At 58.9% G+C, this 57,671-nt stretch carries 29 protein-coding genes (2 of these 29 cut by a window edge); 11 read left to right on the top strand and 18 right to left on the bottom strand.

Going from position 1 to position 57,671, the window contains the following annotated elements; all coding sequences use genetic code 11:
- The 5 genes from N7V53_RS17085 to N7V53_RS17065 form a co-directional block, all read left to right on the top strand.
- Positions 1-10,652 carry the 3' portion of an amino acid adenylation domain-containing protein gene (locus tag N7V53_RS17085; RefSeq protein WP_347882231.1) on the top strand. Its footprint begins 2,749 nt before the window's first position, so the window shows 10,652 of its 13,401 coding nt (coding positions 2,750-13,401); its start codon lies off the left edge, out of view; its stop codon occupies positions 10,650-10,652.
- A 69-nt stretch (positions 10,653-10,721) separates the two neighbouring features.
- Complete coding sequence (locus tag N7V53_RS17080; protein WP_279794172.1) at positions 10,722-11,435, top strand: 4'-phosphopantetheinyl transferase superfamily protein; 714 nt, start codon at positions 10,722-10,724, stop codon at positions 11,433-11,435.
- A gap of 329 nt (positions 11,436-11,764) precedes the next feature.
- Positions 11,765-11,965: an MbtH family protein gene (locus tag N7V53_RS17075; RefSeq protein WP_023480995.1), complete on the top strand. Its 201-nt coding sequence runs from the start codon at positions 11,765-11,767 to the stop codon at positions 11,963-11,965.
- A 53-nt stretch (positions 11,966-12,018) separates the two neighbouring features.
- A complete protein-coding gene (locus tag N7V53_RS17070; RefSeq protein WP_279794171.1) occupies positions 12,019-22,866 on the top strand; it encodes a non-ribosomal peptide synthetase in 10,848 nt (3,615 codons plus the stop codon).
- Positions 22,863-29,954, top strand: a complete 7,092-nt coding sequence (locus N7V53_RS17065) for a non-ribosomal peptide synthetase (RefSeq protein WP_279794170.1) — start codon at positions 22,863-22,865, stop codon at positions 29,952-29,954. Before N7V53_RS17070 ends, N7V53_RS17065 begins: the two co-directional genes overlap by 4 nt.
- 50 nt (positions 29,955-30,004) lie before the next feature.
- On the opposite strand, the gene N7V53_RS17060 is transcribed toward N7V53_RS17065, so the two are convergent.
- The 12 genes from N7V53_RS17060 to budA form a co-directional block, all read right to left on the bottom strand.
- Entirely contained in the window at positions 30,005-30,517 is a 513-nt protein-coding gene (locus N7V53_RS17060; RefSeq protein WP_279794169.1) for a hypothetical protein, read from the bottom strand.
- Positions 30,510-31,127 carry a CDP-alcohol phosphatidyltransferase family protein gene (locus N7V53_RS17055; RefSeq protein WP_279794168.1) on the bottom strand — a complete coding sequence of 206 codons (618 nt, stop codon included), beginning with the start codon at positions 31,125-31,127 and terminating at the stop codon, positions 30,510-30,512. Before N7V53_RS17055 ends, N7V53_RS17060 begins: the two co-directional genes overlap by 8 nt.
- On the bottom strand, positions 31,124-32,653 hold the full coding sequence (locus N7V53_RS17050) for an AMP-binding protein (protein ID WP_279794167.1): 1,530 nt from the start codon (positions 32,651-32,653) through the stop codon (positions 31,124-31,126). Before N7V53_RS17050 ends, N7V53_RS17055 begins: the two co-directional genes overlap by 4 nt.
- On the bottom strand, positions 32,640-33,695 hold the full coding sequence (locus tag N7V53_RS17045) for a hypothetical protein (RefSeq protein ID WP_279794165.1): 1,056 nt from the start codon (positions 33,693-33,695) through the stop codon (positions 32,640-32,642). The genes N7V53_RS17050 and N7V53_RS17045 overlap by 14 nt, the downstream gene beginning before the upstream one ends.
- Positions 33,676-36,375 (bottom strand): phosphoenolpyruvate synthase, encoded by a 2,700-nt coding sequence (locus N7V53_RS17040; RefSeq protein WP_279794164.1) that lies wholly within the window; start codon positions 36,373-36,375, stop codon positions 33,676-33,678. The genes N7V53_RS17045 and N7V53_RS17040 overlap by 20 nt, the downstream gene beginning before the upstream one ends.
- Positions 36,376-36,386: 11 nt before the next feature.
- Entirely contained in the window at positions 36,387-39,017 is a 2,631-nt protein-coding gene (locus tag N7V53_RS17035) for a phosphotransferase (RefSeq protein ID WP_279794163.1), read from the bottom strand.
- A 16-nt stretch (positions 39,018-39,033) separates the two neighbouring features.
- On the bottom strand, positions 39,034-39,951 hold the full coding sequence (locus N7V53_RS17030; protein ID WP_279794161.1) for a UbiA family prenyltransferase: 918 nt from the start codon (positions 39,949-39,951) through the stop codon (positions 39,034-39,036).
- 319 nt (positions 39,952-40,270) lie between these two features.
- Complete coding sequence (locus tag N7V53_RS17025; RefSeq protein ID WP_279794312.1) at positions 40,271-41,815, bottom strand: MFS transporter; 1,545 nt, start codon at positions 41,813-41,815, stop codon at positions 40,271-40,273.
- 418 nt (positions 41,816-42,233) lie between these two features.
- A complete protein-coding gene (locus tag N7V53_RS17020) occupies positions 42,234-42,470 on the bottom strand; it encodes a hypothetical protein (protein WP_152526141.1) in 237 nt (78 codons plus the stop codon).
- Between the two features lie 94 nt (positions 42,471-42,564).
- Positions 42,565-43,335, bottom strand: coding sequence for a (S)-acetoin forming diacetyl reductase (locus tag N7V53_RS17015; protein ID WP_076769211.1), 771 nt, complete (start codon positions 43,333-43,335; stop codon positions 42,565-42,567).
- Between the two features lie 16 nt (positions 43,336-43,351).
- Positions 43,352-45,031, bottom strand: coding sequence for an acetolactate synthase AlsS (alsS, locus tag N7V53_RS17010; RefSeq protein WP_023480771.1), 1,680 nt, complete (start codon positions 45,029-45,031; stop codon positions 43,352-43,354).
- 20 nt (positions 45,032-45,051) lie between these two features.
- On the bottom strand, positions 45,052-45,831 hold the full coding sequence (budA, locus tag N7V53_RS17005) for an acetolactate decarboxylase (protein WP_279794311.1): 780 nt from the start codon (positions 45,829-45,831) through the stop codon (positions 45,052-45,054).
- Positions 45,832-45,938: 107 nt separating this feature from the next.
- Between budA and N7V53_RS17000 the strand changes: the two genes are divergently transcribed.
- Entirely contained in the window at positions 45,939-46,811 is an 873-nt protein-coding gene (locus N7V53_RS17000) for a LysR family transcriptional regulator (RefSeq protein WP_023480780.1), read from the top strand.
- A gap of 28 nt (positions 46,812-46,839) precedes the next feature.
- Here the strand turns inward: N7V53_RS17000 and N7V53_RS16995 are convergent, their stop codons facing one another.
- From N7V53_RS16995 to N7V53_RS16980, 4 genes are all read right to left on the bottom strand, one after another.
- A complete protein-coding gene (locus tag N7V53_RS16995; protein ID WP_279794159.1) occupies positions 46,840-47,196 on the bottom strand; it encodes a DUF1971 domain-containing protein in 357 nt (118 codons plus the stop codon).
- A 13-nt stretch (positions 47,197-47,209) separates the two neighbouring features.
- Complete coding sequence (locus N7V53_RS16990) at positions 47,210-47,548, bottom strand: DUF1869 domain-containing protein (RefSeq protein WP_279794158.1); 339 nt, start codon at positions 47,546-47,548, stop codon at positions 47,210-47,212.
- A 10-nt stretch (positions 47,549-47,558) separates the two neighbouring features.
- Complete coding sequence (locus N7V53_RS16985) at positions 47,559-47,891, bottom strand: DUF1971 domain-containing protein (protein ID WP_023480739.1); 333 nt, start codon at positions 47,889-47,891, stop codon at positions 47,559-47,561.
- Between the two features lie 279 nt (positions 47,892-48,170).
- Positions 48,171-49,247: a pectinesterase family protein gene (locus N7V53_RS16980; RefSeq protein ID WP_279794157.1), complete on the bottom strand. Its 1,077-nt coding sequence runs from the start codon at positions 49,245-49,247 to the stop codon at positions 48,171-48,173.
- Positions 49,248-49,776: 529 nt separating this feature from the next.
- Here N7V53_RS16980 and N7V53_RS16975 point away from each other — a divergent pair.
- Together N7V53_RS16975 and N7V53_RS16970 are read left to right on the top strand one after the other, a co-directional pair.
- The gene (locus N7V53_RS16975) at positions 49,777-50,004 is read left to right on the top strand and encodes a hypothetical protein (protein WP_124967266.1); all 228 of its coding nucleotides are present in this window, start codon (positions 49,777-49,779) and stop codon (positions 50,002-50,004) included.
- Positions 50,005-50,306: 302 nt separating this feature from the next.
- On the top strand, positions 50,307-52,496 hold the full coding sequence (locus N7V53_RS16970) for a TonB-dependent siderophore receptor (protein ID WP_279794155.1): 2,190 nt from the start codon (positions 50,307-50,309) through the stop codon (positions 52,494-52,496).
- A 165-nt stretch (positions 52,497-52,661) separates the two neighbouring features.
- Here N7V53_RS16970 and N7V53_RS16965 read toward each other — a convergent pair whose 3' ends face one another.
- Positions 52,662-53,132 (bottom strand): hypothetical protein, encoded by a 471-nt coding sequence (locus tag N7V53_RS16965; RefSeq protein ID WP_124967264.1) that lies wholly within the window; start codon positions 53,130-53,132, stop codon positions 52,662-52,664.
- A 397-nt stretch (positions 53,133-53,529) separates the two neighbouring features.
- Between N7V53_RS16965 and yghU the strand changes: the two genes are divergently transcribed.
- A complete protein-coding gene (gene yghU, locus N7V53_RS16960) occupies positions 53,530-54,393 on the top strand; it encodes a glutathione-dependent disulfide-bond oxidoreductase (protein WP_023481063.1) in 864 nt (287 codons plus the stop codon).
- 7 nt (positions 54,394-54,400) lie between these two features.
- Positions 54,401-55,099, top strand: a complete 699-nt coding sequence (fucR, locus tag N7V53_RS16955) for an L-fucose operon activator (protein ID WP_124971235.1) — start codon at positions 54,401-54,403, stop codon at positions 55,097-55,099.
- A 17-nt stretch (positions 55,100-55,116) separates the two neighbouring features.
- On the opposite strand, the gene N7V53_RS16950 is transcribed toward fucR, so the two are convergent.
- On the bottom strand, positions 55,117-56,766 hold the full coding sequence (locus N7V53_RS16950) for a methyl-accepting chemotaxis protein (RefSeq protein ID WP_279794154.1): 1,650 nt from the start codon (positions 56,764-56,766) through the stop codon (positions 55,117-55,119).
- An 828-nt stretch (positions 56,767-57,594) separates the two neighbouring features.
- On the opposite strand from N7V53_RS16950, the gene N7V53_RS16945 reads away from it, so the two are divergent.
- Positions 57,595-57,671, top strand: the beginning of a protein-coding gene (locus N7V53_RS16945) for an aldo/keto reductase (protein WP_023480944.1). Its footprint extends 964 nt past the window's final position; 77 of the gene's 1,041 nt are visible here — the first part of the coding sequence; its start codon is at positions 57,595-57,597; its stop codon lies beyond the right edge, outside the window.

Here is a 57,671-nt window from a genome sequence, read left to right as displayed (position 1 = left end):
AACTGCCGGATTATATGGTGCCGTCAGTAATGATGGTGCTGGAGCAGTTCCCCCTCACGGCGAATGGCAAAATTGACCGCCGCGCGCTGCCCGTACCGGCCTTCACCGCGCCCGCCCGCGTGCTCCCTTCCACGCCGCAGCAGGAAAAACTGTGTCAGCTCTTTGCCGAGTGCCTGGACAGCGCGTTACCGGGAATCGATGACAACTTCTTCAGCCTTGGCGGCCATTCACTGCTGGCGCTAAAACTACTGAGCCGCATCCGCGAAGAGTTCAACAGTGAGATCTCGCTGAAGGCGATCTTCGATGCGCCCACCGTGGCGGAGCTGAGCGTGCTGATTGAGGCCGGACGCGGCGCTACCGTGCGCCCTGCGCTGGTGGCACAACCGCGCCCCGCCATTCTGCCGATGTCGTTTGCCCAGCAGCGCCTGTGGCTACAGGAGCAGATCGCGCCGGGCAGCGCTTACAATATGCCGCTCGCCATCAGGCTTGACGGCAAACTGGATGCCGCAATGCTTACGCAGGCGCTGGCGGATGTTATCGCCCGCCATGAAAGCCTGCGTACGCGCTTAACCCAGCAGGACGATACCCCTTGCCAGCAGGTGCTGACGCCGGAAGAGGCGGCATTTACCCTGCAACAACAGACCATTGTGCCAGACGATCTGACCGCCCAACTGATGCAACATAGCGCGCACGTTTTTGCCCTCGATCGCGAACTGCCGATCAAAGGCTGGCTCTATCAGCTCGCACCCGAACAACATGTTCTGCTGCTGGTGATCCACCACACCGCAGGCGATGGCGGCTCCCTCTTCCCGCTGTTGCAGGATCTGAGCCTCTGCTGGCAGGCACGCCTGGCGGGTCACGCTCCCGATCTTGCGCCGCTTGCGGTGCAGTATGCGGATTACGCCCTCTGGCAACGCGCGCTGCTCAGTGAAGAGCAGGATGAGAATGCCCTCTTCGCCCGGCAGATGGCCTACTGGCGCAATCAACTTCAGGGGCTGGCGGAAGAGATCACGCTGGCAGGCGATCGCCCGCGTCCGGCGCGCGCCACCTCTGCGGGCGATCGCGTCGCCTTTACGCTGCCGGATGGGGTGTTTACCAGGCTTGCGGCGTTGAGCGCGCAAACGGGAGCCAGCCTGTTTATGCTGCTGCACGCAGGCCTGGTAGCATTGCTGCACCGCATGGGCGCGGGCGACGACATTGCGATCGGTACGCCGATCTATGGCCGTACCGATATCGCACAGCTGCCGATGATTGGTTACTTTGCGAATACCGCGGTGCTGCGCACCCAGGCGTCCGGCAACCCGGAATTACGCACGCTGATTGAGCTGGCGCGCAGCGCAGTGCTGGAAGCCAATGAGCACCAGGATATTCCTTTCGAACGCCTTGTCGAAGCCCTGGCACCAGACCGCTCGCTGGCAAAACATCCGCTGTTCCAGGTGATGCTGGCAGTCGATACGCCGTGGCCGCAGGCCGTCAGCTTCGAAGGGTTACAGCTTGAACAGCTGGAGCTGCCCACCAGCAGCGCGAAATTTGATCTGCTGTTTAATTTCAACATTGATGAGCAGCACGGGCGCGTAAGCGGGCATATCGAATACGCCACCGATCTCTATAACGCGCGCACCATCGAGGGCGTTGCCGAACGCGTAGTCCACGTGATTGAAACGCTGGTGAGCGCGCCAGACACCCGTGTAGGCGAGCTGGCGCTGTTAACTTCTGCCCAGCGCGAAACGCTGCTTAGCGGCTGGAATGACACCCGTGTCGCGCTGCCTGAAGTGCGTTTAGCCGCGCTGTTTGAACAGCAGGTGCTGCGCACGCCGGACGCCATTGCCGTTAAGCAAGGCAGTAAAACGGTGACCTACAGCCAGCTAAATCAGGCGGCGAACCGTCTGGCGCACCGGCTGATGGCGCTGAACGGCGGGAAAACCTTCTGCGCCGGGCTGCTGATGCAGCACTCCATTGATGAAGTGATTGCCACGCTTGCGGTGATCAAAGCGGGCGGTGCTTACCTGCCGCTGCGCCCGCGCGATCCCCTTGAGCGCCAGCAGATGATGCTGGATGACGCAGGCGCCACGCTGCTTATCGCCGACGCGGGGCTGCCACTTCCGGATGCCGCGCATATCATTCACCTGGCTGACGAGACGCAACGGGCGGGAACAGAGACCAACCCTGCACTGGCGGGTGCGGCGCAGAGCCTCGCTTACATCATGTACACCTCCGGCTCGACCGGGAAACCGAAGGGAATTGCCGTCAACCAGCAGAGCGTGGCGGCGCTTGCCCTCGACCGCCGCTGGTCGCCGGAGGATCACAAGCGCGTATTGCTGCACTCCCCGTCAGCCTTTGATGCCTCCACCTATGAACTGTGGGTGCCGCTGCTGTGCGGCGGTCAGCTGATTGTCGCCCCGGCCGGTGAGCTGGATATCGATGCGCTGGCGCAGATCGTCATGGCGGAAAAAGTGACCGCGCTGTGGCTCACCGCCGGTCTGTTCCGCCTGATGGCCGAGGAGCATGCCAGCGCTCTGAAAGCGGTGCGCCTGCTGATTGCCGGCGGCGATGTGCTGCCGGTGGCGGCGATCAGGAAGGTCATGACGCAGTGCCCTGAACTGAAGATGATGAATGGCTACGGCCCGACGGAAACCACGACTTTTACCACCACGCACCTGATGCCGTGCATCCCGACGGAGATGACGGTGCCCATCGGCGCGCCCATCGATAACATGCAGACCTACGTGCTGGATGGCTATCTCAATCCGGTGCCAGTCGGCGTTCCCGGCGAGTTGTATATCGCCGGTCTCGGCCTGGCGCGCGGGTATCAGAACCAGCCGGTGCTCACGGCAACGCACTTTGTCGCCAACCCCTTCGCGCATCCCGGCGAGCGCATGTACCGCTCCGGGGACTGGGCGCGCTGGCGTGAAGATGGCGTGCTCGAATACCTCAGCCGCGGCGATCAGCAGGTGAAAATTCGCGGCTTCCGTATTGAGCTGGCGGAAGTGGAAACCGCGTTGCAACAGCAGCCTGCCGTAGCGCAGGCGCTGGCCTGCATCGTCGAGCCAAACGCAGGCAATAAGCAGATTGTCGCTTATGTCATGCCACGCAAAGAGGTGGAGTTCGATGCGGAACAACTGCGCGCGGCGCTGAGCGCGCAGCTGCCGGACTTTATGGTGCCGGCAATGATTATCCCGCTGGAGACCTTCCCGCTAAACGCCAACGGCAAAGTGGATATGCGCGCCCTGCCCACGCCGCTCTTTACCGCCGCGCAGCGTCGCAGCGCGCGCAATGAGCGGGAGAGCATGCTCTGCGCACTCTTCGCCGGGGTGCTCGGCCTGGACGATATCGGCATTGACGACAACTTCTTTGCCCTCGGCGGCCACTCGCTGCTGGCTTCCCGTCTGGTCAGCAAGGTGCGGCGCGAAATGCGTGTCGATCCGGCGATCCGCGATCTCTTTGAAGCGCCGACGGTGGCGCAGTTTGCCGAGCGTTTACGCACCGCCGCGCCTTCGCGTTTGCTGCTACAGGCGCGTAAAAAGCCGGCCCATCTGCCGCTTTCCGCTGCGCAGCGTCGGCTATGGATGATCGATCGTATCGAAGGGCAAACCGCCACCTACAATATGCCGCTGACGCTGGAGCTTACGGGCGCGGTAAACGTCGCGGCGCTGGCGGCGGCATTGAACGATGTGAAGCTGCGCCATGAAACGCTGCGCACGCGCTTTTTGCAGCAGCCCGACGGCAGCGTTTATCAATACGTTACCGGGGACGAGGAGGCAGCCTGCACCCTGATTACCGAACACGTTGCGTCTGACGATCTGCAAAGCTGTATGCTGAGCGCCGCGCAATATACCTTCGATTTAGCCGGGGAAGATCCCTGCCGCGCGTGGCTCTTTACCGTCAATGAAGAGCGCCATCTGCTGCTGTTTTTAATGCACCATATCGCCAGCGATGGTAGTTCGCTCTCTCCGCTACTCCAGGATCTGGCTGCGGCCTATAATGCCCGCGCGCAGGGCGAGGCTCCGGCCTTTGCGCCGCTTGCGGTGAACTATGGCGATTATGCGCTCTGGCAGAACGACTGGCTGGGCGAACTCAACGCCGACGACACTCTGGCGGGCCGCCAGCTCGCCTGGTGGCGCAACACGCTCGCCGATCTTCCCGACGAGCTGAAGCTGCCCCTCGACCGTCCGCGCCCGGCGCGCGCAAGTTACAGAGGCAAGCAGTGTCGCTTTATCATCGATGAAGCGCTGCACGCACGCCTGCTGGAGGTGGCGAAAGGGCACAATGCCAGCCTGTTTATGGTGTTGCAGGCAGCGCTGGCCGTGCTGCTGCACCGCATGGGCGCAGGTGACGACATTCCCGTCGGAACCGCCATTGCCGGGCGCAGCGATGAGGCGCTCGAACCGCTGGTTGGCTTCTTTATCAACACGCTGGTAATGCGCGCCACGATTGATGACAACCTCACCTTCAGCGCCCTGCTGGAGAAGGTTCGCGACTATGCGCTGCAAGCCTACGAGCACCAGGATCTCCCCTTTGATAACCTGGTCGAGGCACTAAACCCTGAGCGTTCACTGGCGCGACATCCCCTCTTCCAGGTGATGCTGGTGCTGCAAAATATGGCCTACAGCGAAGCGCGCTTTGACAACCTGCAAACCCGGGCTGCCACACCCCTGCTGCCGGTGGCGAAGTTCGATCTGACCTTTAATATCGAAGAGACACCCACGGCGCTTAACGGCATTCTCGAATACGCCACCGATCTGTTTGACGATGCCACCGCCGAAGCGCTGGCCGCGCGTTTCGTGATGGTACTGAACGCCGTAATGGGCGAGCCGCAACGGCGCGTTGGCAGCGTTCCGCTGCTGCTGGCGGAGGAGCGCCAGGCCGCCGTGCCGGCTTGCACCGCTTTTAACCAGTGGGCTAACGCCACGCTGCATGAGGTTTTCGAACAGCGCGTGCGTGAAACACCGCAGGCGACGGCGCTGAGCCTCGGCGATGAGACGATGAGCTACGGCGAGCTGAACCAGCGCGCCAACCAGCTGGCCCGCTATCTGGTAAGCCGCGGTATCGGCACGGAAGATAGCGTCGCGCTGGCGCTGCCGCGCACCATGGAGACGCTGGTGGCGCTGCTCGCCATCGTTAAAGCGGGTGCGGCCTACCTGCCGCTGGATGTGCATAACCCGGCGGATCGTCTGGCCTACATTGTTGATGACGCCAGACCGGCGCTGATTATCACCCTCGCGGAGTATGCCGGTACGCTAAGCAGCACGCTGCCCGAACTGCTGCTCGATACGCCGCAGTGCCAGCAGCAGTTTGCAGGGCTGAGCGCCGACGATCTCAGTGACGACGAGCGCCTCCGCCCCGTCACGCCGGAGAGCCTGGCGTACATCATCTACACCTCCGGCTCCACCGGTAAACCGAAAGGGGTGATGATCCACCACAGCAATGTGCTGCGCCTCTTTGCCGCCACGGAGGGCTGGTTTAACTTTGCCCGCACCGACATCTGGACGCTGTTCCACTCCTGCTCCTTCGACTTCTCCGTCTGGGAGATCTGGGGCCCGCTGCTTTATGGCGGCGAGCTGGTGGTGGTGCCATTTATCGTCAGCCGCGATCCGCAAGCCTTTTTACAACTGCTGAGCGATAAACGGGTCACCATCCTCAACCAGACGCCATCCGCCTTCTATCAGCTGATTGAAGCGGAAAACGCGGTTGCGCCAGCAAGCTGTCCATTAACGCTGCGCAAAGTGGTGTTTGGCGGTGAAGCGCTCGATCTGAGCCAGCTTGAGCGCTGGTATCAGCGCCATGATGACGCTGCGCCGGAGCTGATCAACATGTACGGCATCACCGAAACCACCGTCCATGTGAGCTATCAGCCGCTGACGGCGGAGGGGGCGCGCAACGCCTCCGGTAGCCTGATTGGCGTGGCGATCCCCGATCTGCATATCTATCTGTTAGACGATGCGCTGCAACCTGTTCCGGTGGGCGTGGAGGGCGAGATGTATATCAGCGGCGCAGGCCTGGCACGCGGCTACCTGAACCGCGTGGCGCTGAGCAGCGAACGCTTTGTCGCCGACCCGTATGGCGAACCCGGTGCGCGCATGTACCGCTCCGGCGATGTGGCGATCCGCACTCGCAAAGGCGAGCTGAACTACTTAGGCCGCGCCGATCAGCAGGTGAAACTGCGCGGGTTCCGCATCGAGCTGGGCGAGATTGCCGCCGCGCTGGCGAGCTATCCGCATGTGACCCAGGCCGAGGTGATCCTGCAAAACGATAACCCCGGCAACCCGCAGCTGGTGGCCTATATCATTAGTGACAGCAGTAGCCCTGTCGACATGGCGGCGCTGCGCCATCATGCGGCGGATAAACTGCCGGAATATATGGTGCCTGCCGCCATTGTGCAGATGGAGAAATTCCCGCTGACCATCAATGGCAAGCTGGATAAGCGCGCATTACCGAAACCGCAAATTATGCAAAGTGCGACCCGTCGCCAGCCGCGTAACGCGCAGGAGGAGATGTTAGCGCGCCTGTTCGCGGAGGTATTGCAGCTGGAAGCGCCGGGCATTGATGACAACTTCTTTATGCTCGGCGGCCATTCGCTGTTAGCGATGCGCCTGATAAGCCGCATCAGCAGCGAGCTGGGCAAAAATGTGCCCATCCGCACGCTGTTTGACTACCCCACCGTGGCACAGCTCGCCAGCCAGCTGGCGCAGGCGGAGATCGCCCCGAAAGTGGCGCTGACCCCGCAGCAGGGCGGCGAATATTTACCGCTCTCCTTTGCCCAGCAGCGCATGTGGCTGTTGAAGAACCTCGACGATAACCACGCGGCCTATAACATGCCGCTCGCCGTGCGCTTCAGCGGGCCGCTGAATGAAGAGGCGCTGGGCCAGGCGCTGCGTGATGTGGTGGCGCGCCATGAAGTGTTGCGTACCCTCTATCCGCTCCATCAGGAGCAGCCTTACCAGCATATTCTCGCCGCTGATTCGGTCGAAATGACGCTGGCGGTGAAGTCGGTGACTGAAGAAACGCTCGCCAGCGCGCTGGATGAGGCATCAACCTATGCCTTTAATTTGGCGCGGGAAATTCCGCTGCGCTGTACGCTGTTCCGTTTGCCGCAGATGCATGAACAGGTGTTGCTGATTGTCATTCACCATATCGCCTGCGATGGCGGCTCGCTGGCACCGCTGTTCCACGATATCTCCTGCGCTTACAACGCGCGCTGCCAGCAGCAGGTGCCGACGTGGGCACCGCTTGCGGTGCAGTATGCCGACTATGCGCTGTGGCAGCGCAACCTGCTCGGCGAAATCGAGGAGAACACGCCGCTCTGCGCGCAGCAGATCGCCTTCTGGCGCAGCGCGCTGGCGGACGCGCCTGAAGAGATGCTGCTGCCCGTTGACCGTCCGCACCCGGCATCACCGAGCTATGTGGGAGAGCGGGTCCATTTCCATATCGACGAGGCGCTCTATCAGCGGATTAAAACCCTGACGCAACAGGAAGGGGTAACGCCCTTTATGCTGCTGCAAGCAACCGCCGCTATCCTCTTTAGCCGCATGGGCGCAGGCGACGATATTACGCTTGGTACCGCCGCAGCGGGACGCTCGGATGAAGCTATCGGCGATCTGGTGGGCTTCTTCGTCAATACGCTGGTACTGCGCGTCGATCTGGCAGCAAACCCCAGCTTCCGTGCAGCGCTTGCCAGCGTTCGCGACTATATGCTCTCTGCCTACGTCAACCAGGATGTACCGTTCGACTGGGTGGTCAAAGCATTGAATCCGGGGCGCTCCTCTGCCAGACATCCCCTCTTCCAGGTGATGATGGTGCTGCAAAACAACGCCAATACGCCGCCGCAGCTGATGGGTGTGCAGGCAGCCCACCAGCCGGTAGGTCTGGTGACAACCAAGTTTGATCTGCTATTTAACTTTGATGAGATTAGCGGCGAAAATGGCGAAGTTTGCGCGCTTGATGCACAAATTGACTTCCCTGTGGAGCTGTTTGATCGCTCAACCGTCACCGCGCTGGCCGGTTACTTTGTGCAGCTATTGCAGGCGGCGGTCGACGCGCCGGATCGGCCGGTGAAAAACCTGCCGTTACTGAGCAGCGAACAGCGCGACGCGCTTATTCATGTCGGCAATGACACCTTTGTGGATCTGCCGCCGACAACGTTAGCGCAGGAGTTTGCCTGTCAGGTGGCGAAAACGCCGCACCACATCGCCATCAGCTGTGGCGACGAGCAGTTGACCTACCAGGAGCTGGATGCGCGCGCCAATGCCTTAGCGCACAGCCTGCAACAGCAGGGCGTGCAAGCGGAACAGGGCGTGGCGTTACTGCTGGAGCGTTCACTCTCGCTGGTGATTGGCGTGCTCGCCGTGGTGAAAGCGGGCGGCTTCTATGTGCCGCTGCGCACCAGCGATCCGTTTGAGCGCTGGCAGCATATTACCCATACGCTGGATGTGCGCATCGCGGTTGTGGATGAGCAGCACAGCGCGACGCCGCTGCCGGAGGGCATTACGGTGCTGACGGTCAACAATGCGCATACGCAGGAAGAAGCGCCGACCATCGCGACGCCGCTTAAGCCTGACCATATCGCTTATGTGATGTTTACCTCCGGCTCCACCGGCCAACCGAAAGGGATTGCCGTTACCCAGGATAACGTCGTTGCGCTGGCGCGCGATCGCCGCTGGCAGGGGGAGCATCATCAGCGCATCCTGCTGCACTCGCCGTATGCCTTTGATGCCTCAACCTATGAGATCTGGGCGGCGCTGCTTAACGGGCACCAGGCGGTGATTGTGCCGGGAGAAGCGCTGGATCTGCCGCTGATCACCTCGACGATTACCGATCGCAACGTGACGGCGCTGTTTTTAACCTCCGGGCTGTTCCGCCTGATTGCCGAAGAGGCGTGGCAGTGCCTGGCTGGGGTCAGCAAGGTCTATACCGGCGGCGAGAAGATCTCCGCAAGCGCAGTACAGTCCGTGCGCGAGCACTTGCCGGATCTTGAGCTGATGAATATCTATGGCCCGACAGAGGCGACGACCTACACCACGGATTACCCGATTACGCAGGCGGATGCGCCCTATGTGGATGTGCCGATCGGCTATGCGTTGGATAACACCCGCTTGTATGTGCTGGATGAGTACTTACAACCGCAGCCGGAGGGCGTTGCAGGCGAGCTTTACATCGCCGGGCGCGGGCTGGCGCGCGGCTATGTGAGCCATCCGGGCCTCAGCGCGGCGCACTTTGTCGCCGATCCTTATGGGCCTGCGGGAAGCCGTATGTACCGCACCGGGGATAGGGTCAAACGCCGCCGCGATGGCGCAATCAGCTTTGTCAGCCGCGGCGATCAGCAGGTGAAAATTCGCGGCTTCAGGATCGAACCGGGTGAAATCGAGATCGTGCTGAAGCAGCATGACGCCGTGCAGCAGGTAGCGGTTATTCCGCTTGAAGATGCGGCGGGCCATAAACAGCTGGTCGCCTATGTGGTGGCAAGCGAGCCGCAAGAGACGCTACCTGAGGCTTTGCAACAGTTTGCCCGTGAACGTCTGCCGGACTTTATGGTGCCTGCGGCGGTCGTGCTGCTGGAGGCGCTGCCGCTCAATGCCAACGGTAAACTGGCGATTAAGTCGCTGCCGAAGCCGGATTTCAGCACCCATGCCGGGCGGCAACCGCAAAGCAAGCGGGAGATCTGGCTGGCGGAGAAATTCAGTACGCTGCTTAAGGTTGAGAACGTCAGCATCGACAGCAGCTTCTTCGCCATGGGCGGCCACTCTCTGCTGGCGGCGCGCCTGATTACGCAGATTGACCGCGAACTGCAAGTGAAGCTGACCATCCGCGATCTGTTTGAATCGCCAACGGTTGCGATGCTGGCGCAGCGGCTGGAGAGCAACCGCTACAGCAGCATGCTGGATGTGATGCTGCCGCTGCAACCGCTGGGCGATAAAGCCGCGCTGTTCTGTCTGCCTCCCGGCGGCGGCCTGAGCTGGTCCTACTCCGGGCTTATTGGCTACCTCGGCGATCGGCAGCCGATCTATGGTCTGCAAGCGAGCAGGATCAGCACCGGTGAACCCGCGGCCTCGGTAGAGGTACTGGCGAAAACCTATCTGGCGGAGATCTACAAAGTCCAGCCAGAAGGCCCTTATGCTCTCCTCGGCTGGTCTTTTGGCTGCCATCTGGCCCATGAGGTCGCCACGCTGTTACAAAAAGAGGGGCATGAGGTCAGTACGCTGGTGCTGGTGGATGGCTATCCGCTCGGGGAGCGTTATCTCGAGACGATAATGAGCGACGAAGAGGGGCTGAAAGTGCTGTTCGAAGCGCTGGTTGGTGGCGTTCCGGATGACCAGGCATTGTTCTCCGTTGAGGGGCTAAAGCGTAAGTTGCAGGCGATGGAACACCCTCTCGCGGACGTGGAACCGGTGATTTTCGAGCGCATCTTTGCCGAGCTTCGTGACGCGCCGCTGCTGCTGGCCGCCTCGACGCCAGCGTGCTATCGCGGTGATATGCTCTTCTTCAAAGCAACGCAGCGCAATGCGGATGACGAGGATTTCGATCCTCTGCTCTGGGCAAACCATGTTGATGGCAATATCATCGTCCACCCTGTGCCGAGCACCCATAATGGTATGTTCAGCCCGGAGGCGTTGAAAACCATCGGCCCGGTGATTCAGCGCTGGCTTGAGAGCCACTGAGCGGATCGATTGTTATGTTGATAAAACCGCCGTCATGGCGGTTTTTTTTACCTGTTGATAGTGAGCGACATGTTAACTCCATTGACCCATCACGCACTGCCGCCTTTTATCCCTCATCTTGAGATGGGCACGATAGCGGCCATTCCGGGGCTCGCCTACTGCCAGCTCTGTTTTGATCGCCACGCCTGGCAGGACGAGCTATTTACCCACTACGCCATCCCATTTCCCCCGCGCCTGCATGCGGCGGGCGTAAAGCGCCGGGCGGAGTATCTGGCGGCGCGCTACGGTGCAAAGCTGCTGCTTGCGCAGCACGGTTGCGACGCCAGCGTTGGCTCGGCGGCGGATCGTGCGCCCATCTGGCCTGCGGGCTGGTGCGGCAGCCTTTCCCATACCCATGACCGGGCGATAGCCGTTATCGCGCCCAGCGGCGCAGGCCTGACGCCGGGCGTGGATATTGAAATGCTGGCACCCGAAGCCATGCGCGAAACCGCCGATATGTTCACCTCGACGCAGGAGCAAGCGCTGCTCGCAGGCTGCCCGCTTCCTTATGAGAGTGCTCTCCTGATCGCTTTCTCCGCCAAAGAGAGCCTGTTTAAAGCCCTCTACCCCGAAGTGCGGCGTTTTTTTGACTTTGATGCCGCACGGGTTTGTGAGATTGATACCACGACGCAGCGCATCACCCTTGAACTGACACAAACCCTGACGGTCGAGAGAACGACGGGGAGTCGGCTGACGGGTTACTACTCCCTCGCAGAGGATCATCTCATCACGCTTATTGCCTGAGGGATCGGCAGCGATAACCATGATTTTGCCAGCATGCTGTTAAATCACGTGAAGCTGGCAATAACCTTTTTCATACCACGCCTTACCTCTTTTATTTCTTCTTTTTTAACTGCTATTAATTCACGGCAATTACATATCAACTAACAAAATAATATTCACCAGCAACTTCAACCCCCCACCATTTATAATTTCGCATAGATAAAAATATTTTTACGCCGTTATTTCGAGCGTTCAAATTCTTAAAAAAGCAAAAGCAAAACCATCTCGATTGCTTTAAAAGAGAGTTTTCTATAGAAAAAAAAGCCTCTCCCTATAAAAAGGAAAAATAGATGAGCAATCCCTTCGAAAATGAGAACCTTATATTCATCGTGTTAGTAAATCAGGAAAACCAACACTCATTATGGCCCGAGTTTATTCCGGTTCCGGATGGCTGGGAGCCAGTATTTGGGCCAGCAAGCCGGGCTGAGTGCCTGCACTATATTGAGGAGAACTGGCAGGATATTAAGCCAAAAAGCCTGCAAAACATGTAGTTGTGCCAATTACTCTTACCCCCCTGCCGCTTTCTAATATTGAGGTTCTGCTTATGTCCGCGCTAATTGACAAGGAGTACGTCGCTTTAACATCCGCACAAATGGGAATGTGGTTAGCGAATGAAGTCGCCCTGAATCCGGGAAACAATACCATTAGTGAATATTTAATTATTGATGGCGAAGTAAGCCCAATATTATTTAAAGCGGCGGTCAGAAAAATGATCGCTGAAGCCGAAACCATGCACGGCCGGTTTTATCAAACAGACAACATGGTAAAGCAGCAACTGCCCGCCATCGATAATTATGATGCTGCCTTTTACGATTTCAGCGCGCGCCCGAATGCCTGGGAAGCCGCACTGGCCTTTATGAGCGAGCAGACAAATCAACACTTCTCCCTGACAGAAGGAAACGCGTTTATCTTTTTTCTCATCAAGCTCAGCCCGGAAAAATATCTCTATTACCACTGCTGCCACCACATCCTGCTGGACGGTTTTGGCGCTTCTCTGATCCTTCGTCGCACGGTCGATATCTACAACGCGCTGGTGCTGGATAAACCCGTCGCGCCCGCGTCGTTCGGCAACTTTCGTGACTTGATTGCCGAAGATACCGCCTACAGAAACTCAAATCGCTTCAGCCGCGATCGCCAATACTGGATGGCGCGCTTTCAGGATACGCCAGCGCCAACAAGCCTTGCTGGCCGCAGCGCGCCGGATGCGCCAATCATCCGCCAGCGCAACAATATCGATTTAGCGCTGCATCAGGCCCTGAATCGCCATGCCGAAGCCGCAGGCTGCACGCTCCCGCAGCTGCTTACGGCGTTAGCCGCTGTTTACCTCTACCGCATGACGGGCCAGAAGGAGGTGGTGATTGGGCTACCGATGGCGGCGCGCGTCGGCCGTGTGCAGCGCACCACGCCCGCGATGATGTCCAACATCATGCCGATACGCCTGCCGCTTTCACCTGCGCTGACCCTTGATGATGTGCTGGGCCTGGTCGCAAAAGAGATGATGTCCGCGTTACGCCATCAGCAGTATCCCCATGAAGCGTTGACCCGCGATCTTAAACTCGACCGCCCGCTCTACCACACCACCATCAACGTCGAGTTATTTGGCGACGATCTGGCTTTCAACGGCGCGAAAACCTTCCCGGTAAATACCAGCAACGGGCCGGTTGACGATCTGGCGATCTTCTTCTTTGGTTACGGCGACGAACACACGCTGGTCGTCGGCTTTGATGCCAATAGCGCCCTCTACAGCCCGGAGAGCTTATCCGTTCATCACCAGCGCATGCTGGCGCTGTTTAGCGCGTTAATCGGCCACCCGCACGCCGCGATTGGCGCACCCTCGCTGCTAAGTGCAGAAGAGGAGCAGCTTTTTGCCCGGGCGAATGATACCTGCGCGCCCGTGCCGCCCCTCGCCTTTGCGGCGCTGTTTGAACGCCAGGCCAGAAGCACGCCGCACGCGCCTGCGCTTGATGATCGCCACACTCAACTGAGCTACAGCCAGCTTAATCGCCAGGCGAACCGGCTTAGCCACTATTTACAGGATCAGGGCGTGCGCCCTGGCGACAGCGTCGCGCTGCTCCTGCCGCGCACGGTGGATATGGTCATTGCCATGCTGGCGGTCGCCAAGACGCAGGCCGTTTATCTGCCGCTTGATGCCGATCATCCTGCGGCGCGCCTGCAACATATTCTCGCCACCGCTCAACCAAAACTGATCCTCTCCTCAACGCAAACCGCGGGGGTAATTTCGGGTTACCGCCAGCAGCAGATCGACAGTGACGCGGCGCTCGCGGCCATTGCGGCACAGAACGACGATAACCCAACCACGTTGCCGCAGCCGCAGCAACCGGCGTATGTGCTCTTTACCTCCGGCTCCACCGGCGCGCCGAAAGGGGTACTGGTCTCCCACGGCGCGTTAACCAACTTCCTCACCGCCATGCAGCACACGGTGCAGCTGACGGCGCAGCATCGGCTGTTAGCCGTGACCACCCTCAGTTTTGATATCGCCGCGCTGGAGCTTTTATTGCCGCTAATAACCGGCGCGTCGGTCATCATCGCCTCGCGGGAGTGCGCGCGCGACCCGCGTCTGCTGGCGCAGGCGATCGCTGAAAATCAGATCACCCATATGCAGGGCACCCCCGCGCTGTGGCATGGGTTAGTGGCCTATCAACCCGATTCGCTCGCTGGCCTGACGGCGCTGGTCGGCGGCGATGCGCTACCCACAACGCTCGCAGAGCATATGATCGCCCTCTCTGAGCGCGTCATTCAGCTCTATGGCCCCACCGAAACCACCATCTGGTCGACCCTGAGCGAGCTGTCCGCCGCGCAACCTTCACCATCGGTTATCGGTAAACCGCTCTTTAATACCCGCATCCATATCCTTGATGCCGCCCTGAAACCGGTGCCGGTTGGGCAGCCTGGCGAACTCTATATCGCCGGTGACGGGCTGGCGCTCGGCTACCTCAACCGCGCAGATTTAACCAGCGAGCGCTTTGTTGCCAGCCCCTTTGATGAGGAGGGTAAACGGATGTATCGTACCGGCGATATGGCCTGCTGGAGCGAAGAGCAGACCATCGTTTTTCTCGGCCGGGTGGACAATCAGGTCAAGATCCGCGGCTATCGCATTGAACTCGGGGAGATTGAAAACGCGCTTAATGCCTTCCCCGAGGTTAAACAGGCGCTGGTCGTCGCCCATGAGGAGAAAGAGAGCGGGCAGAAACGGCTGGTGGCGTACGTCGTGGCGCACGATGATGCAGCCTGTACGCCGGAAGCGCTGCGTGCGGCATCCGCGCAAAAACTGCCTGACTATATGGTGCCCGCGTTGGTAGTGGTGCTGGCGCATTTTCCCCTGACAGCGAATGGCAAAATCGACCGCCGGGCGCTGCCGCAACCAACCTTTACCTCTCTCGCCCCGGTGCCGCCAGCCACGGCGCAGCAGCGGGAGCTATGCCAGCTATTTGCCGAGTGCCTGGCTATCGATCCGCCCGGTATTGATGACAACTTTTTTAGCCTCGGCGGGCACTCGCTGTTAGCGCTGCAATTACTGAGCCGCCTGCGCCAGCGCTTCGGCGTGGAGCTGTCGCTGAAAACCCTGTTTGATGCCCCGACCGTTGCCGGACTGAGCGAGCAGATAGCCATGACGCACAGCCAGGCAGTACGCCCTGCGCTGGTCGCGCAACCACGCCCGGCGCAGCTACCGATGTCGTTTGCCCAGCAGCGCTTGTGGTTGCAGCAGCAAATCGCCCCCAGCAGCGCCTACAATATGCCGCTGGCGCTGACCCTGAGCGGCCCGCTGGATGCGGCGGTGCTGGAGCAGGCGCTCTCTGACGTTATCGCCCGCCATGAGAGCCTGCGCACTCTGTTAACACAGCAGGAAGAGATGCCCCGCCAGCAGATCATCCCTGCCCACGACGTCGATTTTGCACTGCCGATTCTCGCCATCTCGCCCGAGCGTCTTGAAGAGCAGCTGGTAATGGAGTGCCAGCATCTCTTTGCGCTGGATAGCGAACTGCCGGTCAAAGCCTGGCTCTATCAACTGTCGGCGGAGCAACATGTTCTGCTGCTGCTTATTCACCATACCGCAGGGGACGGCGGCTCCCTGCTGCCGCTGCTGGAGGATTTGCGTCTTTGCTGGCAGGCGCGTGCCGCAGGCCAAATCCCGCAGCTGTCGCCGCTGACCGTCCAGTACGCCGATTATGCACTCTGGCAGCGCGCGTTGCTGAGCGAGGCCCCCGGCGCGAACGCGCGCCATAGCCAGCAGCTGGAGTACTGGTGTCAACAGCTGGCGGACGTGCCGGAAGAGGTGACGCTGCCTGCCGACCGGCCTCGCCCCGCACAAGCGGATTACCGCGGCGATCGCGTCGACTTCGCGCTGTCCAGTGAGCTGTTATCGCGCCTGAAAAAACGGGGCGATGAGATGGGCGTAAGCCTGTTTATGCTGCTTCATGCGGCGCTGGCGACACTGCTGCACCGTCTCGGCGCGGGCGATGATATCGTGATCGGCACACCGCTCTTCGCCCGCAGCGACGCCGCCCTGCTCCCGCTGATCGGTTATTTCGCCAACACGGCGGTGCTGCGAACAGATATGAGAAGCAACCCGACGCTAAACACTATTGTTGCCCAGGCGAAATCGGCGGTGCTGGAAGCCAACCAGCATCAGGATCTCCCCTTTGAGCAGATCGTCGAGGCGCTGGCACCCGATCGCACCTTAGCCCGTCACCCGCTCTTTCAGGTGATGATGGTGGTCGATACACCGTGGCCGCGGGCGATCGCCTTCCCGCAGGTCGCCGTGGCGCAACGTCAGCTTCCGACCACCACTGCCAAATTCGATCTGCTGTTTCATTTTGATGTGGATGACGCACAGCAGCGTCTGAGCGGGCATATTGAATATGCCACCGCCCTCTATGATGGCTCCACGGTTGCGGGCTTTGCTGAGCAGTTAATCCGGGTTATTGAGGCTATTGCGCAGCGTCCCGAAGCCCACCTTGCGCAGATCTCGCTGTTAAGCGCCGCGCAGCGTGAAACCGTGCTAAAGCGCTGGAACGCAACGGAGGTTACCTTGCCGCCGCTGTCGCTGGCCGGGCTGTTTGAAACGCAGGTGCAGCGCTCGCCCGACGCCATCGCGGTGAAAGAGGGTGAGAAAACGCTGAGCTATCGCCATCTTAATGAGGCAGCAAACCAGCTTGCGCACCGCCTGATGGCGCAAACCGGGGGCGCGCCGTTCTGCGCGGGCCTACTGATGCAGCACTCGATTAACGAAGTTATCGCCGTGCTCGCCGTTATCAAGGCTGGCGGCGCTTACCTGCCGCTGCGCATCACCGATCCGCTGGAGCGTCAGCAGTTGATGGTAGATGAGGCTGGCGCAACGCTACTGCTGGCCGATGCCACCCTGCCGCTGCCCACGGTCGACAACGTCGTGTTTATGAGTGAGGAGCCTGAGGGCGACTGGCCGCTAAGCAACCCGCCGCTTCTCTCCGCGCCCGGCAGCCTGGCCTATATCATGTTCACCTCCGGCTCAACCGGGAAGCCAAAAGGGATTGCGGTCGAACAGCTGAGCGTGGCGGCGCTGGCGCTGGATCGCCGCTGGCGGGCAGAGGATCACCAGCGGGTGCTGCTGCACTCTCCGTCAGCCTTTGATGCCTCAACGTATGAGCTGTGGGTGCCGTTGCTGGGCGGCGGTACCGTTATCGTCGCGCCGCCGGGCGAGCTGGATATCGATACGCTGGCGCAGAGTATCGTCGATGAAAAGATCACCGCGCTGTGGCTCACCGCCGGGCTGTTTCACCTGATGGCGGAGGTGCATCCTGAGGCGATGAAGGGCGTACGTTTACTGATTGCGGGCGGCGATGTGCTCTCCACACACGCCATTCGCGAGGTGATGACGCGCAACCCCACGCTTGTGATGATGAACGGCTACGGGCCGACGGAAACCACCACCTTCGCCACCACATGGCCCATGGCACAGATCCCGGAGGGGGTGTCGGTGCCTGTCGGCACACCGCTCGACAATATGCAGCTTTATGTCCTTGATGCTTACCTCAACCCGGTGCCGGTCGGCATGCCCGGTGAGCTCTATATTGCCGGGATTGGGCTGGCGCGCGGATATCACCGCAACCCCTGCCTGACCGCGGCGCATTTTGTTGCTAACCCCTTCTCCGCCCACGGCGCGCGTATGTATCGCTCCGGCGACCAGGTGCGCTGGCGCGAGGATGGCGTGCTGGAGTACCTGAACCGTGGCGATCAGCAGGTCAAAATTCGCGGCTTCCGCATTGAGCTGGCTGAAGTGGAAGCGGCTTTGCAGAAGCAGTCAACGGTGGCCCAGGCGCTGGTGAGCACCCGGGAGAGCAGCCCGGGAAGCAGGCAGCTTATTGCGTGGGTAACGGCAAAACCTGGCGAAAGCTGCGATGCCGATGCGCTGCGCCAGGCGCTGGGCGCGCAACTGCCGGACTTTATGGTGCCGGCGATGATCATCCCGCTTGAGCACTTCCCTCTGACGGCGAATGGCAAAGTCGATCAGCGCGCCCTGCCGACGCCGCACTTTGCCAGCGCCGCACACCGTGCGCCGCGCAATGATCTTGAGCGCACTCTCTGTACGCTCTTCGCCGTGGTATTAGGTGTACCGGAGGTGGGCATTGACGATGACTTCTTTGCCCTCGGCGGCCACTCGCTGATGGCCTCCCGCCTGGTGAGCAAAATTCGCCGGGCGCTCAATCTCAACCCGGCGATCCGCGACCTGTTTGAAGCACCGACGGTAGCGCTGTTTGCCGGGCGGTTGCAGAGCAGCCAGCCGACGCGACCGCGCCTGTGCCAGGGCGAGCGGCCACCGCTTCTGCCGCTCTCTTCACCGCAGCGCCGCCTGTGGATGATCGACCGCATTGAACAGGGTAAATTCACCTATAACATGCCCGTCACGCTCACCTTACGGGGAGATATCGTCGTTTCCGCGCTGATGACGGCGCTCGACGATATCGTGCTGCGCCATGAAAGCCTGCGCACGCGCTTTCATCAGCTTGACGATGGGACGGTTTGCCAGAAGATCACCCCGGCGTCGATGGCGTGTTGCCCGCTGACTCTGCTCACGGTTTCCGCCGACGATCTCTCCCACGCCGTGCAGACCGCCGCACAATACACCTTCGATCTGGCGCAGGAAGATCCCTGTCGCGCCTGGCTGTTTAAGGTGGATGACGACCACCATCTGTTGCTTATCCTGATGCACCATATCGCCAGCGATGGCGGCTCGATTGCCCCGCTGCTGCGCGATCTGGCAGAGGCCTATAACGCCCGCACGCAGGATCGGGTGCCCGCCTGGACACCGCTTGCGGTGCAATATGCCGACTACACGCTGTGGCACCAGGCGCTGCTCGGCGCGCCGGAGGAGAGCGACAGCCTCTTTAACCGTCAGCTGGCCTGGTGGCGCGATACGCTGCATGACCTGCCTGACGAGCTTCAGTTGCCCACTGACCGGCCGCGTCCGCTGCGCGCCAGCTATGTGGGTAAACAGTGCCACTTCGCCATTGATGCCACGACAACCGCAGCATTAGGGGCGCTGGCACGCCAGCATAACGCCAGCCTGTTTATGGTGTTACAGGCCGCGCTGGCGGTGCTGCTTTGCCGCTGCGGCGCGGGCGAGGATATCCCGCTCGGCACGGCGATCGAGGGGCGTAGCGATGAGGCGCTCGAACCGCTGGTCGGCTTTTTTATCAATACCCTGGTGATGCGGACCGATCTCAGCGGCGATCCGACCTTCATAACGCTGCTTGAGCGCGTTCGCGAGCGCGCGCTGGCGGCCTGGGAGCACCAGGATATCCCGTTCGAGAGCCTGGTCGAGGCGTTAAATCCTGCCCGTTCGCTGGCGCGGCATCCGCTCTTCCAGGTGATGCTGGTGCTGCAAAACGTCGCGCGCAGCGACGCGCTGTTCGACAAGCTGGAAACCGTTGTCGGCACGCCGTCGTTACCGGTGGCGAAATTCGATCTCACCTTTAACCTCGAAGAGACGCCGGAGGGGCTGCGCGGCATGGTGGAGTACGCCGTGGATCTGTTTGACGAGGCGACCGTCGGGCGCATGGCGGGGTACTTCACCCACCTGCTGGCGGGCATCGCGGCCGATGCCTCGCGTCGCGTGAGCAAACTGCCGATCTTCAGCGACGCTGAGCGGCATGAAATCATGCAGGCGTGGAACAACACCGAGCGCGACGTGCCCGCCGCAACCTTTGCTGAACAGTTTGAAGCTATCGTGCGCGCCACGCCGCAGGCAACGGCGCTGATTGCCGACGAGGAGACGTTGACCTACGCGCAGCTGGATCGGCGGGCAAACCGCCTGGCGAATCTGATGCTGGCGCGGGGCATTGGCGCAGAGCAGATTGTCGCCATCGCGCTGCCGCGATCCGTTGCGCTGATCGTGACCATCATTGCCACGATGAAAACGGGTGCCGCCTATTTGCCTCTCGATCCTGATTACCCTCCCGAGCGGGTGGAGTATATGTTAAGCCACGCACAGCCGGGGCTGGTGATAAGCCAGGCGGCATTCGCCGACCGGCTGGCACCGGAGTATGCCGCGCTGCGCCTTGACCACCCGGCCCTGCGCGGGCTGCTTGCCAACCACAGTACCGAAGCGATTACGCTGCCGCGCAGGCTGCAGTGCGATAACGCCGCCTACCTTATCTACACCTCTGGCTCGACCGGCGCGCCAAAAGGGGTCGTCGTCACCCATCGGGGGATTGGTCATCTGGTCGCCAGCATGGTTGAGCGCCTGCACGTCACACCGCAAAGCCGTGTATTGCAGTTCGCCTCGCCGAGCTTCGACGCCTCGTTCTGGGATATCAGCATGGCACTGCTGAGCGGCGCGGCGCTGGTTGTAGCGGAAAAAGAGGCGCTGACGCCCGGCAAACCGCTCTATACCCTGATGCGCGATCGCGCGGTAACACACGCCACGCTGCCGCCAGTTGGGCTGGCGGTGATGCCGCGCGAACCGCTGCCTGAACTGGCAACCCTCATCGTCGCTGGCGAGGCCTGCCCGCCGGAACTGATTGCCTTCTGGGGCACCGGGCGGCGGATGATTAACGCCTATGGACCAAGCGAATCGACCGTCTGCGCCACCATCAGCCAGCCATTGCAGGCCGATCGCCAGCCGCCGATTGGCAGGCCGATTTTCAATATGCAGGCTTATGTGCTGGATGCGCATCTGCAACCCGTTCCGCCGGGGGTAAAAGGCGAGCTCTATATTGCCGGTGAAAGCCTGGCGCGGGGCTACCTGAAACGGCCCGATTTAACGGCAGAACGCTTCGTCGCCAACCCCTTTGGCGCGCCGGGCAGCCGGATGTACCGCACCGGCGATATGGCAAGCTGGAGCCGTGAGGGCGAGCTGATGTTCGCCGGGCGCGTCGATCACCAGGTCAAAATCCGCGGCTTTCGTATTGAGCTGGGCGAGATTGAATCCCAGTTGCGAAAACATCCGCAGATTACGCAGGCGACGGTGATTGTCCGCGAAGATAAGCCCGGTTTACGCCAGCTGGTGGCTTACGCCGTTGCCCGCGATGAGCAGGCGCAGGGCGGGGAGCTCCGCGACTTTTTACGCGACTTTCTGCCGGATTATATGGTGCCGGTGGCCGTTGTCCTGCTACCGGCGATACCGGTCACGCCAAACGGCAAAGTCGACCGCCGGGCGCTGCCTGCGCCGCAGTTTGCCCGCGCGCAGCACACCCCACCAAGTAACGCGCAGGAGCAGTTGCTCAGCACGCTGTTCACCGAGCTGCTCAACCTGGGGGAGGTCGACCGCACGACAAGCTTCTTCGAGCTGGGCGGCGACAGCATCACGGCGATACAGCTGGTGGCGCGCGCCCGTCAGGCGGGCTGGCTGTTCACCCCGCGCGATGTGTTTGAGCATAAATCGGTCGCCGGGCTGGCTGGCATTATGACCGCCGTTGCAGAGCAGGATACCGCCCCGCTGATTGCTGCCGTCGGCGATCTGCCCGCGACGCCAATTATGCACTGGCTGATGGAGAACCCCGGCGATATCAACGCCTTCTGTCAGGCGACGCTGCTGCAAACGCCCGCAGAACTGGATGCGCAGGCGCTGCGCGAGATGCTTGCCGAACTGATCAGGCACCACGATGCGCTGCGCTTAACAGTCTGCCGCGAGGCCAGCGGAGAAATCCATCTCTCTGTACCGCCTGTCGCAGACGAGAGTGAGATGCTGGAGATTATCGATCACCAGCCCCTCTCGCCTGAGCAGCGGCAGCAGCAGATTCAGGAAGCGTGTCGCCGGGCGAAACAGCGGCTCGACCCTGAACGCGGCAAGATGGTGCAGGCCGTCTGGTTCCGCGCCGCGTGTGGAGAACCGGGTCAGCTGATGCTGGTGTTACACCATCTGGTGGTGGATGGCGTCTCCTGGCGGATACTCGCTTCAGATCTGCTCGCCCTCTGGCGCGCCCGCGCTACCGGGAAAAACGCGCGGCTGACGGATGCGGGCACCTCCTTTCGCGCCTGGGCGATGCGCCTTGAGCAGGAGGCGCAACGCCGTGGCGACGAGCTGGCGCACTGGCAGAGCGTGCTCAGCCAGCCGGACACTCTGTTAACCGCACGACCTCTGGCAGGTGCGCGCGACACGCTCGCCACCAGCGCCTCTTTGCAGATGGAGCTTGGCAGCGAATTTACCCAGCCTCTGCTGGCCACCCTGCCAGCGCGCTTTCACGCCGGTATCAACGATGTGCTGCTCTGCGCCTTTGCGCTCGCCATCACGGCATGGCGCGAGGATGGGCAAACGGATGTGCTGCTGGATGTCGAAGGGCACGGGCGTGAAGAGTTAGCGGACACCGCGCTGTCACACACCGTGGGCTGGTTTACCACGCTCTATCCGGTGCGTCTTGCTCCGGGTCGCGCGCAGTTAACCCATCCCCACTCGCTCGGTAGCGCCCTGAAGAGCGTTAAAGAGCAGTTGCGCCAGGTGCCGGGCAACGGGCTCGGTTATGGCCTGCTGCGCTACCTCAACCCGCAAACGCGCCCGCAGCTTGCCGCGCTGCCACAGCCGCAAATCAGCTTTAACTATCTGGGCCGCCTCAGCGTCGAAGAGGCGCGTGACTGGCAGCTTGCGGCTGAAGCCCACCAGCTTGATACCCGCGCGCACCCCAGCTTCGCGCTGCCCCATGCTCTCTCACTCAATGCCGTGGTGGAAGCGCGGGCAAACGGCCCGGTGCTGGTGGCGAACTGGAGCTGGGCGAGTGAGCTTTACGCTGAAGATCGGGTCAGCCGTCTGGCTACGGGGTGGTTTAGCTGGCTGAAAGCGCTGTCGCAGCTTACGCAGGTCGACGATATCGGCGGTTTCACCCCTTCAGATGTGCCCCTGGTCGCGCTGCAACAAGCGGGGCTGTCAAAACTTCAGGCAAAATGGAAGAAGAAAAAATGAGTATGGATATTAAAGAGATACTGCCGTTATCCCCGTTACAGAAAGGTCTGCTGTTCCATATGCTGCTTGATACGCGCGGCAGCGATGCCTATCAGGTACAGCAGGTTTATCAGCTTGAAGGGGAGCTTGATGTCGCCAGGCTCAAACGGGCCGTCGGGCAGTTGCTGGCGCGCCATCCCCATCTCTGCGCCGGGTTTGAGTATGAAGAGGTCGACACGCCGGTTCAGCTGATCCTCTCCGGCCTGCCGCTCCCCTGGCAGGAGGTGGATTTAAGTATCCTGTCAACGCCTCAGCAGGCGTCGGCTTATGGTGCGCTGCTGGAAACGGACTACAACACCCGCTTCGCCGCCGACACGCCGCCGCTGCTGCGCTTTACCCTCGTGAAGTGCTCGCCGACGCAGCATAAGCTGATCTTTACCAATCACCACCTGTTGTTGGATGGCTGGTCGATTCCGGTTCTGCTGGATGAGCTGTTTCGTTTATACCTCGCGGAGCCGCTGCCGCCAGCCGTGCCCTACCGCGACTATTTGTATTGGCTTGCCGGGCGTGACACCGGGAAGATGCGCGATGCCTGGCGCGAAGCATTGCGCGGCCTGCAAGCGCCCACCCATCTCGCCAAAGGGCGCACCACCGACAATTTGCAGCCGCACCTGCTCTACAGAACGGTGGATGCCGACCGTACCCGGCAGCTTAACCGCTGCGCCCGCGAGCTTGGCGTGACGGTCAATACGCTGTTGCAGTGCGTCTGGGGCATACTGCTTGGCGCGCTTACCGGGCGCTGCGACGTTGTATTCGGCATTACCGTTTCCGGCAGACCGGCGGAGCTTAGCGGTATCGAAAGGATGGTCGGGTTACTGATTAACACGCTGCCGCTTCGCCTCAGCTGGCGCATGGAGGAGAGTTTTGCCACGCTGCTGCAACGGCTACAGGCGGAGCAGACGCGCCTGCTCGACAGCCAGTATCTCGATCTCACCACCATCCAGGCTGACGCCGGCGGCGAGCCGCTGTTTGATACGCTGATGGTCTTTGAGAACTATCCGCACAGCGCAAGCGCCGACGCGAGCGAAAAATTAACGGTTTCGCTCGCCTCGCACCGCGGCGGCGATGCCTCCCACTACCCGCTGGGGCTTATCGCTGTTCCCGGCGAATCGCTCGCGCTGCGCTTTAGCGCGCTGGCCGATATTTTTCCCGATGAGGAGGTTGAGCGGCTGGCGGACCGCTTCCTGCATCTGCTTTACACCATCATCGACCGCCCTGAGAGCCTTATCGGCCACGCTTCGCTGTTACTGCCGCAGGAGGCGCAGGCGCTGCTTCCCGTGCCGACATCGTTCGATGAGAGGACGCAAACCACGCTCCATGAGGTGTTTGAACAACGTGCCGCGCAATATCCGGATGCCATTGCCCTCTCGCTTGGCGATAACGTGCTGCGCTACGCCGAGCTGAACCAGCGGGCCAACCAACTTGCCCGTCATCTGGTGAGCTGCGGCATCGGCAGTGAAGAGATTGTGGCGCTGGCGCTGCCGCGCACGCTTGACGCACTGGTGGCTATTCTTGCGGTGCTGAAAGCGGGTGCGGCCTGGCTGCCGCTGGATGTGCATAACCCGCCGGAGCGGCTGGCCTACATTCTTTCCGACGCCAGGCCAGCGCTGATCGTGTCACTCCAGGAGTACGCGGAGCTGTTTGACGGATCGCAACTGCTGCTCCTTGATAGCGCCGAAAGCCAGCAGCGGCTGGCGCAGCAGAGTGGCGCGGATCTTAAGCCAGGCGAGCGGCTGCGCCCGGTGCACGCGCACAATCTCGCCTATATCATTTACACCTCCGGCTCCACCGGCAACCCGAAGGGGGTGATGATCCCGCACAGCAATGTGCTGCGTCTTTTCGCCGCAACAGAGGCGTGGTTTAACTTCTCGCGCCACGATATCTGGACGCTGTTTCACTCCTGTTCGTTTGATTTCTCGGTCTGGGAAATATGGGGCGCGCTGCTCTATGGCGGCGAGCTGGTGGTAGTGCCGTTTATGGTCAGCCGCGATCCGCAGGCCTTTTTGCGCCTGTTAAGCGATAAAAAAGTGACCATCCTCAACCAGACGCCGTCGGCTTTTTATCAGCTGATTGAAGCCGAGCGCGCCCTCGGGCACAACGAACTGCCGCTGGCGCTGCGCAAGGTGATTTTTGGCGGCGAAGCGCTGGATCTCAGCCAACTCGAGCGCTGGTATCAGCGCCACCCGGAAAGTGCGCCGGAACTTATCAATATGTACGGCATCACGGAAACTACCGTGCATGTGAGCTATCAGCCGTTAACCGCGGCGCGGGCGCGCGAGGCCACGGGCAGCCTTATTGGCATCGCGATCCCCGATCTGCATATCCATCTGCTGGATGATGCGCTGCGTCCGGTGCCGCCGGGCGTTGAGGGCGAAATGTATATCAGCGGTGCCGGGCTGGCGCGTGGCTATCTGCACCGGGTCGAACTCTCCTGCCAACGCTTTGTTGCCGATCCCTGGGGTGCGCCGGGCTCACGCATGTATCGCTCCGGCGATATCGCCATCAGGAGCGCAGAGGGAGACCTGCACTACCTGGGGCGCGCGGATCAGCAGGTGAAACTGCGCGGTTTTCGTATTGAGCTGGGCGAAATTGCCGCCGTTCTGCGAAGCGCGCCGCAGGTTACCCATGCAGAAGTGGTGCTGCTTGATGCCGACACTCAGCCGCAGCTGGTAGCCTACGTCACCGCCGACTCGCACGCGTCGCTCGACATTGCCGCGCTGCGCGGCCTGGCCGCGGCAAAACTGCCGGGGTATATGGTGCCGACGGCGATTATGCAGATCGAACAGTTCCCGCTGACCCTCAACGGCAAGCTGGATAAGCGCGCCCTGCCGCGCCCCGACCTGGCAAACAGAAGCGAACGACGCGCGCCGCGCACCCTGCAGGAGGAGATTCTGCTGGGGCTGTTTGCCGAGGTGTTGCAGTCAGACGCCCCCGGCATTGATGACGACTTCTTTGCCCTCGGCGGCCATTCGCTGCTGGCGATGCGTCTGGTGAGCCGTATCACCCGCGCGCTGGAGGTCGAGGTGCCGATCCGCACGCTGTTTGACTATCCAACGGTCGCGCAGCTTGCCGGGCAACTGGCGAAACAGGGAAACCGGCCCGCTGAACCTCTCTGCCCACAGCCGCGCAGCGCCAGGCTGCCGCTCTCTTTTGCCCAGCAGCGCATGTGGCTTTTGAAAAACCTCGATAACAACCATGCGGCCTATAACATGCCGCTCGCCATCCGCTTACAGGGGGCGCTGAACGAGACCGCGCTGCGTGAAGCCGTGCGGGATGTGGTTGCACGCCATGAGATCCTGCGCACGCGCTACCCGCTCCATCAGGGGCAGCCCTGGCAAGAGATCCTCACCGCCGATGCGCTCGAGGTGCCGTTCGAGGTGAGCGATATCGCCGCCTCGTCGCTGACCGATGCCCTTAATCACGCCGCCGTCTACCCGTTTGATCTGGCCTGCGAGATCCCTTTGCGCGCCAGCCTGTTCCATCTTTCGCAAACCCGGGAGCATGTGTTGCTGCTGGTTATCCACCATATCGCCTGCGATGGCGGCTCGCTGGCACCGCTGTTTCGCGATCTCGCCTGCGCCTACACCGCGCGCTGCGCCATGCAAGCCCCGGAGTGGACGCCGCTGCCAGTGCAGTATGCCGATTACGCCCTCTGGCAACGCGAGAGGCTGGGCGACATTGAGAGCCAGAGCGAAACCGCCGTCCGGCAGCTCGCATTCTGGCGTGAAGCCCTCTCCGGCGTGCCGGAAGCGATGGCGCTGCCCGCCGATTGCCACCCGACGGCCGCAACCAGTTATGTTGGCGAGCAGGTCAGGTTACGCATTGATGAGAAGCTCTATCAGCAGATTACCCAGCTGGCGCGCCATGAGGGGGCGACACCCTTTATGGTGCTGCAAACCGCCGCCGCGATCCTCTTTGGCAGAATGGGTGCCGGGGAAGATATTACGCTCGGCACCGCCATCGCCGGGCGTTCAGATGAGGCGATGCGGGATCTGGTCGGCTTCTTCGTCAATACCCTGGTCCTGCGCGTTGATCTGGCAGCGAACCCTACGGTGGCTGAGGCGCTGGCCCAGGTGCGCGAATTTATGCTCTCCGCATGGGTTAACCAGGAGGTTCCCTTTGACTGGGTGGTGAAAAGCCTTAACCCCGAGCGCGTCTCTGGCAGGCATCCGCTCTTCCAGGTGATGATGGTGCTGCAAAATAATGACGCCACGCCGCCGGAGTTCGCCGGGCTGACGCTTTTGCCGCAGCCGGTCGGGCTGGTGACCACCAGGTTCGATTTGACCTTCAACGTTGAGCAGATCCACGACGAGCGCGGCGACGTTAGCGCACTGGAGGTGCAAATCGACTACCCGGTCGATCGCTTTGATGGGCAGACCATCACTGCGCTGGCGGACTACTTTATTCACCTGTTGCAGGGCATGGTGGACGCGCCAGATAGCGCGGTGATGACGCTGCCGCTGCTCAGCGACCAGCAGCGTAACGAGATGCTTGAGGTGTGGAATGAAACCCGTTGCGATGTGCCGCCGGTTACCCTCGCCGCACAGTTTGCCCGCCAGGTCGCCGCCACACCGCAGCGTATCGCCGCCAGCTGCGGGCACGAGCAGCTGAGCTACCAGCAGTTGGATGCCTGCGCTAACGCTCTCGCCCGGCGTCTGCAACAACAGGGCGTGAACACCGGGCAGGGCGTGGCGGTGTTGATGACGCGCTCCCTTTCGCTGGTGATTGCCCTTCTCGCAGTGGTGAAAGCGGGCGGTTTCTATGTGCCGCTGCGGGCAAGCGATCCTGCTGAACGCTGGCAACATTGTATTGATGAGCTGGATCTGCGCAGCGTGCTTTTGGATGAGAGCCATAGCCAGGCTGCGCTGCCGCCGGGCATAGCGCGGCTTATCGTCGATGACTCAGCAACCCACGCCACGGCGGCGGAGGTTTCAACAACGGCAACGCCGCACCATCTTGCCTATGTGATGTTTACCTCTGGCTCGACCGGCAAACCGAAAGGCATTGCCACCACCCAGGATAACGTGCTGGCGTTGGCCCGCGACCGCCGCTGGCAAGCGGAGAGCGGCCAGCGCATTCTGCTGCACTCGGCCTATGCCTTTGACGCTTCCACCTGGGAGCTTTGGGGGACGCTGCTCAATGGTCACCATGCTGTGATCGTTCCCGGCGAGACGCTGGATCTGCCCCTGCTTGCCGACACTATTGTTGCGGGAGAGGTTACGACCGCCTTTTTAACCTCCGGGCTGTTCCGCCTGATCGCCGAGGAGGCGAGCGACTGCCTCGCAGGCTTACGCCGCGTTTATACCGGCGGGGAGAAGATCTCCGCCAGCGCGGTTCAGGCCGTGCGCGAGCGCTGGCCGCATCTTGAGCTGCTGAATATTTATGGCCCGACGGAGATCACCACCTATGCAACGGACTACCCCATCACTCAGGCCGATGCGCCCTACCTCGACGTGCCGATTGGCAGAGCGTTCGATAACACCCGCCTCTACGTGCTTGATAGCCATCTTCAGCCGGTGCCGCCGGGCGTAGCGGCGGAACTCTATATCGCCGGGCGCGGAGTGGCGCGCGGCTATATCAACCACCCGGCGCTGAGCGCGGCACACTTTGTCGCCGATCCCTTTGGCCCCGCAGGAAGCCGGATGTACCGCACCGGCGATATCGTCAAATGGCGGCGTGATGGCGCGCTCTGTTTTGTCAGCCGCCGCGATCAGCAGGTGAAAATTCGCGGTTTCCGCATTGAACCCGGCGAAGTGGAGATGGTGCTGAAACAGCACGCTGCGGTTCAGCAAGCGGCGGTAGTGGCACTTGAGGATCGCAGCGGCAATAAGCAGCTTGTCGCCTATATCGTACCCTCCGCGCAGGAGGCGGATCTCAGCGCGGCGCTGCAACAGTTCGCGCGCGAGCGGCTGCCGGACTTTATGGTGCCCGCGGCAATTGCGCCGCTGGCGGCGCTGCCGCTTAACGCCAACGGTAAGCTGGCACTCGCCGGGTTGCCGAAGCCCGATTTCCATATTGAGCCGGGGCGCGCACCGCAAAACGAGCGGGAAAGCTGGCTGGCTGAACGTTTTTGCGAACTGCTCAATCTGGAAACCATTACCGTCGATAGCGGCTTTTTTGCTCTTGGCGGCCACTCGTTACTGGCGGCGCGGCTGATTAACGCTATCGACAAAACGTGGCAGGTGAAACTGACGCTGCGCGATCTGTTTGAGTACCCGACGGTAGCGCTGCTGGCGCAGCGACTGGAGAGCAACCACCGCAGCAATGTGCTGGATGTGATGCTGCCTCTGCAACCGCGCGGGGAGAAAACGCCCCTCTTCTGCCTGCCGCCCGGCGGCGGGTTGAGCTGGTCCTACGCTGGGCTTATTCCCTGGCTTGGCGACGCGCAGCCGCTGTTTGGCCTGCAGGCGCGCCGGTTGAGCAGCGGAGAGTCGTTATCCTCGGTTAACGCGCTGGCAAAAAGCTATCTCGCGGAGATGATAAAGGTGCAGCCACACGGCCCTTATGCCCTGCTCGGCTGGTCGTTTGGCTGCCATCTGGCCCATGAAATCGCCACCTTGTTGCAGCAGGCCGGGGAGGTTGTCAGCGCCCTGATCCTGCTTGATGGCTACCCGCTCGGCGAGCGCTATCGCGAAAGGGAGCGGCAGGATAGCGAGAGCCTCTCAGCGCTGTTTGAAGCCTTAACCGGCAGCGTTCCCGAGGAGAGTGCGCTCACCGTCGAGGCGCTGCGCCGCCATTTAGTGGCGCAGGAGCATCCGCTGGCGGTGATGGAGCCGGTGGTGTTTGAGCGTATCCTTGCGGAGTTTCGCGAGGCACCGCGCCTGCTGGCCGCGTTTACGCCGTCGCGCTTTCAGGGGGATATCCTCTTCCTGCGCGCGGCAACGCGCCGCGACGGCGAAGAGGATTTCGATGCGCAGCTGTGGACACCCTTCGTCGAGGGGAGGATCGCTACCCACACCCTGCCCTGTAGCCATGACGGTATGTTCAGCCCGCAGGCGTTGCAGCATGCCGGGCCGCTGATCCGCGACTGGATAGCCAAAGAGAGGTAAGTTTCCGTGAAATAAAAAACCGCCTGCTGGGCGGTTTTTTTATCTCTGCATCAGAAGCGGCTCTTTTTAAGGCCGAGTGAAAAGAGCGTTAACTTGATGGCCGGCACGCTGAGAATAAAAAGCGCCAGCAGAAGCAGAACCTGGCGCGCATCCAGTGCCAGCAGCCAGCCACATGCCAGCGCCACACCGATGCCGGAGTCCGCCTGGTCGAGAAAGAGAAACAGCCACCGGCCGCGCGCGGGCAGCGTGCCCGGCGCAATCCCCAGCGCCCTTTTCAGCGCCGAGTTCGGCAGTTCACCCAGCATATACCCAAGCCCCGTCGCCGCGCCCAGCAGACACGGGTTCTCCATCTCATTTGCCAGACAGAGTGGTGCCACCAGCATGCTGATAAGCGGCACCACTACCATCCCTCGCCAGGTTTTGTTGCCACCAAACAGACGTGCATTGAGCGGCACCGCAAGCCCGGGCAGCGCGTTGCAGGTCACCACCGCCATATGCACGCAGCCGGCAATAAACACCGGCAGCAGCAGTTGCCAGAGCGCCCACAGGGAGGAGCTATCCATGCACGCCTCCGAGATGCAGCGCGCCGAATAGCGCCGCGCCGCTAAAGCAGAGCGTAACCAGCGTCATCAGTGAGGAGAACTTCGGGAAGGGGCGGTCGAGGAGCATAGCCAGGCTAAACAGCGTTAAAGCCACGCTCAGCAGCCAGGCGCAGAGCCGGGGCGGCAAAATGAGCGCCAGCAGCGCCCAGCCGCTAAGGATGAACAGGCTCCAGAAGACCGGCATGCCCAGATATGCCAGCGCGGCGTTGTGGGTGATATTGCCGCTTTCGTTAAATCGGGAGAGGCGAAGCGCGCCGCACACCACCATCAGGGCAAGAAAAAAGGCGCTGCCGCCGCGATAGCCGCTGAGATAAAAAATCAGCGCGGGCGCCACCAGGTAGAGCAGTAGATCGCCAAAGCCGTCAAGGTAGCGACCAAAGGGGCGTTCACAGCCGAGCCAGCGCGCCAGCTTGCCATCCAGCGCATCGGCCAGCATCGCAAGGTAAAGCAGGCTGATACTGAGCCAGACAGCGCCGGATAACGCGGCGCAGATCCCGCCAAGGGCGGTAACCATGCCCGTCAGCGTCAGGCAATCCGGCAGCGACAGACGGCAGATAAAGGGGGAGTTCATCCTTGCACCTCCGGAAAAAACGCTTTCAGTTTTCGCTGTGCTACCAGGCAACGCAGCCGCGCACGGTCGATACGACTATGGTGGCGCGCATCGACGGGCAGCTTCGCACAGAGCCAGAAGCGGACCGTCTCACCGGGAAAGAGGGTTGCCAGCAATGGTGCGGCGGTGCGGCACTGCGCCGCCTGTTGCAACACCACGCAAATCTCCCCCTGCGGCCCCTGCACCACCGCACTGGCAGCGATCCCCGGCAGGCCATTAAGCTGCTTTTCCACGGGATAGGGCGAGAGCGTTAAGCCCGACGGCGTGCGCAGCTGGTCGGCGATCCTGCCCGTCAACCAGAGACGCTGCTGCGCGTCGAGAAAACCGCTGTCTCCGGTGCGATGCCAGATGCGCCCCTGCGGATCGCGGATTTTCGTGCGCTGATCGGCCTGCGGGTTATTGAGATAGCCGGTCAGCACCTGCGGCCCGCAGACCAGAATCTCCCCCTCCTCCCCCGCGGGCTGAGGAACCCGCTCGCGCGCAATCATAATCGCGGTTTGCGGCCCCGCTCGCCCGACAAGGTAGCCAGGGTGCAGATCCCAGGCGTCGAGAAGCTCGTCGACGTCAATATTGCTGATGGGATCGGCCTCTGACGCGCCATAATTAACCGCGCAGGCGGCCTTTGGAAAATAGCTGCGGGCAGCAAGCAACAGCGACCGGGTAACAGGCGCGCCGCCAATAATCACCTCTCTTACCGCCGGAAAGCTGCACTGCTGGAGTTCGGCATAGGCGACAAGCTCTCTTAGCCAGGCGGGCGAGACGCTCAGGCGCGTTATCTGTTGAGCGTTAATCGCCCCGGCAATCATCTGCACCGGCAGGCGGCCCTGCGCATCAAAACCGGGCAGCAGATAGCAGCAGCCCGCATGAAAATGGCTGAACAGCGTCAGGATCGGAAAAGAGGTCACATCCCGCTGCTGACGGTGCGCAAAAAAGTGGCTCATCGCCTGACACTGCGCCAGCAGCGAGTGGTGGGAGCGCACCACGCCTTTTGGTGTGCCCGTCGAACCGCTGGTGAAGGTCAGCAGCGCGGTCGCCTCATCATCAAGATTCTCGACGCGAAAAGCGGTGTTAACACCCTCCGCCTGCGCTAAAGGGGCGGTAAAGAGCTGCGGCGTATCGATCGTGAAGCGGCGAATCATCCACAGCTCCGGCAGCAGATACCAGCCCTTCCCGGCGTTCTGCGCCACGATCATCGCGTTCAGACGCGCCTGTTTCAGGCAGCTGCGCAGCTGCTGGCGCAGCATATCTCTCTGTACCAGCACCGGAATCAGCCCGATCCCCAGCATCGCGTAGAGCAGCAGGTAAAACTCCATCCCCGGGCTCATCAGCAGCAGTACGCGCTGGCCCGCATGCAAGCCGCTGCGCTCCAGCCTGCGTTGATACACCGCCGCACGGGAGACAAGCTGGGCATAGGTGAGAGTTTCATGCCCGGCGCTGAGCGCGGGCAGCGAAGGAGGCTGTTGCAGCAAATTGTCACAGAAGTTCATGGCGCACGTCCCTGTAGTAAAGTCCATAGTGGTGAAAAACCTTGTTCGGGCTGCAACAGGCGCGCAGCGCGGTGGCGGTTGTCGGCCCTTTCCAGTTAAGCAGCGCCGCGCCGAGGCGCGTCCACTGGGTATCGAAACTAAAGAGAAAGCGGCGCAACAGCGTGGCGTAGAGCAGAGAGCGGCGGTAGCGCGGCACAATCATGATGGTTTTGAAGATCCCGGTCCGCTGGCGCTTATCCGCCAGCGTAAACAGCAGCCCGGCGACATCGCCCTGCGGGCTGAAGGCGAGACAGGAGCCGGGTGACTGACAATAGGGTTGCAGCGTATTGGCGTTAAAGTGCCAGTCGAAGAGCGCCTCGCTCCCTGCCGTCCAGCCGATATTGTTCGCAAAGTGTCGGGTGATGAGCGCATAAAGCTCATGCCGGTGCGTCTGCCAGAGTGTAGGGGTCAGCGGCTGAAGCGAAAAATCCGCCGCGTGCCAGCGCCCGATATCCTCTGCGGGAAGGGATAGCTGGCGCACCACGTCAGCCTCATCAAACATCGAGAAGTAGCTCGCCAGCGGCTGAAACCCCATCTGTCCAAGCAGGTGTTGATACCAGGGCGGGTTATAGGGCTCACCGGCAAACGGCGCGCTGGTCGGGGTGTCCAGCCGCAGGCGAAATTTGCCTAAGGTGCTGAAATTAATCGGCCCGATAAGCCGCGATGCGCCCTGCGCTTTCGCCCAGCGCATCAGGGCGCGAAACAGGCGATGGTTGGGAATGCGGTTATTGATGGTTTCCCAGAAACCAAAGTTCACCACCGTTTCCCCGGCGGCGTTGAGGGTGGCGAAGCCCGCCAGGCGCGCACAGTCGCGGATGTAGCCGGTCCAGACGCGCCCCTGCTGCATAAAGGGGTTGGCGGCGCTGAACTGACGCGTCATCACGGCCTCATCTTCGCCAGGCCAGAAAGGATCATGGGCATAGATGTGGGGTGCAATCGCCAGAAAGCCCTTATCCAGCGTATCGCCCGCCTGCCACTCCTGTTCAATCAACGGTCGGTTCATTTTCCACTCCCCCTCTCTCTGTGCCGCGCGTAATCTGCCCGCTCGCGCCATCCATGCGGATCACCTCGCCCTGCTGAAGCTGGCGGGTCACGCCGGGGACGCCAACAATGGCCGGAATGCCCATCTCGCGGGCGACAATGGCGGAGTGCGACAGCGTCGATCCGCGCTCGACAATTAATCCGCTAAGACCAGGAAAGAGCGGTGCCCAGCCCGGATCGGTGCGCACGGTGCAGAGGATGGTGCCGGCCAGCCTGGCCGCCTTCTCAGGCGAGAGTACCAGGCTCACCGGCGCTTCTACCGTACCGGGGTAGCAGCCGGTGCCTTGCAGGTGTGCCATATCCGCCGTCGGCTGCTGCGTGGCGTACAGCGTCTGCTGCTGGTACAGCGTCTGGGTCAGAGAGAGGCGGTTCGCTGGCTCCTCTTCCTCCTGATAGCCCGCATATTCGGCGCGCCGCTGCGCGATAAGCGTGGTTAAGCCCGTCTGCACTGCCGTTCCCTCCAGTCCCTGGTAGATCTCCTCCCGGGTCAGCCAGAAGATATCCCTGTCGCTCTCCAGCACGCCTTCCAGCGCCAGTTGGTGCCCCAGCTGGAGATAGATGTCGCGGTAGAGGGCGAACATTTTCGTGCGGGTGAAGCGCATCGTTTCGCGGTGGTGGATCGCACGTTTCAGCCTGCCGAGATCGCGTTTAAAACGTGTCAGCGCGCGCTTGCCGCGCGTTTGCTGCAACCGGGAGAAGACCCTCTCTTCCGCTTCGGCCCGCAGCGTATCCGTCGGCTTCTCTTTCACGGTTTCGGCGTTCAGGTAGTTACGCAGCACGTTAAACAGAAAACGGGGATCCTGGCGTAGCGTGATGGTCTCCAGCTTCAGCTCGCCAATGGTGCGATCGCCGTAGCGTTCGATGTAGCCGAGACACTGCTGGTAGAAATGCCCATCCAGCGCTTGCAGGCGGATAAGCAGATGGGCGCTGGTCTCGCTCTGAATCAGCGCCGCCAGCTGTGGGCGTTGGCGGGCATACTGGCTCAGCGCCAGTAGATGCCGGGTCGGCTCCGTGCTGATAAGTTGCCCCTCGTCCGCCAGCAGATCGCCGCTCATTTGCTGATGCTCATCGGGCCAGAGTTCGCGCAGCACCGCCTGCACTTTGCCGTTGTAACGGGCAACGTAAAAGTCATTCACAATCGGCGCGGTCCAGCGCGTCAGCAGGTGTTGATCAAGGTATTTGAGCCGACCGATAAGCTCCGCCGGGGAAAGGGTGTGGAGATTATCGCGATCGACGAAGGCGTGCACGAGGGAGTAGTTTCGCAAGAAGTCGCGGATACGCGGTTGCAGGGAGAAGAGCGCCCAGGCGAGCCGCGCGCCCATTTTTAGCATTGCTGGCAGCGCGGCGACCTTTTCACGCGTCGAAAGCTGCTTATCCTTGATGGTGTCGACCGGCTCCTCCAGCCCCATCATCGCTTCCATATCACTCTTATTCATCCTGAACGAGGGCAGCAGCAGCAGGGCGCGATACCAGTTCTGGATGTTGTAATAGACCCGCCCGCGCACCAGGCTGAGCATATTGTCAGTGATGTCCCGGCGCTGGTCGCGATCGTTGGCAGGGCAGCCCACCAGTTGCAGGGTTTGCTCATACACCGTGGCGTAAGCGGCGCGGGCAAAGGAGAAGGTGAGCGGCGTCGTCACCCCGCAGTAAGACTCCTGAATATTGGCGTTGTCACAGATCAGCGTCTCGCTCGCGCAGCCGCTATCTTTCGGCAGATGGGTGATGGGACGGGTTTGCAGCAGGTAGAGATGATTATCTTTAAGTGTCCACTCAATATCCTGCGGCGCGCGCAGCGCACGGGCGATGGCGGCGCCCATATCACGCAGGGCGAGGATCTGCGCCGCCGTCAGCGCGGGTGCCGCCGCCTGGTCGGCCTCAAGCTCCACCTCGCGGGTGCCGGTGCCGCGCTTGCGGTCAAAAACCACGGCGTTGGTTTTCTGGCTGAGGGACTGCGTGAAGCCATTGCCCTCTAGCGGGACGCTAAACTCGTCGGTGTTGCACTGCCCGGAGACAATGCCCTCCCCGCAGCCCCAGGCGGCGGAGATAAGCATCGTGCGGCGCGAACCGCTGACCGGGTGCGCGGTAAACAGGACGCCTGACGCCTCGCCTTCGACCATCTCCTGAATAATGACCGAACAGTGGATTGCGCTTAACGCCAGCCCCTGGCGCAGGCGATAGGCCATGGCGCGCGCGCTCCATGTCGACATCATCACCCCTTTTACTGCATCAACCAGCTGCTGCTGGCCGCGCTGAAACAGAAAGCTGTCCATCTGCCCAGCGAATGAGGCCTGGCGGGCATCCTCGTCGCTGCAGGAGGATCGCACCGCCCAGAGCCTCTCGTCGCTAAGGGCTTCGAGCGCCTGCATCAGCGGTTCCGGCAGCGTAAGGCGGGCGAGGCGCGCGCTGATTTTCCCGGCAAGGGTTTCAATCTGATCTGCAGGCATCAAGGGTGAGAGTTGCGCCATCAACTGCGCGGCTTTTGCATCGCAGCGCAGCATCTCATCCATTGCGCTGGCGGGGATGACCCACCAGTTCGGCACCGGATAGCCGTGGGAAGTGAGCCACAACAGGTTGGCTGCCTTGCCGCCCAGTTGCTGCTCATCGAGGGTAACCGCATCGGCGGCAGAGTAGAGATAGTTCACGGTAACTCCTTTTAGATCCGTTGTTGGCTAAGCCCGACCAGATGATCCCAGGTGCGCAAAATGGCGGGGAACCAGGGCCGGGGCTTGACGTGATGAAGCATCAGGTAAAACGACAATCGGCGCAGGCCGAAGTCGCGCAGGGCGAGGCAGAAACCGCGATACCACTCCCCGGCATCGATAGCGGTGCCCAGCCGCTTCGCCAGCTGGCTGCGGTGAAACTCCACGTGATGTAACAGCGTTTGCAGCGTGGCGCGCTCATCGAGCGTCCACGTTAATAGCTCAGCCAGATCGCGCTGCGGAACATGCAGCGTCGCCAGCTCCCAGTCCCAGCAGCAGAGCCGTGAATCCTCCCGGCGCAGCGCGATATTGCGTGGGCTAAAGTCGTTATGCACCAGCGTTCTCGGCAGCGTCGCCAGCTCGCGCCACTGCGCCGCGCTGTTCTCGGCGCAGTCCAGCCATTGGTGCAGCAGCGGCGTGGTGAAAAGCTGTGGCGCGGTGCGATGGCTGAAGGCGGCGATGGCCTGCCAGAGCGGCACCATGCTGTTGATGGTGTCGGCAGAGGGAGAGTCGATATGGCGAAAGGTGGCCTGCAAGGCATCATGGCGGCGATACCAGATCGCGTGGATATCGGCGATGCCCTGCAATGCGGCATTGATCTGCGGCTGCTGCCAGCGCACGCCGCTGGAGAGGCTGTTAAGCAGCACTTCCTCCCCGAGCAGTTCCTCAATGATGACGCTCTGCTTGCCATCTTCGTAAGTGCCGTAGAGCGTCGGCACATGGCGGGTAAAGGCGGGATCTCTTTGCGTAATGAGCGCCATCTCCCTTTCGCGCGCGTGGCTGAACTCGCTGGCAGGCAGCAGGCGCTCAAGCAGTTCAACAAGTTCGGGCGCGCAGCCTGCCGCCAGAGAGTGCAGCAGTTGGGTTATCGCATTGGTTGGCGGCTTGTGCTTCAGCAGCGCCGCCACCTGCGTACCATCTTCACGCTGAAGACGGTAGGCAAACAGGCCGACGGGCAGCGTCGCGCTATGGGAACTGAGCGCCGTCAAAATACTGTCCTTGTTTCCCTGCCAGTGCATCGCACTGACGCGCTGGGGTGGTCGCTCGCCCCATGCGGCGGTATAGCGGGCGTGCTGAAAGCAGTGGCGCAGCGGATCGTCTCCTGTCCTGCCCGGCGGTGCGTTACGCTGCTTTCGACCGAGCAGCTCATGGGATTTGGCGAATTCGTCGCTCGCCAGCGCGCTGAGGGTTGAGATATCGAGCGCCAGACAAAATGAGGCGATGATCTCCGCCAGCCTTTCGCTGCCGTTGGCCCCCTGACAGCCCAGCATTTGCAGGCACTCCGCCTGATCGGGAAGCGCGGTCCCGCCGCCGACGGTGCCAATCACCAGCGCCGGAAGCGTCATGCTGCAATAGACGTCACCCTCTGGGGTCAGGCGCATTTGCAGCTGCGAGAGGGAAGATTCATGGCTACAGGCGATGTCCTGACCGAGCGCGGTAAACATCGCCGCGATAACGTTGGCGGTATTGATATTCACCCCGGTCATGCCGGCGGCGACGGAGCCTTCACAAAAGCCCTGAAACGCCTCGACCAGTTGCGCAGGCTCAATGCGCAAACGGCTGCGGCAGGCGGCGGCAGTGAGCGTTGCCTCAGCGATAACCTGGGTTCCCCTGCCCTGCGCAAAGCTGCTCCACGAGCTTTTCTTATCGCTGGAGAGGTTGCTTTCAAGAATGTAGCGCTGGGGGGTTAACGCCAGCGGAAGATGCGCGAGGATCCAGCGGCAGGCCTGCCAGGTGCAGGTGGTGGTCATATTCTGCCCGGCGGCATCGGCGGTGTGATAGGTGAAGGTCAGATGCACGGCATTGCCGATGACGCGCGGCGTCAGGCTGATGAGGCGCGCGAAACGCGAATGCTGGCGCACAATGTCGCTGATGTCGGTGAAGTAGTCCTCGGCCCAGGCGCAGAACGCGAGCGCGTCGCGCACCGAGAGAAATTCGAAGCGTGGTGAGCGCATCATCCGTTGGCCGGTGACGCGCGCCGTCGCCCCGCCGCTGTGGGTGATAGCGCTGGCACCGCGTGAAACGGAGGCGACAAGCGCCCCTTCGCTGGTCGCCAGCGGCGCGTAAAAGATCCCCTTCGCGCGCCAGCCGTTGATCAGCAGCGGCCCGGCAATGCCAACGGGGACTTCAACCGAGCCGATAAACCCCTCAAGATGACTTTGCAGCTTTTCCGCCTGCAGGCGGGTGGCAGAGATCTGGTTGAAGTCGTGACCCGTGTGCTGACGCAGCCAGGCCAGCCTCTTTTGCCGCGCCTTTTCACTCCAGTCGTAGAGATGGCGGCGGGGTAAGGTGACGGCGCTTTCCCCCCTTTCCTCGCGCGGGTGGCACAGTTTGAGCTGCCAGTAGCACTGCTTATTCTCCTGCGCCGAGCGGCAGGTTAATGTCGCCAGCCACTGCCCGCTCTGCTGGCGCTCTTTATGCAGGAGTTTTAGCGCCGGGAGCTGAACCGGCCGATCGTAAAGAGATAACGCGCGCCGCGGATCGGTGATAAAGGCATTACAGCGCTCTTCGCTTTCAAATAAGAGTGTAAACTCGGCCGGGCGTATATCGACAATTGTGGCCGTAATTAACGATTCCATCATCATTATTCCCTTCCCTGGGCTACAAATATATTTCAACGATACACAGCAAATATCCTGTCAGCATTGCCATGCCAACCATGGCTTCATTTCTTTTTCTGTTCTGCTGATTGGCATTAATCAGAAAAATCAGCAACTGGCTTACCGTAAAGAAATTAATAAAAGCACTTGCTGCATAAAACCAGACAGAAACCGCGCCGGTTTTGCACAAAATAAGAAAATATTGCACGATGACCATCGATATAAGCAGACCGATAATCATCAATACCGACAGGGGGCGACCATATAATTGCGACCAGGTGGTAACCTCTTCGCGATCCTCATCCGGTCCTTTACATTTACGCGTGATTTCAAAACTTAAACCGCATAAGAAGGCGAGCAGCATCAGCAAAATAACCGGCCGGTTAAACGTCGCCGCAGGTGAGGCCAGGGTAGCCAGCCAGCCGATAACAAACGGCATTACCAGCGTGTGGGAGAGCGCATAGATCGAGAAGTGGCGTTTAAGCCATTCGGCGACAAAAAACTCTTTCGTCATCAGCAACGTCCAGCAGAGCAGCAGCCCCCAGCTTAGCCATATCTGCGGCCTGCCCTCTGCGAACAGAGCGATGCCGCCCAGTTGGATCAGCAGACAGAGCGCGCCGAGGACCTTCAGGTGCGTCAGGCTGATAATGCCCTGCTGCAATACTCTCTGCGGATGGTGAAGGCAGTCATCGGCATAATCTTTATGTTCATCGAGCACGCGCAGCAGCAGAAAAAAGGAGAGTGAAAGCAGGCAACCGAGAGCAATTTTTACCGGGCTAATACTCTCTTGGGCGGGCATTGCGACCGAGAAAGATAAAAACCAAAGAATAAAAAAGAGCGGAGTATTGGCTAAAGGAAAGCGTTCATTTACCCATAACATCATACGTGAAAACAGCGAACCATTATTAATATTGATCATGGCGACTCCCTGGAATAATTATCTGAAAGCAGAAAGATCGACACGCCTAATTACGTCATCAACAAGAAAACTCTGTAAAAGAATTAAATAGCGGCGTGTGCAGAGCCAATATAAATCCACGACTTTGCAGTTTCATTTAAAAAAAGCGCCTGATGTGATCGCTCTCTAATAATATTAATAAGTTATTAATTATTCGTTATGGAAGACGAAACAATAATATTCTTTCCTTAGTGCTTTTAGGATTAAACTATTTAATTTCATCGGGAACGAGAAATAAAAAAGGCCACGCTGGAGAGCATGGCCTTTATGAGCAGTAACGTTAGCTCAGCGAGGAGGTGGGTGTAGCAGATTTTAAGGCGGGTTGCGGCACGTCGCTCCACAGGGTGTCATACGCATGGCCGGTGAGATCTTCAACGATATGGCGCGCTTGTGGCGTCACGCTCTGTTTCAGGCCGCCCGCCTTCAGACGATCGAGCTCTTCGACAAAGATGCGGTGCGTGCGCTTATTCAGATGGAAGGTCAACGCCTGCCATAGCGCCACCAGCAGCAGGCCAACGGTGCCGACAAATAGCAGCATCACGATGGTATTTATCGCTTCCTGCGGCTGCACCTGGCTGCCTTTGACGAAACCGCCGCTTTGTAGCAGCAGCCCCACCGCAAAGGTGGCGATGGCGACCGTGGTTTTGCGTGAGAAGGTCATTACCGCAGCGAACAGCCCTTCACGGCGCTGGCGCGTCACCATCTCGTCGATATCCGGAATAAACGGGAAGACGTTCCACGGCGTGAACTCCAGCACGCAGCGCCCCACCTGATAGACCCCGGCGAGGATCACCAGCATCAGCACTTTGTGCTCGGTGGGGAATTGATAGACCAGAAAGAAACCCGCCAGGCAGATCATCATCAGGCTATAGGCGAAAACGTAGAGGCGCGAAGGGCCAAATTTGATGATCGCCACCCCAGCCGCCAGCGTCACCGGCAGGCCGACAATGCTCATCGACAGCAGCGTGCCCGCCAGCGACGACGAGACATTCAGGCAGTAAACGCAGAAGAAGACGAACACCGTGTTGTAGACATCTTTCGCGGTAAAGGAGAAGAGGTAGATTGCCAGATGTTTACGAAAGGCGCGGATCTTAAGCGTAGAGGCATAATCTTTAAACAGCGCGCCAATGCCGGAGAGCTTCTGCGCCATGCTGCGCGTCTGCGCTGCTTTCTCCATCTCGGCCAGCATTTCGGGTGTTAATTCGCGCTCCCAGGTGACGCGCCAGGAGATAAAGACGCAGACCATAAACAGCACCGCGAAAACAATACCGTTGATGAGATACGCATCGGCATTCTTCTCGCCCAGCCAGCCGATCAGCAAGCCCGGAATAAAGGTGGCGAGAAAGGTGCCGGACGCGGAAAGAAACATGCGGCAGGTCGAGAGCTTAGTGCGATCGTTAAAATCTTTCGTCATCTCTGACGGCAGCGTCTCCCAGGGGATCAGTACCATTGCAGCGATGATTTCAAAGGCGAGGTAGACGGCGAGATAGAACCAGAAATTCATGCCGTTGAGCCAGAGCAGGATATAGACCAGCATCAGCGGCGCGCCGATCAACAGAAAGAAGCGGCGGCGACCAAACTTTTTGCCTAACGCGTTTTTATAGAAGTGGTCGGTAAAGCTGCCCATAAACAGGCTGACGATGGCGTCGACAATGCGGGCAATGGCGACAATTGAGGCGGCTTCCAGCGGAGAGAGGCCGACAAACGTGGTGTAGTAGAAGAGCAGCCAGGCACCGATGACCGTAAAGGCGCCGCCGCCCATGATGTCCGTCATGCCGTAACCAATGCTGACAGGGATCGTGACTTTACGCTGTTTACGACTCATCATCGCCTCCCGCATTTTGCTTACTATTTTTAGTTTTCAGAGACATATAAACCCCATTTAAGGATTATCGCGTTGAACGCTGGCCGTTTTTTCACACAGCCAGGTGGTGACGCATGCTTCACAGCATCCACGTTATCTCTGCTGACGATTTTAAGTCTACTACCATACAAGATGAGGTAATGAAATTGTGAGCTTCGCCATAAGCCGTGCAAAATAAGGCGTAGAAGGGATTAAAAAGTAAAAAAATGCGAGGCAGCGCTAAGTTTATTGCGCCTGAGGTGCATTAGCAGCGGGAAAAGGAGGGACTTATTTGTTCATCATTGAAGAAACGGAGAAAGCCCGCTGGCTTGCAGACGGGCGGCATGCTAGCGCGCACAGTTCATTCCAGTAGCTGTAGCGCATGACGAGGTGGAAGCGCTCACTTTTCATCGTAAATCCACATTGAGGGGTGGTAGTCGAGACCGTAGAGCAGGCCAAAGGGGATCAGCAGCGCGACATGTCGCCCGGAATCAAACTCCCCCTCCTCTACCGGCACATTCAGCGGTGGGGCGAGGCGTGAAAGCCATTGTTGCAGCCGTTGTTTCATCAGCACGTTCTCCAGCAGAGGGTTGATGCTGTCAGTAAAACGCACTTTGCTGAGCAACCAAAACGACAATTTCTTCGCTCATTTGCCGAAAAACGCAAAAGGCGCGGGCAAAAAAAAGCCCCTGCGCGAAGGCAGGGGCAAGGCCATGTCCGAGCCGTAAAACTTAGTTAAAGACCATACCGCCATCAATCAGCAGGGATTGCCCGGTCATATAGTCAGAATCCGGGCCTGCGAGGTAAGAGACGCACGCGGCGACATCTTCCGGCTCTGACAGGCGACCAAGCGTAATGCGTTTCGCAAACTCTTCGGTGCCGTAACCGATCGGTTTACCCGCTGCTTCAGAGACCTGACGGTCAATCTCGGCCCACATTGGGGTTTTGACAATCCCCGGGCAGAAGCCGTTAACGGTAATGCCCAGCGGGGCCAGATCGCGTGCGGCGGTCTGGGTTAAGCCGCGTACCGCGAATTTGCTTGAGCTGTAGACCGCCAGTTCCGGGTTGCCGACGTGGCCAGCCTGCGAACAGGCGTTGATGATTTTGCCGCCGTGTTTTTCCGCTTTGAAGGCCTGAATCGCCGCCTGCATGCCCCAAATCACGCCTTTCACGTTGATGTTATAGACCTTATCGATCACCTCTTCGGTGATCGACTCAATCGGCGTGGAGGGCGCAACCCCGGCGTTGTTGACGATCACGTCAAAGCCGTTCAGTTTTTTGCGCGTCTCTTCAACGGCGGCAAACACCTGCTCGCGGTTAGAAACGTCGACGGTGACGGCAATCGCGCTGCCGTTACTGGCGTTGATCTCCTCGGCAACCGCTTTCGCAGTCTCACTGTTGTAGTCGGCAACGGCGATAGCAAAACCATCTTTTGCCAGACGCAGAGCGATTGCGCGGCCAATACCCTGGCCGGCACCGGTAACAAATGCGACTTTTTTCATAACGACTCCTTAGTTTTTACAGAATCTGGCTGAGGTGCAGCTGGCCCATCAACAGCGGGTTATCGCTGTAGTCCACCGGAATGGCGACCACCGCCGGGCCTTGGGTGTCCATCGCTGCGCGCAGCGTCGGCTCGAGTGCGGCGGTGCTTTCGACGGCAAACCCTTTCGCGCCGAAAGATTCGGCATAGGCTTTAAAGTCGACGGGGCCGAAGTTGACCCCGGAGAGGCGCTGATATTTTTTCTCTTCCTGAATCGCCACCATGTTGTAGGCGTTATCCACCCAGATGATGTGCAGGATATTGGCGCCCAGACGCACAGCGGTTTCCAGCTCCATACTGGATTGTAAAAAACCGCCGTCGCCGGAGACGGAGACCACTTTGCGCCCCGGATTGACCAGCCATGCGCCAATTGCCCACGGCAGGGCAACGCCCATTGTCTGTTGACCGTTAGAGATCATCACCTGGCGCGCGCGGAAGCTATAGAGATAGCGGGCAATCCAGATATGGAAACTGCCCATATCCACCGTCAGGGTGACATCGTTATTCACGATATCCTGCATCGCGCGGACAATGCGCAGCGGGTGAATAGCAAACTGATTAAGCTGCGCACCTTTACGGCTGAGCAGTTCACGCTGGTTGCTACGGTCGATCAGGATCTCCGACGCGCGCGGCGAGAGCACCAGCGGTTCGGCAATCTTGTGTGCCAGCTTATCGAGCGTGCTGGCGATATCGCCAATCAGCTCAACGCTCGGCGAGTAGTTACGCTCTTCATACGCGGGCAGCACATCAATATGTACCAGCTTCGCATCGCCGGTGTTCCACATTGCCGGCTCATACTCCACCGGGCTGTAGCCGATACAGATAACCAGATCCGCCAGGTGCAGCAGCCGGTCGCCCGCCTGGTTATTAAACAGGCCTACGCGTCCGGCAAAGCGGGTAAAGTGCTCCTGATTAACCGCGCCCGCCGCCTGGTAGGTGCTGGTCACCGGAATATGGGTTTTCTCCAGCAGATGATGCAGCGCGGCGATATTCTCTTCCCGGCTGGCCATCAGGCCGAGCAGGAAGACGGGGTTTTTCGCCCCGGCAATCAGCTTCGCCACTTCGTCAATCATCTTGTCGGGCGCGGAACCGAGCTGCGGCACGGCGTTAGAGGGCAGAATATTGCCGCTGGCCGGCTGGTCGGAGATATCCTGCGGAATGCTGACAAACGCGCTCCCCGGGCGGCCCTGTTCGGCGGCGCGGAAGGCGTTCGAAACCACTTCGGAGATGGCATCCGGAGAGGAGATCTCAACGGAATATTTGGTCACCGGCTGGAACATGGCGACCGTGTCCATGCTCTGGTGCACCAGCTTGGCTTTATCGGCGCGTTTCACCGCCCCGCCGAGGGCAACCACCGGGTCGCCTTCGCTGTTAGCGGTCGCCATGCCGGTGATCAGGTTGGAGCAGCCAGGACCCGAGGTCACCAGCGCTACGCCTGCTTTGCCGGTGATACGCCCGACCGCTGCCGCCATAAACGCGGCGTTTGCTTCGTGGCGTACCGGAATAAGTTCAATCGAGGAATCGAGAAGAGAATCAAACACTTTATCGATTTTCGCGCCAGGGATGCCGAAAACATGTTTGACACCCTGCGCTTCCAGTTGCCCCACCACCATGTCGGCACCGTGGGCCCACATCTGGGTATGGCGTTCGTTGCTCATACACTACTCCTTTACATCACTTAGTTCTCAACCGAACGGATGGCGGCGTCCAGGTTATCCGGGTGCAGATCCGCTTTCAGGAAGGCTTCATCGGCAGGGAGATCGATCATCAATTGATGGATTTCACCAAAGGTCAGCGTGCCGTGATCCAACTGGTAGTCGAGGAGATGACCGCCACCGTGGCGATCGTCGGTAATAAAATGTTCGTGGTAGCCCGCCACATTGATCCCCTGCATATGCTGCGGGGTGCGGAAACCGACCAGCACGCCGTCGCGGCCGTTAAAACGGAAGACCGGCTGATCGTCGAGCACATCGGTCATGGCGCGATAGGGCGGTGTCTGGCGCGGCACGGTGCGGGTGTGCGCATGGCGGAAATGGCCGTCGATGCGCAGGGCGCAAAACAGGTTGTCGGACGGGATCTGCCGGTCAATTACCTCATGCAGCGCCTGGCGGCTGATCGGCTCCTCAAACACGTGCCGGTATTGCGGTTTGAACCAGGTCATCACCGCAAAGGGGGTTTTCTGCTCCGGCTTAGCGGCGCGGGCACTGCCATCGGAACGTAATTGGTACACTTCGCTGTTGAAGGCAATTAATTCGCCATCAAGCTCATTAAATGTACCCAGACCAAAATCACCATGATTAAGTAGATCCTTAATCGTGGTATTACCTTCATAAACTCCGCTAAGTAGCGCACTCATTAGCGATGTTTGATATATCACGCCGTTTGGCTTGCTTTCAGAAAAAGCACGAATTGTTTTTCGTAGATTTTCTTCGCAAGAACAATCAGTTGCGTTACCCATCATCTTTTCCCCCACTGTAGAGACGATTAGAAAAGCTGATTAAATATTGACTCGTTTCAGCGGGGGATTCCAATATAGAAAACATGAGGGTTTAAGATGTTTTAGATATGGAACTTCGTTATTTACGTTATTTTGTCGCCGTTGCCCAGACGCAACACTTCACGCGGGCAGCCGAAATGCTCGGTATGTCGCAGCCGCCATTAAGCCAACAGATCCGTCGCCTTGAGCAGGAAGTGGGCACCCCGCTGTTCCATCGCCTGACGCGTGGCGTCACGCTCACCGAGGCCGGTGAGGCCTTCTATGAAGATGCCTGCCATATTCTTGCGATGAGCGATGCGGCGCTGGAAAAAGCGAAAGGGATCGCCCGGGGGATCAACGGCAAGCTCAACCTTGGCGTGACCAGCTCCAACGCTTTCCATACCCACTTCTTCTCGGTGCTGCGCCAGTTTCAGCGTGACTACCCGAAGGTGGCGCTCTATCAGAAAGAGGACAATATGGCGACGCTGATCCACGGCCTGGATGAGGGGTTGATTGACGTGGCGTTCGTGCGCCTGCCGTGCGAAAGCAGCAAAACCTTTAGCCTGAAGCTGGTGGATGAGGAGCCGATGCTGATTGCGCTGCACCGCACGCATCCGCTGTCGGCGAAGGCGGATATCGCGCTCAGCGAGTTGCAGAACACGCCGCTGATTATCTTTCCACAAGCGGTGTCGCCGGGGCTGTATGAGCTGATCTACAACGCCTGCCTGCGTGCCGGTGTGGAGATGGATAACGCCCATCAGGCCTCGCAGTTCTCTTCATCCCTGAGCATGGTGGCGGCCGGTTTTGGCTTTGCCATCATTCCTCAGTCGATGGCCTGCTTTGGGCATCCGATGGTGACCTTTCATTCGGTGGCGGGAAATACATTGAAAACCGATGTGGCGCTGGCGTGGCGCAAGTTCGAGCGCTCGCCGGCGGTCAGGCGGTTTATCGATCACTTTTAAGCGCCCGAGGAGATCGGGCGCTAAGCAGTTAACGGCGGTGGGTATTGACCACCTGGCCGATGCCTTTACCATCAAGGGCGGCATCAGGATCGGCGAAAAAATCGAGGTTGAAGTAAGTGTCATCGGTCAACAGTTCAACCCGGTGCCAGTACTCCGGCGGGCTGATGCTAAACTGCCCCGCTTCGATCACCACTTCTCGCTCAGGAGTGGTGTCATGCTCGCTGGCAAAACCGATGTATTTCACCGCGCCCTGCATCACCGACAGGCGGCCATAGACTCCTTTCTTGGTGTTATGGTGCGTCAAAAGCGCCTGCGGCACCGTCTCTTTTGTCCAGAAGGGCGTCGAGCGGGTATGGCGAAAATGGAGTGGAATAAGCTGCGTCATCGTTAGCCTCCGGTTACCAGCCGCACACGTTAGTCTCTTCATCCGATTCGTAGCCACGGACGATATTAATCAGATCTTTTACCGCATCAGCGGCAATAAGGGGATCGGTCAGTTCACTGAGGCGGGTAAAATCTTTATCGACCGAGACGCCATTATTATTATTGGTGACGGTCAGCGTATATTCCCCGCTATTATCAGCAGGCAAATTTAATTTCGAGACCAGTTCAGAAACGGCCTGGTTCGCAATATCAGGAAGATAGAGCGACATTGGTTTTAAATAAACTTCCTGCTCTGCTTTACCGCTTTCCCGATGGGAAACGGAGAGTGAATAACCTCTGTTTTCTGTATCCATAATTGCTACCTCAACCTTCAATCAGAATTTGGGGATCAACATAGAAATCGACGCTGAATACTGTGTCGTCACTGAGCGCCTCAATGTTGTGCCATTTTTCAGGCGGGAAGACGCCGAACTCACCGGCGTGGATGGTCAGGGTTTCCACCGGCTGCGGGCTGGTCTCATCGGCATAACCGTAATAGCGGATCGCGCCGCGCTGCACGCTTAAACGCGGGTAGACGCCCTGACGCGTACCGGCGTCAAGATGGCGTTTCCAGATGGAGGCCGGTGCTGTTTCTTTCGTCCAGAAAGGGGTGGTGCGGGTGTGGACATAATTCGCGGGTATGGCAATGCGTTGCATATTTCGTCCTCTTTTTATCTCAGCAACTGTTGTCGCCGGGAGGGGGAAAAGCATATGTTGCATAGCATATACCTGTTATGAAAAATATCGACTATTTTTTATAAATGTTATTTAAAGTTGATGAGATAAATCTCCACAAACCTATTTCGTGCTACTTTTTATACTCCGAAAGGATAGTTTTTATAAAAAACAAAAACGCGATAAGGAATCATCATTAGCAAATGAAATTTTTTATTCGGCAAGGCTAAATAAAAGCCCCCGAAACGGGGGCAAAATCACTTATTGCAGAAGGGTGCTCTCCCAGCCCTCGAAGATCGCCGCCACGTTATACTGCGCGGCGTCCGCCTCGCTGAGCTGATAGCGCTCACCGCCCTGCCCGGCGCCTGGCCCACGGTTACTGGCCTCATAAAAACGGCTGTCCTGCGGGTAAAACCAAATTTTGTCCCCGTGCTTATCTTTGCCGGACATCTTGTCCCAGCCGTAGATATGGTCATCAATCTCGCTATTGATAATCGCCGCCAGGCCAATGGCGTTGGGGTCGGCATAGCGCCCGTCGCTAAACTGGGTGGTCGGGTGCCACGGGCGGCCCAGCGCAAAGCTTTTCGCCGGCACGCCCGGCTCTTTGCTCAACGTACTGTTGATAATGAACAGGCCAAACCGCTCCCCGGCCTGGGTGGCAGGCGCGGTGAGATAACCGTACGGCGGCGCGGTGTCATCACGGTTGCGGGCAATGATTTCGCAGCGATCGAACACGGCGATGCCGGGACCGAAGATAAAATCGACATGGCCGCTGATGGCGCAGTCGGTGAAGTAGCTGCGGCTGCCCTGCTTGCTGTAGAAGGTGTCCTGGTAACCCTCAAGGCGAACGTGGCGAAAACGCGCTCTGTCCGCCCCTTCTGCCACCATCAGCGCCACCGCCTGGGTATCTTTCAGCTTCTTCGCATCGCCTTCCGGTAGCGCGGCATTGGCAGGGAAATCAAAAGTATTGCGGATAGTCAGATTCTCCAGCGTCACGCCGCTGGCGCGGATCTCTACCGTGCTGGTGCGCCCGGTGCCGAGCTTCTGCCCCTGCTCATCGAGCGCACCTGCGGGAGTATTGGCCTCAATCACCGTCCCCGCCGTCGATTCCCCTATCAGCGTGACGGGCTTCTCAATCACCAGCCGCTCTTGCCAGCGCCCCTCTTTAACCAGAATACGCCACGGCGTGCTGCTCTGGGGTGCGGCGTCCAGTGCCTGGCCGATCGTGGAAAACTCACCGGCCTTCGGCGTTGGCGATACCACAGCGTTCCACTCGGCCGCCTGCGCGCTGGCGCTCAGGCAGACCAGCAGCAGTGCGGAGCAGTGCAGGGTTTTCATTGTTCTCTCCTTGGTTTTTGGACAAAGGCAGTTCATGCAGCAGGGCGCAGATCTGCCAGATATGACGCTTTGCCAGCGCTGCGCGCCGGTTGAATCGGGATCTGCTACTGGCAAATAGCGGCCTCTGTCCAAAGTCAGAAAGGAGAGTCGGCTTAACGGGCTGTAATGCTGTTATTTTTTTACACCAGCATAGGTCAGTAAAAAGCTATTGCGCATTTTAAAACGCTGTTTTGAGATCAAACTCAAACTTATCGACCGCATTACTCAAACGAGAATCAAAACTATTATCACGATAAAAAAGAGAATTTATTCCTGCGCGACCAGGTTGTTTCTGAATGCGGTTATATATGACAGCAGGTTGATTAATTGGCTAAAAAGACCTTAAATCAGAAGAAGATATTTTACCTGGCCTCAGGAGTGCTTTTCTGGCAACCTTTGCTTCCCTTTGAGGGGGTAAAAAATTAACATTGCCCGACGTGGTTTTAATATTTGAACGCGGACTCAACCTGCAACGGTAAGTAAAATAATCATGAAAAATAAAAAGATAGACACGATGGCCCGCGTCGCTATGCGCATCAGGGGCTTATCAGTAAAGGAAAAGCGTCTTCGCTACCAGGATAAGATGTATACCTTTAAATATGTTTCCGGACATTACGAAGTCTTTTTGGACGGAGAAAAAGTTGACACGTTTGCCACGGAAAACATCAACCAGGCGATTGCGGATTTTAAAGAAAAAAATAACAAAAACAGGCGCTGATAAACCTGCAAATACGCTTTTCTGCCCCGCGTTTACTCCTGTAATTAAATCTTAGAGAACACATAATACCGCGCGACATTACCGCTCGCGCCGGTCTTTTCTCGCCCCTCATTAATTTTCACAAGAAACAACCTCTTAAAATTGGCAGCCAAATCACAAGCTTAGGAATAATTTTTTTACACAAGCTGTTTACATGGTAACGATAATTCATATCATCTTGATAATTACTCTCAACTTGAGAGCGGTGTTTACCGCGACCGGTCAAGGTCGTCTTCACCTGCATAATCAGGAACGTTATAAGAATGAAAAATCGTTACCTTTGGGCTATTAACCCCTGTTTGTTGATGATGTTATCCGCGCAGGCCGCAGCACAAGACGCAAAAGAGGAGACGCTGGTGGTGGCCGCCAGCCGCGCTAATCACAGCGTCGCCGATATGGCGCAAACCACCTGGGTCATTGAGCAGGCTGAAATTGAACAGCAGGTTCAGGGTGGTAAAGAGTTAAAAGAGGTGCTGGCGCAGCTTATTCCGGGGATGGATGTCAGCAGCCAGGGGCGCACCAACTACGGCATGAATATGCGCGGGCGCTCAATGATGGTGATGGTCGACGGCGTGCGCCTCAACTCATCGCGCACCGACAGCCGCCAGCTTGATTCGATCGATCCCTTTAATATTGCGCGCATTGAGATTATCTCCGGCGCGACCTCGCTCTATGGCGGCGGCAGCACCGGCGGCCTGATCAATATCGTTACCAAAAAGGGGCAGCCGGAGACGGAAGTGGAGTTCCAGACCGGCACCAAAAGCGGCTTTAACAGCCATAACGATCACGACGACAATGTTGCGGCTTCGGTCAGCGGCGGCAATGACAATGCCTCCGGGCGGCTGTCGGTTGCTTATCAGCGCTACGGCGGCTGGTATGATGGCAAAGGCGATGAGGTACTAATTGATAACACCCAGACCGGCCTGCAATACTCTGACCGGCTGGACGTGATGGGCACCGGCACGCTCAATATCGATGAGCACCAGCAGCTGCAACTTACCACTCAGTACTTTAAGAGCGAGTCTGACGGGAAACATGGCCTCTTTCTGGGCGAAAACTTCTCGGCAGTCACCGGCTCCGCTACGGCCTACAACAAAGGCAACCTGGATGCCGACCGGATTCCGGGCACCGAGCGCCACCTGATTAATCTGCAATACTCAAACACCGATTTCTGGGGCCAGGATGTGGTGGCGCAGATCTACTACCGCGACGAGAGCCTGGCGTTTTACCCCTTCCCGACCCTCTCTAACGGACGGGTCACCAGCATCGGTGCTTCGCAGCAGAAGACCGACTTTTATGGCGGCAAGCTGACCATCAACAGCAAACCGGTTGATGCCCTGACGCTGACCTGGGGGATCGATGCTGAACATGAAGCATTCGACGCCAATCAGCAGTTTTTCAATCTGAACAACGCCGCCGCCAGCGGGGGAATGCAGCTCGATGAAGCCTTTAAAGTTGAGCGCTATCCGGGCTACAGCATCACCAATATCGCGCCGTTCCTGCAAAGCAGCTATGACATTGACGCCATCACCCTGAGCGGCGGCGTGCGTTACCAGTACACCGAAAACCGCGTCGACGATTTTGTCGGTTACACGCAGCAGCAGGCGATTGCCAACGGCAGAGCTACCTCGGCAGACGCCGTGCCGGGCGGGAAAACGGATTATAACAATCTGCTGTTTAACGCCGGTATCCTCGGCCATCTGACCGATCGCCAGCAATTGTGGTTCAACTTCTCGCAGGGCTTTGAGATCCCCGACCTGGCAAAATATTACGGTGCCGGTACCTATCAACTGGTCGATGGTCACTACCGTTTGCTGAACAGCGTCAATGTGAACGATTCGAAGCTGGATGGCGTAAAAGTTAACGCCTACGAACTGGGCTGGCGCTACACCGGCGATAACCTGCGTACGCAAATTGCGGGCTACTACTCCCTCTCCGATAAAACCATCAACATCAATAAAAGCGATATGACTATCAATATTGATGATGATAAGCGCCGCATTTATGGCGTCGAGGGCCAGGTAGATTACTTCTTTACCGACAGCGAGTGGAGCACCGGGGCTAACTTTAACGCCATCAAATCCGAGACGCGAGTCAGCGGGAAGTGGGAGAAACTGACCGTTGACAGCGCCAGCCCGTCGAAAGTGAGCGCATGGATCAACTGGGCACCGGGCGACTGGACGCTGCGTTTGCAGAGCACGCAAAGCTTCGACCTCTCTGACGCCGCCGGTAAGCGCATCGATGGCTATAACACGGTTGATATGCTTGGCAGTTACGCCCTGCCGGTGGGCAAAGTGAGTTTTAGTGTGGAAAACTTGCTGGATGAGGAGTACACCACCGCCTGGGGTCAGCGTGCGCCGGGATTATATAGCCCAACCTATGGCGCGCCGGGGTTATATACCTACAAAGGACGTGGTCGGACATTTGGCGTAAATTATTCGGTTCTCTTTTGATATCTACTGCCGCCTGGTACACAGGCGGCAGTAATTCTCAGCCGAATGCCTGCTTATAATCAATCTTGCTTGCCTTACCTTAAGCCAAATAGAGTAATTGTTTTTGAGTTATTTCTTAATTAACTCACTGAGAATATAAAATATATTAATTAAAACGGCGAAGCGTTATTGCATATCCGTCGGGGTAGATTCGCCGGGTGCAATCTGTTGCGCCTGTTTTATTTTGCTCTGCTGAGCCGTTTTGTTGAGTGCTTCAAGCTCCTGGGCACGCGCTAACTGCTCCTGCGTTACTTTTCTCCCGGTAAAGGCATCAATCATTTCGGTTCGCCCATCGGGATATTTCACAACGCTTACCAGCCGACCGCCAAACTGCGGAATTCCGGACATCTCGAGCGCATAATCAATTTCTTGATTTTCCACCTTTTTCTTTTGGCGTACCGGCTCTTCGGCTTTTACCTCTTTGCTCTCTTTATGGCTCTCCGCTTTGCTGGAAAGGGTTACTTTTATGCTCTCATCCTGATAGGTGTGAGCCTCTTTGACGTTCTCAGTAGAGGTTGTCATCGCCGCTTTATGGGTGGCGTGTTCGTGTGTGTTGGCAAGCGGAGGGCTTGCCTGAATAGCCTGAATTTCCTGCATAATTCTCTCCGCGTGTAGTTAACAGATAATGAGCTGATGACTCTTCCAGGATGAGTCGAAAAGAATATCCCTATAACGTTTATCGTCAGCCTGAGAAAACAAATTAATAAGAAATAATGGTAACAGTAGCTTAATTATAGACTTTTTAAAAATAAGAAAAGACTTATTTAATACAATAAGAATTTTACTTAAAGAGACGGAATAATAATGAATCCATTTTAAGTCAGTGCATTTAAATAAAACTTTTGTCGGCAACCAGCGAAAGATAGCGTGGCCGATAACCACAACAATGGCCACTCTTTTCCCCCCGGAATGTGTTGTATCCTCGCCAAAGGCGACTGCTACACTGCAAAGCATGTAGCCCGACAACATCAAACATCACAGAGAGGGAAACGCTATGTCAGACAACTATCAACCCCCGAAGGTGTGGACGTGGGATCAATCCGGCGGCGGCGCGTTTGCCAATATCAACCGCCCGGTTTCCGGTGCCACCCATGAAAAAGCGCTGCCGACGGGCAAACATCCGTTGCAGCTCTACTCCCTCGGTACGCCGAACGGCCAGAAAGTGACGATTATGCTGGAAGAGCTGCTGGCGAAAGGCGTCTCTGAAGCGGAGTATGACGCGTGGCTGATCCGCATCGGTGAAGGGGATCAATTCTCCAGCGGTTTCGTTGACGTCAACCCGAACTCGAAAATCCCGGCGCTGCGCGACCACAGCACCACCCCGCCGACCCGCGTGTTTGAATCGGGCAATATCCTGCTCTATCTGGCAGAGAAGTTTGGTCACTTCCTGCCGCGCGATCTCGCCGCGCGCACCGAAACGCTGAACTGGCTCTTCTGGCTGCAAGGCTCCGCGCCGTTCCTCGGCGGCGGCTTTGGTCACTTCTATAGCTATGCGCCGGTGAAGATTGAATACGCCATCAACCGCTTCACCATGGAGGCCAAGCGCCAGCTCGACGTGCTGGATAAACAGCTGGCGGAACATCAATTTGTCGCGGGCGATGAGTACACCATTGCCGATATGGCGATCTGGCCGTGGTACGGCAACGTGGTGCTGGGCAATGTCTACGATGCGGCGGAGTTCCTTGATGCGGGCAGCTACAAAAACGTCCAGCGCTGGGCGAAAGCGATCGCTGAACGTCCGGCCGTGAAACGTGGCCGCATGGTTAACCGCACCTTCGGCCCGGCGAATGAGCAGCTGCATGAGCGCCACGACGCCAGCGATTTCGATACGCAAACCGAAGATAAACGCGGCGCGTAAGGAAATGATCAAGACGGCGCGCCAGCAGGCGATTGTGCAGCTTCTGAAGAGCCAGCAGTCAATCACCACTGCCGCGCTCGCCGCTGAGCTTGCCGTCAGCGTGGAGACCATTCGCCGCGATCTCAACGCTCTGCAAATGCAGGGCAAAATCATTCGTCGGCATGGTCGCGCCCGCACGCTGGCGGACGGCAGCGAACCCTTCCGCGCCCGCTTAAAAAGCCACTATGCGGATAAAGCCGATATCGCCCGTCATGCGCTCAACTGGGTAGAAGCCGGAATGACACTGGCGCTGGATGCCAGCTCAACCTGCTTTCACCTGGCGCGACAACTTCCGGATATTCCGCTGACGGTGTTTACCAACAGTTTGCCGGTGTGCGAAGTGATGGCCCGTCGCCAGCATAGCGAGCTTATCTGCTCCGGCGGTCGGCTGGCGCGCGGTGAGCGCTGCTACGTCAATCCGGCGCTTGCCAGCCTGCTTAAATCGCTGGAGATCGATCTGTTTATCTTTTCCTGCGAGGGGATTGATGGCAATGGCGAGATGTGGGATTCCACACGGCATAACGCGGCGTTTAAAGCGGCACTGCTGCGCCGGGCGCAGCAGTCGCTGTTACTGATTGATAAAAGTAAATTTTACCGGGCCAGCGAAGCCAGCATCGGCAACCTTTCACTGGTAACGCAGATGATCACCGACGCGCCCCATCCCTGAGGCGCACATTTGCAGAATCAGAACGCGACCCACTCATCGGACGATGCGCCGGGTTTGCGGGCGCTGCCACGGCTCATGTCAGGTTTCACCAGTTTGGCAGCGGTGGGTTTATGCTCCTCTTCACCGGTCAGGCGGAACTTCTGCACAGAACGTTGCAGCTCTTCGGTCTGACGCTCCAGCGCAGCGGCGGCAGCCGACACCTGCTCAACCAGCGAGGCGTTCTGCTGGGTAACGTTATCCATCTGCGTGATGGCAACGCCCACCTGCGAGATCCCTTTGCTCTGCTCGGCAGAGGCGGCGGCAATCTCTTTCATAATGGTGGTCACTTCACGCACGGCGCGCAGAATGCCGTCCATCGTGGTGCCGGTGTCGTTGACCAGCTGTGCCCCTTTCTCAACGCGCGAGACGGAGTCGGCGATCAGGGTTTCAATCTCTTTTGCCGCGCCCGCGCTGCGGCTGGCGAGGTTACGTACTTCCCCGGCAACCACCGCAAAACCACGCCCCTGCTCACCGGCACGCGCCGCTTCTACCGCCGCGTTAAGGGCGAGAATATTGGTCTGGAAAGCGATGCTGTTAATAACGGTGGTAATTTCGGCAATCTTCTTCGAACTGCCGGAGATACCGTCCATTGTGTTGATCACCTCTTTCACCAGCGCACCGCCTTTGCTGGCAGTGGCCGAGGCAACTTCCGCCAGCTCGCTCGCCTGGCTGGCGTTGTCGGCGTTCAGTTTCACCGTAGCGGTCAACTCCTCCATGCTGGCGGCGGTCTCTTCCAGCGCGGCGGCCTGCTCTTCGGTACGCGATGAGAGGTCATTATTGCCGGTGGATATCTCCGTTGCGCCGCGCCAGATGTTTTCGCTGCCGTGGCGGATACTGCTTACCGCTTCACGCAGGCTATCCTGCATCGCTAACAGCAGCGGGATCACCTGGCCGACGCAGTTACGTCCCATATCTTCCAGCGGCTGGCTGAGATCGCCCTGCGCCATCAGTTTGAAGTGCTCGCGAATACGCGTCAGCGGTTTGACCAGCATGGTGACCAGGTAGCGATCCGTAAACAGCAGGATCAGCAGGCCCAGCACTATCGCGATAATGATCGCCGTGCGGGTGGTGCTGGTCTGGTGATCGACCATCACGCGGGTTTCATCCAGCATCACGCCAGCGGCTTTGTTGAAACTCTCGGTCGCCACGCCAAAATTGCGGCTCAAACCAGGCGTAACATTATTGGCCTGCGCGCGATAGGCTTCCGGCGAGCCCTGCTGCGCCAGTTGCATCTGCGGGTTGACGCCCTGCTCCAGCAGCGCCTGCCAGCCAGCGATCACCTGTTCGGAGACTTTCGGATCCATCGGCCCTGGCGAAACGGCTTTGAAGTCGGCAAGGCGTTTTGCCATGTTATCCAGCGCCTGTTGCGCGGGCGCCATGTCCGGCGTTCCCCCCGCTGCTTTGGCTTCCATCACGCGGCTGAGGCGCGTCACAAAGCGAAAGTATTGATCGTTGCCCTGGCTCAGAAGCGTCATTTGCGTCACCAGCTGGCGGTCGATTTCATTACCGTCGGCAACTTTTGACAAAGAAGAAACGCTATACAGACCGACGCCAGACCACAGCACGCTGAAGATCCCGAGGATCACCAGCAACACAGCGCGTATAGTGAAGTTACGAAGCATATTCATAATTTTAATCCTTGCGGTGAAGGTAGACCCTCGCCTGCGGGCGAGAGTTATCACTTTTATCGGCACGCGTTTGGGAAGTTGTATGGTCGGTTTAAAATAATTATGTAAAAAAGAGGCCTCTTTTTTTTATGGCTATCACAAATTTTGTCACCTATTAAATGGTTATTCTGCTAACTTTTTGTTGCGCAAACGAGCTTGCACAACAAATCTAAGTTATTGATTAATAACAGATAATATAAAAAACAAGAATAAAGGGGATAGCTGACACAGTTTGAATTTATCGGTATAAAAATAAAAGCTTGTTTGCTTAAAATATTAAAAACCAGAATTTTATAAAATTATTAATAACGAGAAACCAACAATTCTCGACGAATTTAATTTATTTAACCCGCCTCACAAAGCACTCAATAATTAATAACAGTGCGTTTTAAGGCGCTTATCTGAGAGCACTACCCGCAAGACTTTACGCGCCGTTATCAACGCAAAAACCCAATAACCATGCGCCCTGCCGTCACGCCGGCTGACCGTCGTGATACTAAGCTCATTTTTATTACGCGTAATGCCATCGCTTCTTCTTATATTTCACCGCCTTTTGCGATGCTGGCAGGAAAAAGGGTTGCGGCTTTTTACCCTCGCTCCCCAGGAATTTTCGCAGATTTAAGCCACGCATGAAGAGAATTAAGCAGCAGTGTAAGGCTCACACAGAACATTATTTGTGGCCTCTGTTTGCCTTCCGCTCAGCGAAGCTTTTGCTGACAGGCGATCGCACGTAAGATAGAAACGTTGTTTCAAAACCATCAGGCACCGCCAGATACGAGAGGAGAGATCATGCCCGGCTTCGCCAACCCTCAGCGTTATGAACAGATGCAGTATCGGTACTGCGGCAAAAGCGGTCTGCAACTGCC

The organism is Kosakonia sp. HypNH10, assembly GCF_029850615.1.
Taxonomy (GTDB): Bacteria; Pseudomonadota; Gammaproteobacteria; order Enterobacterales; family Enterobacteriaceae; genus Kosakonia; species Kosakonia cowanii.
The sequence above is the reverse complement of the archived record's forward strand: the minus strand, read 5'-3'. Positions and strand labels throughout refer to the sequence as shown.

What these genes read in the sequence shown, in the direction of transcription:
- N7V53_RS17025 (WP_279794312.1), bottom strand. Translation starts at nt 41,815, where the DNA reads ATGAGTCGTAAACAGCGTAAAGTCACGATCCCTGTCAGCATTGGTTAC.
- N7V53_RS17060 (WP_279794169.1), bottom strand. Translation starts at nt 30,517, where the DNA reads ATGGATAGCTCCTCCCTGTGGGCGCTCTGGCAACTGCTGCTGCCGGTG.
- alsS (WP_023480771.1), bottom strand. Translation starts at nt 45,031, where the DNA reads ATGAGCAACGAACGCCATACCCAGATGTGGGCCCACGGTGCCGACATG.
- N7V53_RS16985 (WP_023480739.1), bottom strand. Translation starts at nt 47,891, where the DNA reads ATGCAACGCATTGCCATACCCGCGAATTATGTCCACACCCGCACCACC.
- N7V53_RS16980 (WP_279794157.1), bottom strand. Translation starts at nt 49,247, where the DNA reads ATGAAAACCCTGCACTGCTCCGCACTGCTGCTGGTCTGCCTGAGCGCC.
- N7V53_RS16965 (WP_124967264.1), bottom strand. Translation starts at nt 53,132, where the DNA reads ATGCAGGAAATTCAGGCTATTCAGGCAAGCCCTCCGCTTGCCAACACA.
- N7V53_RS16950 (WP_279794154.1), bottom strand. Translation starts at nt 56,766, where the DNA reads ATGAATATGCTTCGTAACTTCACTATACGCGCTGTGTTGCTGGTGATC.
- N7V53_RS17030 (WP_279794161.1), bottom strand. Translation starts at nt 39,951, where the DNA reads ATGATCAATATTAATAATGGTTCGCTGTTTTCACGTATGATGTTATGG.
- N7V53_RS17035 (WP_279794163.1), bottom strand. Translation starts at nt 39,017, where the DNA reads ATGATGATGGAATCGTTAATTACGGCCACAATTGTCGATATACGCCCG.
- N7V53_RS16970 (WP_279794155.1), top strand. Translation starts at nt 50,307, where the DNA reads ATGAAAAATCGTTACCTTTGGGCTATTAACCCCTGTTTGTTGATGATG.
- N7V53_RS17000 (WP_023480780.1), top strand. Translation starts at nt 45,939, where the DNA reads ATGGAACTTCGTTATTTACGTTATTTTGTCGCCGTTGCCCAGACGCAA.
- budA (WP_279794311.1), bottom strand. Translation starts at nt 45,831, where the DNA reads ATGGGTAACGCAACTGATTGTTCTTGCGAAGAAAATCTACGAAAAACA.
- N7V53_RS17075 (WP_023480995.1), top strand. Translation starts at nt 11,765, where the DNA reads ATGAGCAATCCCTTCGAAAATGAGAACCTTATATTCATCGTGTTAGTA.
- N7V53_RS17070 (WP_279794171.1), top strand. Translation starts at nt 12,019, where the DNA reads ATGTCCGCGCTAATTGACAAGGAGTACGTCGCTTTAACATCCGCACAA.
- N7V53_RS17080 (WP_279794172.1), top strand. Translation starts at nt 10,722, where the DNA reads ATGTTAACTCCATTGACCCATCACGCACTGCCGCCTTTTATCCCTCAT.
- N7V53_RS17050 (WP_279794167.1), bottom strand. Translation starts at nt 32,653, where the DNA reads ATGAACTTCTGTGACAATTTGCTGCAACAGCCTCCTTCGCTGCCCGCG.
- N7V53_RS17055 (WP_279794168.1), bottom strand. Translation starts at nt 31,127, where the DNA reads ATGAACTCCCCCTTTATCTGCCGTCTGTCGCTGCCGGATTGCCTGACG.
- N7V53_RS17015 (WP_076769211.1), bottom strand. Translation starts at nt 43,335, where the DNA reads ATGAAAAAAGTCGCATTTGTTACCGGTGCCGGCCAGGGTATTGGCCGC.
- N7V53_RS16975 (WP_124967266.1), top strand. Translation starts at nt 49,777, where the DNA reads ATGAAAAATAAAAAGATAGACACGATGGCCCGCGTCGCTATGCGCATC.
- yghU (WP_023481063.1), top strand. Translation starts at nt 53,530, where the DNA reads ATGTCAGACAACTATCAACCCCCGAAGGTGTGGACGTGGGATCAATCC.
- N7V53_RS16995 (WP_279794159.1), bottom strand. Translation starts at nt 47,196, where the DNA reads ATGACGCAGCTTATTCCACTCCATTTTCGCCATACCCGCTCGACGCCC.
- N7V53_RS17065 (WP_279794170.1), top strand. Translation starts at nt 22,863, where the DNA reads ATGAGTATGGATATTAAAGAGATACTGCCGTTATCCCCGTTACAGAAA.
- N7V53_RS17045 (WP_279794165.1), bottom strand. Translation starts at nt 33,695, where the DNA reads ATGAACCGACCGTTGATTGAACAGGAGTGGCAGGCGGGCGATACGCTG.
- N7V53_RS16990 (WP_279794158.1), bottom strand. Translation starts at nt 47,548, where the DNA reads ATGGATACAGAAAACAGAGGTTATTCACTCTCCGTTTCCCATCGGGAA.